Here is a 55,127-nt window from a genome sequence, read left to right as displayed (position 1 = left end):
GCCGCGATTACGTCCTGTGGCGGGTCGGCTTTGTCAAAGTTGACACGCACAATGTTCACGCCGGAATCATAGCTGTCCATCGTCGACTGAATCAATTCCTGCAAGCGATCAGCAATCACACCCCGATCTCGGTTCAGGATCGGTGCCAGCTCGCTTTGTGCAATGATCTCGCGCATGGCCGATTCCGACACGGCGCGGATCGTCTGGCGCGGGTCGCGCAAATTGAACAGATACTTGGCCGGGTCATTGATGTTCCAGACCACCTGATAGTCGATATCGACAACATTTTCGTCGCCGGTCAGCATCAAGCCATCATCGCTACCACGGGCTCCGCCCATGTCTTCGTTTTGCTCGCGGGTCACAGGAATGACCTCGGCAGTTACAAATGGCCAAGGCGCAAAGTTCAGACCGGGATTTCCAACGTTTGAAAATTCACCCAAAAACAGCTCTACTGACTGTTCTTCCGGCTTTACCGTATAAAAGCTGGCCGCCCCCCAAAGGACTGCACCCACCACCAACCCAATGGCAACGGTCCCTTTGGTAAAGATGGGACCACCACCGCCGCCACTGCCCGAACCATTGGTGCCACGACCACCGCCGCCGCCCATCAGGACGCGCAGCTGTTCCTGGCCTTTTTTCATCAGCTCGTCGATCTCGGGAATCTGCGGGCCTTCATTTTCGGGAGGCTTGCGCCCGTCCCCGTTGTCACCCCGATTTCCTCCGCCGCCAGAAGAGCCTCCGCCCCCCCAGGGGCCGCCGCTGTTGCCCGCCATTTTTATCTATTCCCTTGTGTTGAACCGTGTGATCACGGGTTCCCTTGTAACTTGTGTGCGCGCGGTTGCAAATCAAGCCGTACGCACAGGATGACGCATTGTTACCAGTTCTTCCGCCATGACCGGATGAACTGCAACGGTGCGGTCGAAATCTTCCTTGGTTGCACCCATTTTGACGGCAATGCCAGCCAGTTGAATCATCTCGCCGGCGCCCGGTGCCACAATGTGACAGCCCAGTACCTTACGCGTGGCCTGAGAGACGATCAGTTTCATCAAAACCCGCTGCGTGCCACCTGCGAATGCCTTTTGCATCGGCTTGAACGAGGTTGCATAGATCTCGACCGGCTCTTGGGCTGCAGCGTCTTCTTCACTCAACCCGACCGTGCCGAATTCCGGCTGCGTGAAAATCGCAGTTGGAATCAGGTCGTGATCCACAGGTGTCGGGTTGCCTTTGAATACGGTTTCGACAAAAGCCATCCCCTCGCGGATCGCAACCGGAGTCAGGTTTACCCGATCCGTCACGTCGCCAATCGCATAGATCGAGGGCACGCCTGTCTGGCTGTAATCATCCACGATGATCTCACCCTTGCGGCCGCGTTCAACGCCGATCGCCTCAAGCCCCAGATTGTCGGAATTGGGCGCGCGACCCGTGGCATACATGACCACGTCAAACAGCTGTTCAGTGCCATTGGTGGCCTTTACGCGAATCTTGTCACCGTCTTTGGCCATCTCAAGCACATTGGTGCCCAGATGCAGATCAATCCCGTTCTGGCACATCTCTTCGCTGATAAGACCGCGCGCTTCTTCGTCAAAACCCCGAAGGATTTGCGCGCCGCGGTAGAACTGGGTGGTTTTCACGCCCATGCCGTTCATGATTCCTGCAAACTCGCTGGCGATATAACCGCCACCAACGATCAGGATGCTTTCGGGCAGTTTTTCCAGATGGAAAATCTCGTTCGAGGTGATCGCCAGATCCGAGCCCGGAAACTCGGGCACAACAGGGCGTCCGCCTGTGGCGACCAGAATATGCTTGGCCGTCATGCGGGTGCCATCGGCCAGCTCAACCGTATGTGCGTCCACCACATGTGCACGCTGATCAAAGCTTTCGACGCCGTTGTTTTTCAGGATGTTGCGATAGATGCCTTCCAGCCGGTCCAGCTCGACATGGAGTTTGCCGCGAAAGAAATCCCAGTCAAATGCACCGGGTTTGACGTCCCAGCCATAGGCCTGCGCATCTTCGACCATGCCAGAGAATTCGCTGGCAAATACCATCAGCTTCTTAGGGACACATCCGCGGATCACGCAGGTCCCGCCATAGCGATCCTCTTCCGCCAACGCCACTTTGGCCCCGTTTTCGCCAGCCGCCACACGCGCCGCCCGGACCCCGCCCGAGCCGCCTCCGATGACGAAAAGATCATAGTCAAAGCTCATTTACAGTGCCTCTTTCAGTTTTCTGACAACGCTATCGAGCCATCATCAATGATGTACCCGGTCACTCATGACGGCCCAGACTGGACCACTGGGACAGTTGATCTTGCCAGGACGCATACAGATTTGGTCGATAATGCTCAATCGTCTCTACGAAACACTCAGATATGGGTTTCGGCATGGATTGCAACGGAAGGGGTAAACACTCATGCCCGCCATCTGACTTGTTGAGGCTAACAAAAAAAATAGGGCGTCGTTTTTGCTCGGTTTCGTCCAACGCATCAATGTAGCGTACATCAGGCCAAACAATGTCTTGGATCATTCCTCTACGCGTGCGTAGCTTCAATCCACCAGAGTCCACTAGGGCCACAGGCGACGGCATATTGAGTGAGACTAGATAGTTCATGAACAACACGACGGAAGTAAGGACAACGAGCACCAATGTGAAAAGCGTGCCACCTGTCCACCCTGCGGAAACAAAACCCCACGCCGCCACCACAGCCGCAATCCCGATCTTGATCAGGTTGCGTTTTAGCGTCCTGGCTCGCGCAGCCAAATCTGCTTCGGTTTCGCGGTATTCAGCAACCGGAGAGGTGCTCATTCCTTAATCCGCCAAATCCGTGAACAGGTTGTCTTTGCCGCCATCAAACAACTCGTCCAGTTCCACCGTTCCCTCGTTGATGTCGCGCAGTTCGACCCGGCCATCTCCATAACCGATCACGACCTTGTCGCAAATGTCGATGAACAACCCGTTCTCGACCACGCCGGGTACCTGGTTCAGCACCAGCGCCATCTGCCTTGGGTTTCCGATCCGTTGCAAATGCAGGTCCAGCACGTGATTGCCTTCATCCGTGACAAACGGCGCTTCTCCGTTCATGCGAAGTGCCGAGCGGGTACCGAGAACATCCATGGTATCCAGCACCTCTTCGATCAGGGTGCGAGTGGTCTGCCAGCCAAAGGGGATCACCTCGACCGGCAATGGGAAGGCACCCAGAGTCTCGACCTCTTTGCCGGCATCGGCGATGACCACCATCTGGTCGCTGGCCGTGGCTACGATCTTTTCCTGCAGGTGCGCGCCGCCGCCGCCCTTGATCAGATTAAGCTCTCTGTCGAATTCGTCCGCACCGTCGATGGTGATGTCCAGCCATCCCGCCTGATCCAGGGAAACAACCTCAATGCCCAGTTCACGGGCCAGTTGGGCCGTCCGGGTCGATGTCGGAACACCCTTGATCGCCAGACCTTCTTCTCTGACCCGTTCCCCCAGCCGACGCACCATCCATGCAGCGGTCGATCCGGTTCCCAGGCCGACTCGCATCCCATTCTGCACCATGTTAGCCGCACGGCGTGCTGCGACGTATTTTGCAGTGTCGATGGGCGACAGATCACCGGCCATTTCAGCATCCCCCTAATTTGCTGCGGAACTTATACGGAATGCCTACGACAACTGCGAGAGAGAATTGTCCGGATCGGTAGACCAACATGTCGCGAAACTACGCGTTTCCTATGGGAAACGTCGCAATCAGGTCTGTTGAAAACATACGTGAGGTATACATAGTTCGCATGAACACGCCTTACCGCCTGCACTATGCCCCGGACAATGCTTCGCTGGTCATCCGGCTGGCGCTGGAAGAGATGTGCCTGCCCTATGAAACCGTTCTGGTAGACCGCCGCCAAAGCGCACAGGACAGCCCGGAATATCGCGCGCTGAACCCCAATGGGCTGATCCCGGTATTGGAAACACCACAGGGGCCGATCTTCGAAACCGCTGCTATCTTGTTGTGGCTGGCGGATACGCATGGCCGGCTGGCCCCTACCCCCATGGACAGCAACCGCGCCGCGTTTCTGAAGTGGCTGTTCTTTGCCTCCAATACGCTGCACGCTGATCTGCGTATTCTGTTTTATGCCGAAAAATATATAGACGCAGCGCAGGTCAATCCTTTGCGCGCCGGTATCCGCCCTCGTTTGCGCCAGCACTTGCGCCTTCTTGACGATGTTGCGAAAAGCGCGCCTTCCTGGCTGAGCCCGGACATACCATCGGTCCTGAGCTATTATCTGGCCTGTCAGATGCGCTGGATGGCGCTCTATCCTGCGAAGGCTGATCGCAGCTGGCTTCAGATCGCTGACACGCCGCATCTGCAGCGAATGCTAATGCAGTTGGAGACGCGCCCCGCAACACGCGCCGCAATCGCGGCCGAGGGTTTAGGGGTTACACCCTTTACCTCACCAACCTATGCTAACCCACCGGAAGGCTTTGCTACCTGATATGTTTCTGTCTGTCTTCGATATGTTCAAAGTGGGCATTGGCCCGTCCTCGTCCCATACGATGGGACCAATGGTTGCTGCCGCGCGGTTTCTGGATATGATGCGCGCCTCTCCGTTCGAATTTTCAGGGCTGCGCGGGTCGTTGCACGGGTCGCTGGCCTTTACCGGTGTCGGCCACGCAACCGATCGCGCCACGATCCTGGGCCTGGCCGGATTTGTGCCCGACACATATGATCACGAACGGGCCGAGGCCGCACTGGCTGGCATAAGTGAGACCCACAGCGTAACCCCCGAAGGATTGCCCACGCTGCAGTTCGATCCCAAGGCCGATCTGGTTTTCGACTATGAAAACAATCTGCCGGGCCATGCTAACGGTATGGTCCTGATGGCCACGGACGCACAGGGCGACGTGATCCTGCGGCAGGTCTATTACTCGATCGGTGGCGGCTTTGTTCTGACCGAGGAAGAACTGGCCCAGGGCAAGGCAACAGATGAAGGTGCACCGGTGCCCTTTCCTTTCAAATCGGCGGTCGAGATGTTGGACATGGCCAAAACCAGCGGCAAAAGCATCGCCGAGATGAAACGCGCCAACGAGATCGCGCGCGGCTGTGCAGACAGTTTTGCCAAAGGCACCGCGCGCCTCTGGCAGGTCATGAACGATTGTATCGAGCGCGGTCTGACCACCGACGGCATTCTGCCAGGCGGTTTGAACGTGCGTCGTCGCGCCAAAGGCATCTATGACGCGTTGATGGCCGAACGTGGCATGAACCTGAACGCGCCCCACACGATCAACGACTGGATGAGCGTTTACGCCATGGCCGTAAACGAAGAAAACGCAGCTGGCGGTCAGGTGGTAACCGCCCCCACCAATGGTGCTGCCGGGGTTCTTCCAGCGGTAATGCGCTATTATCTGGACCATGTACCCGGTGCTTCAGAGAACCACATCGAAGATTTCATGCTGACTGCGGCCGCTATTGGAGGGCTGGTCAAATACAACGCCTCGATCTCGGGCGCCGAGGCCGGGTGTCAGGCTGAAGTCGGCAGCGCCGCAGCCATGGCTGCAGCCGGGCTGTGCGCGGTTATGGGCGGCACCCCGGAACAGGTGGAAAATGCCGCCGAGATCGCTCTCGAGCATCATCTGGGCATGACCTGTGATCCTGTCGCCGGACTGGTTCAGGTACCCTGTATCGAACGCAACGGGCTGGGTGCGATCAAGGCGGTATCAGCGGCCTCCTTGGCCCTGCGCGGAGATGGTCACCATTTCGTACCACTGGACGCCGTCATCGAAACCATGCGTCAGACAGGGCATGACATGCATGAAAAATACAAGGAAACGTCATTGGGCGGTTTGGCGGTGAACGTGCCGAATTGCTGAAACAAAGCGGGGAAGCATGATGGATGGCCATTGTCTTTGCGGTAAAGTTTCATTTCAGGTGGACCCGCCTGTTCTGTCCTGTGTGATCTGCCACTGCGACAGTTGCCGCAGACAATGCGCGGCCCCGATGACAGCTTATTTCGGGGTCCGCGACGGACAGTTGAAATGGACGGGCCAGGAACCAAAGACATTCGCATCCTCACCCGGCGTAGAACGCAGCTTTTGTCCTGATTGCGGCTCGCCGATCTCATTCCGGTCTGCGTCCATGTCCGGCATAATGCACCTCTACGTGGCCCTTCTGAAGGACCCCAACCAGTTGCAGCCAACACTGCATGTCGCGCATGAGGAAAAGCTGGACTGGTTGCAAATGGATGACGGGCTACCGATCTGTATCGGCCCGGACTACACCAAGATGCAGCCTTTGCCTGAAACCTAGCTTTCGCTTTCCCCGGTTCAGCCAAAGCGCTAGCGTCGCTGCATGACACAGGATCGTCCCGTTTTTGGCATCGTGCTGATGCTTGGCTTTTGTGCGCTCGCACCGCTGGGGGACGCGGTCGCCAAATTGCTGGGCGAAACCATGCCACTTGGGATGCTGGTCTTTGTCCGGTTTACACTTCAGGCCCTGTTGCTGGTTCCGCTGGTCGCCTGGACCGGCAGGCCCTGGCAAATGCCGAGGCGCATTTTTCGTCTCGCTGTCATAAGAACTCTGCTGCACATCGTCGGTATCACCGCGATGTTTAGTGCCCTGCAATACTTGCCCCTGGCAGACGCTGTGGCCATCGCCTTTGTTATGCCGTTTATCATGTTGCTTCTTGGCAAACTGGTACTAAAGGAAGAAGTCGGCAAGCGGCGCCTGATTGCGTGCCTTGTGGGCTTTGGTGGTACATTGCTTGTCATTCAACCCAGCTTTGCCGAGGTCGGATATGCGGCTTTGCTTCCACTTGTCGTCGCGGTGGTGTTTGCCCTGTTCATGCTCGTGACCCGGCAAATTGCAAAAGCTACAGATCCCATTGCTCTGCAGGCCGTGTCGGGCGTCATAGCTTCTGTCATCCTACTGCCTGCCCTGTTGGTGGGAACACCCGCCGGAATCTGGGAGCTGTCCCTGATTGCTCCGAATTTGGGCGATGTCTGGCTTTTGCTTGCAATCGGGCTTCTCGGCACGGTCGCACATCTGTTCATGACCTGGTCGCTGCGATATGCACCCTCTGCAACATTGGCCCCGATGCAGTATCTCGAAATCCCAGTCGCTACGGTGTTTGGCTGGCTGATCTTTCACGACCTGCCCGACGGTGTCGCCGCTTTGGGCATCTGCATCACCATCGCTGCCGGCCTCTATGTCATTCTGCGTGAGCGGGCCAGCGCCCGGACGGCCCCGACAGAAGCGCCTGCATGACCTGATCCAGCATCGCCCTGGGAAACATTACCAAAAGGCCCGGCCCATCCATGCGCAATTCTACCGAGCCCAATGCGCGGTTGGACGTTCCGACAGTGCCGTTCGGCTCCATCACCAAACCGTCGATTGGCCATTCAAGGCCGCGGCTTTGCCCTGATACACGCTGTAATGGAAACAATGAGACGACATCTCGAGGCGCCATCGAAACCGAGATTTGGGGGGGTGCGTGAAAGATAATCTCACTTTCGCCAATCAGAATACAGGGCTGATCTTGCCTGCGAACCAAGACATTGAGTGCTGCTAACTGGTGATCCAGACGCCCCCCGAGAAAACCGACCCCAATCACCAACGGCGCCTCGACACTGCGCAGGGCCTTGTCGAAATCCGTGCTGTTTTGTTCGCTAATTGGAAACAGTCGATCCAGCGGAATCTGATCTTTGTGATCCGAATCAAGCGAATCAAAATCACCGATAACAGCGTCTGGAATGCGCCCAATTTCCAACAAACTTGCCGCCCCACCATCCGCGGCGACGGCCAACTTTGTGCGAATCAACGCCAAATCCAAATCTTCAGGGCCAATTTGACCGCTTCCAACCAGCGTGATTGACTCTTTCGAACGTACAATTCGCGTCTTTTTCATGAGATTGATCATTTTTCCCGGGTTTTGACACATTGAGACCACAAAATGATAGGTTCATGGACAAAGTTCTGAGCCAATAGCTCTGCCCACGACCGGGCTGATGGCTCGTGTAGTTTGTAGAGGACGTACGTCTGATGGTACAGAATAACAAGGTTTTGACAGTTTCCTACGGAACCTTCTCGTGCACTTTGGAAGGATTTGACGATTCTTTTGAAACGATGAAGTCGATTGCCGAATACTTCCGCGACCTTGCAGCGGATGACAGGTATTTTGGGTCTGAACCGCCGCAACCAGACGCCGAAATGCTGACCCGCATCGCTCAGCGAGATGCGACGCGTAAAGTCGAAGCCAGCCAGAGCGAAAACGGATTGCTTCTGCGGGCGCAAGACCGTGCCGCTTCACCGTCCCTTTCTACCGCGCCCATGACCCCGCCCAGTACCCCGAGTGCTCCGGCCTATACCGCTGCCCCCTCACAGTCCGCGCCCATCGCAGAGGCCGAGCCGGTAGAGGGTCGACCCGAGCCCGCCGCCGATAGTATCGCCGCAAAGCTGCAACGGATCCGGGCGGTAGTCTCTCATAGCGAAGAAAACTCGGTGATCTACGCCGAGGATGAAGATTCCCCCCTGATGAAATCCGAAACCGGCCCAACTGATGCCGTATCGGCTGCCTTTCAGGCTGGAACTCTGACCCCCACAGATCTGGTCGAATCCCCCGCGGCAGATGCAGAGGTAGAAGCGGCTCAGGAATTTGAGCCCGAACCTCAGATGGACATGCCCCCACCCGCCGCGGAAGAGGCAGAGATCGAAGGCCCGGCTCAAGAGACCCCCACCGTGCCAGAAATTGATGTCGCACCCATCGCCGGCGATGTGACCACTGTCGAGGCAGAAGAGGTTTTGTTTTCGGGTCTGAGTGCCGAGACGGACGAAGCCGAGAGCGACGAAATCGACAATATCCTGACAGAAGACATTTCGGCGGTCGCAGACAAATCTGAAGAGGTTGCCGGCTATTTGACCGAAGAAGACGAGGAAACTCTGCTTGATGAAATCGCCAGCGTCGAAGCCGTGTTGTCCGCCCGTGCGTCCGAGCCTCTGCCTGAGGAACCGAACCTGGACGAGGACGTTTCTCGCCTGATGGAAAAGGCGGTCGAACAGATGGATGATCCCGCGACTGCCACTCAGCGCGAGACATATTCCCGTCTGCGCAATGCAGTGGCCGCAACCAATGCTGATCGTGCAGATGCGCTGAACCGTAATCAGGCTCAGCAGATCAGCCCGCGCCGCCCCGAAAGCAATGTTACAACTGCCCGTCCCAAGGCAGAGCCTGCCGCTCCCCTCAAGCTGGTTGCTGAACAGCGCATCGACAATAAAGACAAGGATGAAATGGGGCCGATTTCTCCGCGCCGTGTAAAATCCAAACCGCTGGGTCTTCCGATCGAGGAAAGCGGCTTTGCGCACTATGCGCAGGAACAGGGCGCACAATCTCTGCCGGACCTGCTGGAAGCTGCGGCATCTTATCTGTCGTTCATCGAAGGACAGGAACAGTTCTCGCGCCCGCAACTGATGAACAAGATCCGTTCTCTCAAGCAGGACGATTTTAATCGCGAGGAAAGCTTGCGCTCATTCGGGCAACTGCTGCGCGATGGCAAGATTGAGAAAGCTGGCGGAGGTCGGTTTGCGGCTTCGGACGAGATCGGGTTCCGCCCTGACGGAGATGAACGCGCCGCAGGCTGAATTCAAACCGAAAAGAAAAAAGGGCCGGAGACCAACTCCGGCCCTTTTTCATTGGGCGATCTTTTGTGGGCAGGCGTATGAACCCGCCGCAGGATGAGCCCCGAATAGGCCGCTCAGTCAGAGGATCCGTTTGGATCTTCTTTTCCGACACCTTTGAAGATGAATTTGAAAGGCAGAGCCCACAAAATGCCGAGCGCTACGTATACCAGAAGTTCCAACCAAATTGGTGGCCGGTCCAACCAATTTATCACCGTCACCACCGCAACGATATAAGCCGGCAGGCCAATCAGCAGCAGCACCATCGACCAACGACGACGCGCTTTATAGCTCAGGCCATTTTTCTGTTCGCCGGCCATCAGTCAGCAAACGGGTCTGTCACCAAAATGGTGTCGTCCCGCTCTGGGCTAGTGGACAGCAATGCAACCGGACATTCGATCAACTCTTCGACCCGACGCACATATTTGATGGCATTTGCAGGCAAGTCCGCCCAACTGCGCGCGCCTTCCGTTGATTCGCTCCAACCAGGCACCTCTTCGTAGATCGGAGTACATCGTGCCTGCTGATCGGCTGCAGTGGGAAGATAATCCAGACGCTTACCGTCAAGGTCATAGGCAACACAGATTTTCAGCGTCTCGAATCCGTCCAGTACGTCCAGCTTGGTTAGCGAAATACCGTTTACGCCACTAGTGGCACAGGTTTGGCGCACTAGACAGGCATCAAACCAGCCGCAACGCCGCTTGCGCCCGGTGGTCGTACCAAACTCGTGCCCACGCTCACCCAGACGCTGGCCATCCGCATCATCCAATTCGGTTGGAAACGGCCCCTCACCCACACGGGTCGTGTAAGCCTTTACGATGCCAAGGACAAAATCAATCGAGCCGGGCCCGATGCCGACGCCGGTCGCCGCCTGACCGGCGATCACGTTGGACGAGGTCACAAACGGATAGGTTCCAAAGTCGATGTCCAGAAGGGCACCCTGCGCGCCTTCAAACAGAATACGCTTACCAGCCTTGCGCTTTTCGTTCAGTACTTTCCAAACGGGTGCTGCGAAAGGCAGAATCTCGGACGCAATTTCCCTTAGCTGAGCAATCAGTGCATCGCGGTCCACGGGTTCGATCCCCAATCCCTTGCGCAGCGGGTCATGGTGCTGCAGCGCGCGATCTACGCGTGCCTCAAGGGTCGCCTCGTCTGCCAGGTCAGCAACCCGCACAGAACGCCGCCCAACCTTATCTTCATATGCGGGGCCAATTCCCCGACCCGTGGTCCCGATCTTGGTTCCTTTGCTTGCCGCCTCTTCGCGTGCGCGGTCCAGTTCACCGTGGATGGGCAGGATCAGCGGGGTGTTCTCTGCGATCATCAGCGTTTCGGGCGATATCTCGACCCCCTGCGCCTGGATCGTTGCGATCTCTTTCAGCAGGTGCCAGGGGTCAAGAACAACGCCATTGCCAATGACACTCAGCTTGCCGCCACGTACCACACCGGATGGCAGAGCGTGCAACTTATAGACGGCACCGTCGATTACCAACGTATGACCGGCATTATGCCCGCCTTGAAAACGCGCGATCACATCGGCCCGTTCACTGAGCCAATCGACGATCTTGCCTTTTCCTTCGTCACCCCACTGGGCGCCGACAACAACCACATTGGCCATATCTGGTCCTTTTGCGCTGAGATATCAAACCCGGCTCGTATAGCGATGTGTCAGCGACAGGGAAACCGATAATTCGCCGCAGATCATAACCACACTGTGCGTGGTGCCTCCGGCGGAGGTATTTTTAGTCAGATGAAGAGAGGATCCCTTGCTTCATCTGGCTCAAAATACCTCGGGGGAGTCGCGGCTTGCCGCGGCGGGGGCAGCGCCCCCTTTCTAGCCATTCGACAAATGAACGGGTTCACCATGTGGAGTCGTCAGATAGGCTTTCTCCCAATCCAACGAGACTGCAGCGACATCACTTGGGTTCGCGTCACCCATTTCGGCTAAAAAGGCCTCGAGTGTTTCCAGCCAGGCATGGAAATAGTCGTTGCCACCATTCAGCTCTTTGCTCAGACCATGGCTTTTTAGCATCTTCGAAAACCGATCGGCCCATTCCGACCATTCGAATCGTCCCGCTTCATTCAACGCGACCGTGACCGCAAAGACCTGTGCATGCCAGGGCTCTGCGAATGCCAGCTCGGGTAATGGCTGTGCGTTACACTCACTCATCGGGCACCAGATAGCTTTGCCACAGATCTAATATGACCTCGTCATTTCGGTTCTCGGGATCGGCCCAAAGCTCAGAGGCTGGGAATGCAACCGCATATAATGGTTCAGGTGCCTCTCCCAGACCATGAGCATTGGAATCCGGCAAAACATGCGTCCCATGCAGGCGTAATATCCGACCGCAAGCGCCAGAAGCGTAAGATGGCAACCTGGTATGACCACCGTTTTTCAGGCGGTTGGCAGCCGGTCGTACTGTACGCACCTTTTGGCCGGGATCAAACTGCACCGCGATATTCGAGGGTCGATCAGCCGGACCGCCTTTGGACAGTACGCCCTCAACCGCCCCGACTGTCAGCGCGCGGGAAGCCAAAGGATGTGAAGCATCCGTTCCTTGGCCCAAAAGGTCTTCCAAAGTCAGGACCCCCTGCTCTACCAACAGATCTGCAAGTGCTGACACCCATTTTTCGTAGTAAGAGAATCGTGCATAGTCTTTGGGCGACAGTCGTTCGCGTGCATGGCGCGAGATGTCGATATTCCATTGTCCCAGAAACCCGGCAGCCAATGTCAGTGCCAATGCGCGCCCGTGCCATTCTTCTGGGAAAATCACTGCATCTTGGGATTCGGGGATCACCGGACCGTCGCCGAACCGTCCTCCCATATCGTGAACGCGGGTCATGACGGCACCTTTGGCAGGCCGGTTCCGATCATACTGTCACGGGTCACAAGCGCGGTCAGGTCGTCTTCGGTCATCCCATCGGTGCCATCGGGGCGCATGGGTAGAACAAGATAGCGTATCTCGGCCGTTGAATCCCAAACCCGCACGGCTGTTTTATCCGCCAGAGAAACTCCGAACTCTGACAAAATTTTACGCGGCTCACGCACGGCCCGCGCACGATAGGCATCCGATTTATACCACCCCGGTGGAATCCCCAACAAAGGCCATGGGTAGCAACTGCACAGCGTGCAAACGACCATGTTGTGGAGATCAGGGGAATTTTCGACAACAACGATATGTTCACCTTGCCGACCGTAAAAACCAAGCTTTGTCACCTCGGGCGTTGCATCCTTAAGCAGTGCGGCCTTAAAGGCCGGGTCAGTCCAGGCTTTGGCAACAACCCGGGCACCGTTCTGCGGGCCAATCTTGTTTTGGTAAGTGTCGATGATCTCATCCAAAGCCGCCGGGTCGATCAGCCCCTTGCGGGTCAGAATCGTTTCCAGCGCCTTGACGCGAAGTGCGGGTTCAGGCGGCAATAAGGCGTGCGGATGGTCGGGATTGTCATGTGGCATAGGCCGCAGCCTGCTTTACCACCCCCTTGCCTGTCCAGTCTCTTTGCTGTGATCCCGAAGATCACTTGGCGTGATGGTAACTCGTGACTTGCCCCCGGAACCAAACTTGCATAAGTACCTCGCGATACACGCCACGCTGTACAGGACCACCATGGAAAACGTCGTTCTCATTATCCATCTTCTTCTGGCTTTGGGCCTGATCGCCGTCGTCCTGATGCAGCGGTCCGAAGGCGGCGGCCTTGGCATGGGTGGCGGCGGAGGCGGTGCCATGGCTGGCCGGTCGGCTGCAACAGCATTGGGCAAGGTGACCTGGATTTTAGCCGCGTGCTTTATCGTCACTTCGATCACGCTGACCATTCTGGCGGCACAAAAATCCTCGGGCAGCTCTGTGCTCGACCGGATTGGGACACAGGCACCGGCCGCGACCGAAGAAAGCACACCGGCAATTCCGTCGGCGGATGACCTGTTGCCTCCGGCACAGGGTGACAACGCGCCTTTGATCCCGCAGGCCAACTGACACACAAAACCTAGAAACCGAAAAGAGAACTGCAACAGCATCTTGCGGTTCTCTTGCGCTATTGGCGCGAATCCTTTATACGTGAAGTCCCGTGATGCAGCGGTTTTTCTTGAACCGCCGGGCAGCTGATATTGACGTCTCACGGGGAGCAGCCGAAAAACATGGCGCGTTTTATTTTCATCACTGGTGGTGTGGTTTCATCCTTGGGCAAAGGATTGGCTTCGGCGGCTTTGGGCGCGCTGTTGCAGGCCCGAGGGTATTCGGTGCGTCTGCGCAAGCTGGACCCCTATCTGAATGTCGATCCGGGCACCATGTCGCCTTTTGAGCATGGCGAAGTGTTCGTTACAGATGACGGGGCAGAAACCGATCTGGACCTTGGCCATTACGAACGTTTTACCGGCGTCGCCGCGCGCAAAACCGACTCGGTCAGCTCCGGGCGGATTTATTCCAACGTGCTGGAAAAAGAACGCCGCGGCGATTACCTGGGCAAAACCATTCAGGTGATCCCGCACGTCACCAATGAGATCAAGGATTTCATCGCCATTGGTGAGGATGAAGTCGATTTCATGCTGTGCGAGATCGGCGGCACCGTGGGCGATATCGAAGGCCTGCCCTTCTTTGAGGCCATCCGCCAGTTCAGCCAGGACAAACCACGCGGCCAATGCCTGTTCATGCACTTGACCCTGCTGCCCTACATCAAAGCCTCGGGCGAATTGAAAACCAAGCCGACCCAGCACTCGGTAAAAGAACTGCGTTCGATCGGTCTGGCCCCTGACATTCTGGTCTGCCGGTCCGAAGGCCCGATCCCGACCAAGGAACGTGAAAAGCTGGCTTTGTTCTGTAACGTCCGCCCCGATAGCGTGATTGCTGCGCAGGACCTCAGCACCATCTACGATGCTCCGCTCGCCTATCACCGCGAGGGACTGGATCAGGCGGTTCTGGATGCCTTCCAGATCAGCCCTGCCCCCAAGCCCGATCTGACCAAATGGGAAGACGTCAGTGATCGCATCCACAATGCCGAGGGCGAAGTGAAGGTCGCCATCGTCGGTAAGTACACCCAGTTGGAAGACGCCTATAAGTCGATAGCCGAGGCGCTGACCCATGGCGGGATGGCCAACCGTGTCCGCGTCAAGGTCGAATGGGTCGATGCCGAGGTATTCGATACCGAAGAGGCCGCCCCGCATCTGGAAGGCTTCCACGCGATCCTCGTGCCCGGCGGATTCGGTGAGCGCGGTACCGAAGGCAAAATCAAGGCTGCGCAATATGCCCGCGAACATAAAGTGCCCTACCTGGGCATCTGCTTGGGCATGCAGATGGCCGTAATTGAGGCCGCGCGAAATGCCGCTGGCATCAAAGAGGCCGGGTCCGAGGAATTCGACCATGAATCCGGTAAAAAGCGGTTTGAACCGGTGGTCTATCACCTGAAAGAATGGGTGCAGGGCAATCACAAGGTCGAACGCAAAGTCGGTGATGACAAGGGCGGCACCATGCGCCTGGGCGCCTATGACGCGGTTCTGGCCGAAGGGTCAAAAGTGGCCGAAGTCTATGGCGGTACCGCCATCGAGGAGCGCCACCGCCACCGCTATGAAGTGGACATCAAATACCGCGACAAGCTGGAAAAAGCTGGTCTCAATTTCTCAGGCATGTCCCCCGACGGCCGGTTGCCAGAAATCGTCGAGTGGTCGGATCATCCGTGGTTCATTGGGGTCCAGTACCACCCCGAGCTGAAATCAAAGCCGTTCGACCCGCATCCTTTGTTCCGCGACTTTGTGCGCGCTGCCAAGGACACCTCGCGTCTGGTCTGACACCAGGCACGAAAGCAGATTGTATCGGTCAGCGCGAAAAGACTGTACGCGCTGACCCTTTGCACGGTTAACTGTCCGCAACTCAGAGATAGGAGACCGTCCATGACCGATCAGATCACCAATGCACTGACATTCGCGGCCCTGCACAAAAAGGGCGAACCGGTTATCCTGTACAATATCTGGGATGCTGGCAGTGCCGGTGCCGTGCGCGACGCTGGCGCCCAAGCCATTGCCACTGGAAGCGCTCCTGTTGCGATGGCACAAGGGTTCAGCGACGGCCAAAACATCCCGATGCAGGCCGCGCTGGACAATGCTCGCCGGATTGTCGAATCCGTTGATCTTCCGGTTACTCTGGATTTCGAAGGTGCGTATGCGGCTGATGCTCAGGGTACCTCTGCCAATGTCAGGCTGGCCCTTGAATCCGGCGTTGTCGGCTTCAACTTCGAAGACCAGATCATCGGATCAAATGAGTTGTACGATATTGAAACTCAGGCCGCCCGTGTCAGCGCGATGCGTGAAGGTTGCGATGCGGCGGGCGTTCCTGCGTTTATCAACGCGCGAACCGACATTTTCCTGAAGGCGCAGCCCGAAACCCATGATGATGCGATGCTGGAAGAGGCAATGGTCCGAGCACAAGCCTATTCAGATGCAGGGGCCAGCGGATTCTTCGCCCCCGGCCTACGGGATCAGGCCATGATTGCCCGGTTGGTAGAGTCAATCGACCTGCCGCTAAATATCATAGCATTACCCGGCACACCGGACACCGCCACTTTGGCTGGGCTGGGAGTCGCGCGTATAAGCTATGGCCCTGTACCCTATCGGAAAATGCTGGCCTGGCTGCAAGACGAAGCGCGAAAGGTACTCTGACCCAGCGCGCTATCCGGCTGTAGCAGGCGGTCTTTTGATCATTCTGAGCCTTGCGCGATAGTCCGTGCTTGGCGGGTTATCAAATATGGAATAATCTCTGACCATGTTGAAAAAACTCTTTCAGGCTTTCCGCCCGCCACAACACGACAATCTGCCCGACCCAGACGCTGAACTTGCACTCGGGGCGCTTATGGTGCGCGTTGCACAAGCGGACAGGGATTATAAGCTGGAAGAGATCAGCCTGATCGACCGTATCCTCGCCCGACTTTATCAACATAACGCGATCGAAGCCGCAAAGGTCCGCGCCACCTGCGAGAAACTGCACGCAGCCGCACCGGAAACGGACACGTTCGGTAAGCTGATCCGGGAAACCACGGACCTGCACGAGCGCTTGGCCGCTTTGGATGCCCTCTGGGAGGTGGTTCTGGCCGACGGGAATACAGATGAGGGCGAGATGAAAATCGTCGAAGAAGCCCGCATCGCCATGGGTCTGAGCTTTAACGACAGCAAGACCGCCAGAAAGCGTGTGCAAAGACGCTTGGAAGAGGCGTAAGGCCTCTCTATACCTGTCTCATGTTTAGTGATTTTCTGTCTCGACTGACCCAGCCTCAGCCCGCCCCTTTCACCGATGACGATGCTCGACTGGCCTTGACGGCCCTGCTGGTGCGCGTTGCCCGATCTGACAACGACTATGCCGACAGTGAAATGGCGCGAATCGACCGGATTTCGGTTGAACGCTATGACCTATCCCCGTTCGAAGCCGCCGGCCTGCGCGCCCGCGCCGAAGATCTCGAGGCCGAAGCACCGGACACCGTACGGTTCACTCGCGCAATCAAAGAGGCCGTTGCCTATGACGACCGCCTGGCAGTCGTTCAGGCCTTGTGGTCGGTCGCTCTGGCGGATGGGCACCGCACGGGTGAAGAGGATTCCTTACTGCGACTGGTCGTCAGCCTGCTGGGTATCAGTGATGTCGACTCTGCAATGGCCCGTCAAAAGGCTGCCAAATCTTGATAGCCATGCTGGGCATGTACGACATGCCTGCGCTGCGCCCTGCGAATGATCGGTTTTGGGCATCGATTCGGGATTACCTTGGCTATGGCCCCGCAAACCTAAACCGAGACCGGGATGTCTGGGATGTCTGGTTGGACCCGGATCTGGTTTTTGCCCAGACCTGCGGCATGCCCTATCGCACCCGGCTGCATGGCAAGGTGCAGTTGGTTGGAACGCCGGACTACGCGTTGCCTGGCTGCCCACCTGGCCATTACCGGTCGGTTTTTGTAGCCCGCCGCCACGACCCCCGCGACCTTGATGAATTGGCCGATGGTGTTTTTGCCTATAATGAACCGCTGTCGCAATCCGGATGGGCCGCCCCAATGGTTCACCTTGAACGATACCACCGAACACCATCGTCGGTTCTGCAAGCCGGTGGTCATGCGCTGTCTGCTCAAGCCATTTCCGAGGGCCGTGCCGATTATGCCGCGCTGGATGCGCTGACATGGGAGATTCTGAAGGTCCATTCCGACCTTCCAGAAGCTCTGCGTGAGGTCGCCGAAACAACCCCAACCCCCGCGCTACCTTATATCACAGCGAAGGATCAGGATGCCGCTCAGATCGCACGCGCTGTTCGCAACGCGATTCAAACCATATCACCGCAAGATCGGAACCTTCTGCACCTGCATGACCTGATCTCTATTCCTGCCAAAGATTATCTGCGCGTCCCAAATCCGTCGAAATTGTAAACTGCGATGGATAATTCATGATCAAATTGACCAGAACGCTTCGTCAAATTGACGGAATCACCCGCTTACTCTGTCATTTGCGCATTGCATTGATCTGATTTTTAAGCCCTAGTACCGCACCAACACCAATAACACTTGGACCAACCGTGACAGATTCAACTCCCGTCATTGAGATCAAGAACCTACACAAGAGTTTCGGCAATCTGGAAGTGCTGAAGGGCGTGGATATCACTGCCAGACGGGGCGATGTCGTATCTTTGATTGGGTCCTCGGGGTCTGGGAAATCCACTTTATTGCGGTGCTGCAACCTGTTGGAAGACAGCCAGCAGGGCGAAATCCTTTTCAAGGGTGAACCTGTTCGTTGGTCCGGTAACAGCCACACGCGCCGGCCTGCAGATGCGAAACAGGTTCTGCGCATTCGCACAAACCTGTCGATGGTTTTCCAACAGTTCAACCTGTGGGCTCATTTGACCATCCTGCAGAACGTGATGGAAGCACCTGTAACGGTATTGGGCCGTGACAAAAAAGAAGTTGAAGACAGCGCACGCAGATACCTTGAAAAAGTTGGTATTGGCGACAAGTGCGACGCCTACCCCGCACAGTTGTCTGGTGGCCAGCAACAGCGTGCCGCGATCGCGCGGGGGCTGTGCATGGAGCCCGAGGCGCTTTTGTTTGACGAGCCCACGTCGGCGCTGGACCCCGAATTGGAACAAGAAGTGATCAAGGTGATCAAAGACCTGGCGGCAGAAGGCCGCACCATGATCATTGTGACCCACGACATGAAAATGGCCGCTGATATCTCTAGCCATGTCGTTTTCCTTCACCAGGGCCTCATCGAAGAAGAAGGCCTGCCTGAAGATCTCTTTACTACCCCTGAATCTCCACGGCTTCAGGGCTTTCTTTCCGCCACTCAGGCGGCATAACTTCAGATCAGAACCAAAACTGGGGAGTATCCAATGAAAAAACTGATCCTGACCACTGCGGCCCTTGCGCTGAGCGCGGGCATGGCCATGGCAGACACCATCCGGATGGGGACCGAGGGCGCCTATGCACCTTGGAACTTCGTCAATGACGCAGGTGAGATCGACGGCTTTGAGCGCGAGCTGGGCGACGAGCTGTGCAAACGCGCAGACCTGACCTGCGAGTGGGTCAAGAACGACTGGGATTCGATCATTCCGAACCTGGTCTCGGGCAACTACGACGTGATCATCGCTGGAATGTCGATCACCGACGAGCGTGACGAGGTCATCGACTTTACCCAGAACTACACACCACCGGATCCCTCCGCCTATGTAGCAATGTCGGATGACGCCGATGTTGCAGGTGGTGTGGTCGCCGCACAGACCGGCACCATTCAGGCTGGCTATATCGCCGAATCCGGCGCGACCCTGGTCGAGTTCGCCAGCCCCGAGGAAACCATCGCTGCCGTACGCAACGGTGAGGCCGATGCGGTTCTGGCCGACAAATCCTTCCTTGCCCCGATCGTCGACGAAGACGCAGATCTGCGCTTTGTGGCCGATGAGGTTCCGCTGGGTGGTGGCGTCGGCATTGGCGTCCGTGAATCCGACGGTGAGCTGAAAGAAAAGCTCAACGCAGCCATCCAATCCATGAAGGATGACGGCAGCCTGAACGAGCTGATCACCAAATGGGAAGTGTCTTCGACCTTCTAATTCTGATCCGGCGGCGTGCCCCAGTCTACGGGCGCGCCGCCCCAGCGCCTTTACCACCTGAAGAGGCCCGCCATTTTTTCGTTCTGCACTGATCCCGACACGCTGGGAACCTTCCGTTGGTTCTCGTGCTATCTGACCAATGGTGTGCATTGGTCCTTTTACCTGTCCTTCCTCAAGGTACTGGCCCTACTTGCCGTGACGGCGCCCGTAGCGCTGGGTTTCGGGTTCGTCGGGGCCATGGCTGCCCGTTCGCACGTTCTGCCGGTCAGTTGGCTGGGTAAGGGTTATATCGCCATCGTGCGCGGCGTGCCGGATATCGCCTTTTTCATGTTCTTCGTGATTGCTTTGGATCAGGCATTCGAATGGACGCGGCATCAAATTCTCTGCCCGGACTGGACGGATTCGATCCGACAGGGCAACGACTTTATCGTCTGCCAATCTGCCAAACTGCCACTGGGCACCTCGCCGGAATGGGTGCACGAAACCTATGGGTTCTTTCTGGCTGTCATCACTTTCTCTATTGTTTTCGGTGCTTTCGCCGCCAATGTTCTGTTCGGCGGCATGCGGGCCGTACCCTATACACAGCTGGAAACCGCCGAAGCCTATGGGATGTCCCGTCGCCAGACATTCTGGAAAATCCTTGTGCCTCAGATGTGGGTTTATGCCCTGCCCGGTCTCAGCAATCTCTGGATGGTTCTGATCAAGGCCACGCCGTTGCTGTTCCTTCTGGGCATCGAAGATATCGTGTACTGGGCCCGCGAACTGGGCAGCACCAAGACTCCGAAGTTTACGCAATACCCACACGGTGACTGGCGCATGTGGTATTTCCTGTTCCTGCTGGTTTTCTACCTTGGCTTCACCCGTATGTCCGAGATCGGGCTTGAACGCCTGATGCGCCGGCTCTCGCACGGACAGGCCACCGCCGCCGGAGAATTGCTGCGCAAGGAGACCACCGCATGAGCTGCTTGCAGACCATTCAGGACTACGGCCTGCGATCTCTTGGATATGGCGAGCGTCTGCTGCCAAAATCCGACTTTACCTTATGTGAGCACTTTACCCTGATTGGGTCTGGTATGATCTGGAATATCTATTTCGGAGTCATGGCGCTTGCGACCGGGTTTTTCCTTGCCACAGCACTGGCGCTTGGCAAAGCTTCACCCAGTTTCTGGCTGCGCAAACCTTCGGAATGGTTCATTTTCATCTTTCGTGGTTCGCCGCTGTTCATTCAGTTTTTCTTTGCCTATTTCTTCTTCCTGTCGCTGAAGAAATCCTATCCGATGTTCGATTCTCTGACGTCGGCCTGGATTGGGGCGCTGATCGTTCTGTTTCTGAACACTGCCGCCTATTCAGCCGAAATTTTCTTTGGCGCGCTCCGATCCATTCCCAAGGGCGATACCGAGGCTGCAGATGCTTATGGCATGTCCGGCTGGTCTCGCTTCCGGCGGATCGTCTGGCCCACCATGCTGCGGCTTGCCTGGCCCGCCTACACGAATGAGGCGATCTTTCTGTTCCATGCCACCACGCTGGTGTTCTTCTCGGCCTTCCCCGCCTGGCAGCAACGAGGCGATGCGCTGTATTACGCAAGCTATTTCGCGGACAAGACGTTCAACCCCTTTGTCGCCTATCCAATCCTTGCCTTCTATTTCATCTTACTGACGCTTGTGATCGTTGGGGGGTTCGGCCTGGTGAACAAGCATCTGAACCGTCATTTACCTGCGGAACGAAAAACAAAAATGCGCTTTCGCCTGAATCTGGCACGCTAAGACCCAACCGGGGTTGCAGCCGCTGCAATCCCCGGAAAAGACAATTTCTCAAATAAAAGTCGGTACCGTTTTGAGTAAAGGCAGCCCTTCGATTTGCGCGACAGCCTAGGGGCGGAACTAGCTTGGGAATTTTCCGGCAATCGGGGAGATGGTACCGCCTCCCTGGCTTGAACAGGGGACCTCTGGATCCACAATCCAGCGCTCTAACCAACTGAGCTAAGGCGGCACTTGTGAAGGGCGATGTACCGAACGCGTTCACGGAATGCAAGAGGATTAAAGCTGAATTTTCCAGCTTTGTTCGACCAGATCAACCCCGAAGGAATGGACCGGTTTGCTATCCATCAACTGCCACCCAGTGGACCCATAAAGCGCACAGGCAGCCTTGTGGCTTTCATGCGTCCACAGCCTCATTTCAGTGTAACCGGCGCCGCGAGCAAAGCCCATGCAGCTCTCCAGCATCCGCTTTCCCAGACCCATCCCGCGCGCTTCGGGCAACAGTAAGAACAACCGCAGTTTTGCGGTCGTTTCACTCAGGGCAACGCAGAAAATACTGCCCAAAGGTTTACCGTCACATTCGGCTATCCAGCCACGCTCGCGCTTGGCATCATGGTCCGAGATGAAATCGTCGAGGATTTCTTTCACCAACACGGCAAAAGAGTCGTCAAAACGCTCGTCTCGTGAATACAAAAGATCATGCACAGCCACCAACCACGGCGCGTCCAAAGCTTCAAAGGGTCTGATCTGAATAGAGTGCATCCCCTATTTGAACGCAAAGGTAACTTGATTCTCAAGCCTTTGCGCGCTAGCACGAACTCTCATCCCCGGAGGCACACATGAGCATCAATACCGAAAGTGACATTCAGGCGAATTTGCAGATCGGACCAACAGATCAGGGGATGGTGCGCCTATTCATCGAAGCAGAAAACCTTGAGATTCCAATGGATTTCGATCCAGAAGAAGCCGAAGAGATTGCCGACGAGCTCCGCGCCGCCGCGCATGCCGCACGGGCAGTAAAAGGCTGACCTATCAAATTCTGGGATCTCTCAGAGACTGCAAGCGACGGGCCGCGTCTGTGGCAAATTTCTGGATCATCTTCTTCCGCCGGGCCGGAGCTATCTTGTCCTCTGGTGCCATACGCACGATCTCGGCGTCATAAGCATCGGCAATGATCAACCCGGTCTCGGCAGGCAACAGCTCGGTCGGAAACTCCGTATCCACTGCCCAGAAGAATCGATCACACCACTCCAAATAGCCCTGCCATTTGGAATCCGACTGGAAATCAGCGCGGCTTGATTTACATTCGATCACCCAAAGCTCACCCTTAGGACCCAGCCCCATCACATCAACCCGCAGTCCGCGTATAGGCACGAATTCCTCAACGGATACAAAGCCATGCGCCGTCAGGTGACGGGCGACGCCACGTGCAAGTCTTTGTCCGGGTTGCAGGTCCAATGTCATATCCCAAATGTGAACAATTAGTGAACAAATGTAAAGTGAGCCCATACGGCTTGACTTAGTACCATTTGGTATTGCATTAATGTGAAACCAAATGGTATCTCTTTAGGTTGCATATGGAAAACCAAACTCAAAACGCGTTCCGCGCTCTGGCTGACCCGACCCGCAGGGACATTGTGCAGATGTTAGCACTGCAGGACATGACGATCGCTCAGTTGACTGATCGCTTCGACATGACCCGCGCGGCGGTCAAGAAACACCTGACCGTGCTGTCGGATGGCGGCCTGATTGCCGTCGAAGCCCGTGGCCGGGAACGCATAAACCGACTTGAACCAAAAGGCATGGCCCCTGTTCTGGATTGGCTCAGCTACTTTGATCAATTCTGGGATGAACGCCTTAACTCTCTTAAAGAAGCTGTTGAAAGGAAATCAAAATGACTGATGCCGTTCTAAGGAAATCCATCTTCCTGAGGGCCGAGCCCGAGACTGTCTGGGCCTATCTGACCAAACCCGAGAGGCTGGCGGAATGGTTTCACAAACCCGAACGCCCCCTGGCGCAGGGCCAAAAGCTTGAGATGTTCGGAACAACCAGTGGCGACCTGCTGATCTGGGGAGAGGTCCGCGAGGCGCGCCCTCCGTCTTATCTGGAATACTCGTTCACGGTTAAGCCGATGGGCGACGCGGTAAGCATCGTGAAATGGACGCTGGAACCGGTTGCGGGCGGTACACGCCTGGACCTGCTGCACGAAGGTCTGCCGCAAGGTGCCGATGCCTTTGGCCTGATCCTGGCGCTGGACAATGGCTGGGACGAGCATTTTGGCAAGATGCGCGCGTCCTTGCACGAAACTGTTGACGCCTGACCCCTTGTACGAACCCGCCGGACGCCCTACTTAGGCCCGTGGCGGGTTCTGCCCTTCTTGTGACTGGTAGCATTCTGGTGGCCTTAAGCAATTCCGAGGGGGCTGGCTCTGTTCAGGTCCTGGCCTGATTACCTGGCGCCCACCTGTACATACAGGTCCTCGGGAATCAAACCGCACGGTTGACTGGTGGTCCCGCCACACTCGATCCAAACTCCGGCAGGAAATAGCCGGATTTACGAGCTCTGGGTTCTGACCTGCGGGCCAGATCGCGCTAATCAAACCTGGATCAGACAGGCATCAAGAAATGCTTTTACGGGTTCGGGTTGCCGAATGGCACGGGGCTGCACAATCACAACATTGAAATACCCGATATCCTGTGCCAGCGGACGCGCGACGACCGCATCGCCTTCTATCGTTCGTCTCGCCTCTGGCGGAAAACCAACCAGCGTGAACCCAAGCCCTTTGCCAACATAGGCATGCACCAACTCTCGTGATTGCGAGATCAGTGGCACTTCTGGATCAAGCCCAGCGGCCTGCAACAGGTCAAGATAGCTTGGACCCGGACCGGAACGCGACACTGCAATGTAGGGCATGCCTGTCAGCTGCTCAAGCTGTACGCTGTCGGCATGCACAAATGGGTGCGAGGCCGGAAGTAAAACCAGAGGCGCCAGTTCTTTAAGTACTTCAACGTGATGACGTCGGGGTTCAAACCCTTGATCAAACACCACAAGCGCGTCCAACTCGCCGGCATCCAGCGCAGCAACGAGGTTCGGGAAATCATCCTCAACAACCTCGATGCGGATACCGGGATGGCTTTGGCGAAAAGCCAGAACAGCTGGTAGAATGATCTTCTGCGCAATCGCATAATGCGTCCCGATAACAATAGAACCTGTTTTACCCTCAGCCATCACAGCGGCCCGATTGCCGAGCGCGCCTGCTTGCATCAGCAACGCGTCGGAATCCGTCAAAAAGGCTGCGCCAACGCGGGTCAACCTCATCCCGCGTGCAGGAAAGCGATCAAACAACGTCAAACCAGTGACATCTTCGAGTTTGTCGATTGCCGATGAAATAGCGGCGGCCGAAACATTCAGGTTCCTGGCTGCCTGCGCGATACCGCCACATCGCGCCGTCTCGGCGAAGAACGACAACTGGCGCAAAGTGAAACGTATCATCAATAAAATCTTCTTTTTACAAATTTTAAATCAGTTTTTTCGACCTTTAGCAATGCGCTACCCTGCGTTTGAAATTCAGGGAGAAAGCAGATGGACATCAGACCACTTACCGGCGGTGTGGGCGCAGAGATCATCGGCGCCGATATCCGAGACGGCAGCCAGTTCGACGCCATTCATACGGCCTTTGCTCAGCACTCTGTCATCGTACTCAGAGCGCAGGATGTCGGCCCGGATGAGCATCTGGCGTTTGCCCAACGCTTTGGCGCGATCAACATCAACCGCTTCTTCAGACCGGTCGATGGGCATCCAGAAATCGCTATGGTGCTGAAGGAAAAGGATCAGAAAGAGGCCATCGGAGAGGGCTGGCATACCGATCATTCCTACGACCAAATCCCGGCGATGGGGTCTATCCTGCATGCTTTGGAAACCCCGCCCTTTGGAGGCGACACACTGTTCGTCTCGATGGGTGCAGCTTATGAGGCGCTGTCACCTACCATGCGGAGCTTTCTGGATGGGCTCTGGGCGGTTCATTCGTCTCGGCACGTTTTTGGAACAAGCTCACAGGACAGTGAAGCGGCGCAAAGTGGTCGGCTAAGCAATGCACAGGCAGCCACCCAAGACGCGCGACATCCTGTGATCATAAAACACCCCCTCAGCGGGCGGCGCGGTATTTATGTGAATCCAGTGTTCACAACCCAAATCGAAGGCCTGAGCGCCGATGAATCAGCAGCCATCCTTGCAATGCTATATGACCATTGCCAGCAACCCGAGTTCCAATGCCGCATTCGTTGGCAAACAGGCGACATGACCATCTGGGACAATCGGGCCACATGGCACAAAGCGGTCAATGACTATCATGGATTTCGACGATTGATGCACAGGGTTACCGTGGAGGGTGTCGCCTTGTCTGCCGAATGACCCGAACCCTGTCAGAGAAAAGACACAACGCAGTCAGACTAAAACTGACGCCCTGACCTACCAATTACGGCGGGCAAGCTCTGCGTCCACCTCAACCGGCGTGTCACGTGTCTTAACGCCCTGTACGTGCCTCTTGTTTGATCAGGGCAGGCTTTAGCCTGACAGAAACCGGCGTTCCACCGCGCGGACCGCCGGGTTTTTCTGCCATGCTCATAATGGCATAGGCAAACTGTACACCGGCAAAGACGATCCCGTTCATGAACCAGATCATCGCCAGAGCAACCAGGCCGATATCAGAACCAGTAATCAGATGACGCAGGTTGGCGACGTTCAGGGCCAGAAGCACCCCGACAAAAATTGCCGAGATGGCAAAGCCCCAGGCCACTTGCGTGATATACAAACGGATCAGTTTGGGCATGGCGGACCTCATTGCGCTATAACATTCAGTTTAACGCATATCTGATCCGTGTAAACGCGTCAGAACGCCTCGGGCTTGGCCTCGTGCGCCATGTGATCCAGCACTGCGTTGACAAATTTGGTCTCTTTACCTTCGGGGAAGAAGGCCCGCGCCACATCGACGAATTCAGTGATGACCACCTTGGGCGGTGTGTCGTTCTGTGTCAGCTCTGCTCCGGCGGCCCGGAAGGCCGCGCGCAGGGTCGGGTCGATCCGGGCAATCGGCCATTTGGCAACCAAAGCGCGATCGGTCATCTGATCGATCGGCGCCTGATAATTGACCGCATCTTCTACCAGCTTGCGGAACAGGCGAATATCGCCGTCCAGCATTTCCTCGCCCTCATAGACGGCGCCAAAGCGGTGATCCAGAAACTCGGTCACAACCTGATCGGTTGTCTGACCCGATTGCTCCATCTGGAACAGCGCCTGCACGGCATAGAGCCGAGCGGCGGATTTCATCAGGCGTTTCTGGTTGGCCGGTTTTGGCGCGTCTGTCTTGGTCATGCTGTTGTGGGTCCGTTGCTGTCGCCCGCCACAAGGATGGACTCGGACGGCGGCTTGAACCCGACGCCCTTTTTGGAAGAGCCCCACTTACGGCTGAGCGCGATCAGATGCAAGGCCGCAGCGGCAGCCCCGCCCCCTTTATTCATTTTTTCCGGATTGGCGCGCACTTCGGCCTGATCGTCATTCTCGACTGTCAGGATACCGTTGCCGATGCACAGCCCCTGCAGACCCATCAGTTGGATGGCACGGCTGGAGTCGTTGCAGACGGTTTCGTAATGCGTGGTCTCTCCGCGAATGACACAGCCCAGCGCGACATAGCCGTCAAAATTGCACTGACGGTCCGCCATGGCGATAGCCGTCGGGATTTCCAAGGCGCCGGGCACTTCGACCACATCACAGGTGCCGCCTGCCCCTTCGATCTCGGCCTTTGCGCCAGCCACCAAATTGTCAGCGATGGCGCGATAGAACGGGGCCACAACGATCAACAGCTTGACGGGTTTGTCGAAACTCGGTGTCGGCAACACGCCGTGTTTGTCTTGTTCAGCCACAATCAGTCCTCCCTGAGGATTGAACGGGTCCCGACAATGGACAGGCCAAAAGCGTCGAGCCCGAGATAAACGGTTTCCGGCGAGTCGGTCAGCAGCACAAGTTCCTGGATCCCCATCTTGGACAGGATCTGCGCCCCCAGACCGGTTTGTTTGATGGTGCGTGGGCCCTCATCTTCAGCCGCATAGAGCGAGTTGCGCGGTTGGCGGAACAGACAGACCACACCGCGCCCTTCATCCGCAATCTTTTCCATCGCGCGCGGCAGCTCACGTGAGGATTTCGGGCCAAGACCCAGAATGTCGGGCGCCTCGTGCAGCGCATGGGTCCGGGTCAAAACCGGCTCGGGTGTGGTGATGTCACCCTTGACCATCACGACATGTTCGATGCCATGAGTCTGATCGGTGAAAATCCGCATTTCCCAATCGCCGCCATATTCGGATGTGACGGTATCCCGAGATGTCTCAACCACCAGATTGTCATTGCGCGACCGGTAGGCGATCAAGTCGCTAATCGTGCCGATCTTCAACCCGTGTTCCTTGGCGAATTCGACCAGGTCAGGCAGCCGCGCCATGGTTCCGTCAGGGTTCATGATCTCGCAGATCACGCCCGAAGGGTTCAACCCGGCCAGGCGTGAGATATCAACGGCGGCCTCGGTATGGCCCGCGCGCACCAGCACCCCGCCCCGCTTGGCCCGCAAGGGGAAGACGTGACCCGGCGTGGCGATATGGACCATCGTGTTTTGCTCGTTGATCGCAGTCGCCACGGTCAGCGCCCGGTCACCAGCGGAAATGCCAGTCGACACTCCCTCGCGCGCTTCAATCGACACGGTGAACGCGGTCTCATGACGTGACGAGTTGTTCACCGCCATCATCGGCAGACCCAACGTGTCAATCCGTTCCGCCGTCATCGGCAGGCAGATCAGGCCACGACCATGGGTGGCCATGAAATTAATTGCCTCAGCATCAGCGAACTCGGCGGCAATCACCAGATCGCCCTCATTCTCGCGATCTTCGTGATCAACCAGGATATACATCCGGCCTTTGCGCGCCTCGTCGATGATCTCTTTGATCGGGCTGATTGCCGCGCGCAGCTGGGCCTCGACCGGTCCGGGAGTTTCAAAGCTCATGGGGCAGCCTTTCACATGCCAAGTTTGACCGGGTGGATAGACCACCGCGCGGTCAAAGACCAGACCGCATGCAGCACCGTTCCGGTCAGACGCGACGTTGAATTGTGGACTAGGACATTTCAGCGAGGCGCGCGACATAGCGAGCCAGCGTGTCGATCTCAAGATTGACCCGGTCGCCGATGCCGACATCCCCCCAGGTCGTCACCTCTTTTGTGTGCGGAATAAAGTTGATACCAAAATCGCACCCGTCCACATCGTTTACGGTCAAAGAAGTACCGTTCAGCGCAACTGATCCCTTGGGCGCAATGAAGCGGGCCAGATCTTTGGGTGCGCGCAAGGTTACTCGCGTGCTGTCGCCCTCGTCCAGAACGGCGACCACTTCTGCGACGCCATCAACATGACCAGACACGATATGACCGCCCAACTCATCTCCGACCTTCAGCGCGCGTTCCAGATTGACGCGTTTGCCGACGGTCCAGCGATCCAAATTGGTTTTCGAAACGGTTTCCGCGCTGATTTGCACATCATACCAGTCTTCGCCCAGTGCGATGACTGTCAGGCAAACGCCGTCGCTGGCAATGGATGCACCAATATCAATCCCCGGGGTATTGTAGGCGGTTTTGATCCGCGCCCGCAGATCGCCTTGCTGCTCCAGTTCGGTGATGGTGCCGATATCTGTGACGATCCCCGTAAACATTGCGTTAATCCTCTGTTTCTAACCTGATGCCAGCGCTCACCGTCGAGGTAAGCGTAAGCGCGCCTACGGGCAAGCCCCAGGTTGCCGCAAATACGACAAACAGGCATAATTCCTCATCTAACGACAAGAGCAGCAGAAATGTTACCACTCAACGGCGCTGCGCAAAAACGCGTATTTCTTTTCCTGCAAGGACCGCACGGGCCGTTTTTTGGCGCGCTTGGTAAGATCCTGCGCGCAGCGGGTTCCGAGGTGTGGCGCGTGGGTTTCAACGCCGGGGATCAGGCTTTCTGGTCTGATAAGGCCAGCTTTATTCCCTATGCTGGCAAACCCGAGAACTGGCCGGCAAAATTTGTTGACCTGGTTGTCGGCCGCGAGGTGACAGACATAGTCCTGTATGGCGATACGCGTCCAATCCACGCCCAAGCCATCCGCATCGCCCGCGCCCACGGGATCACTGTTCATGTTTTCGAAGAAGGGTATCTGAGGCCCTGGTGGGTCACCTACGAACGCACAGGTACGAATGGCAATTCGCATCTGATGAATCTGGAAGTTACCCAGATGCAGCGAGCGCTGGAGCGTACTGATGCGCCGATGCCGCCCCCTCCGACGCATTGGGGTGATATGCGACAGCATATTTTCTATGGCGCGCTGTATCATTGGTTTGTTCTGTTCCTGAACGGCAAGTATCGCAATTTTCGAACCCACCGTGACCTACCGGTTTCGAAAGAGTTCAGGCTGTATTTCAAACGGCTGGCAATGATGCCCTTCCACAGAATCCGGCGGCGAGTGGCGACGGAGCGAGTCCGGCGGGGCGGGTTTCCCTATCACTTGGCATTGCTGCAACTGGGACATGACAGTTCGGTTCAGTCACACTCGGACTTTGACTGCATGTCCGAGTTTCTTGAGCAGGTACTGCACGGTTTTGCAAATGGCGCACCAACGCACCATCATCTGGTCATCAAAGAACACCCGCTGGAAAATCATCGGGAACCATTGCGCCAGGTGGCACGCAAACTGGCCAAAACACTGGGTATCGCTGATCGGGTCCATTATGTACCCGGGGGCAAACTGGCCACATTGCTCAACGAAGCGAGCTCGGCCGTGACGATCAATTCAACTGCGGGTCAGCAGGTATTGTGGCGCGGCATTCCTCTGCGCGCCTTTGGCAAATCGGTCTATGACAAGCCCGAATTTGTTTCCAGCCAACCGATCACTGATTTCTTTTCCAATCCAGATATCCCCGATACCGAAGCCTATCAAAGCTATAGGCGTTTTCTGCTAGATACCAGTCAGGTCCCCGGCGGGTTTTATTCACGCCGTGGGCGGCGACAGTTGCTTAGGCGCGCCGTGGATATGATGCTAAGGGCGAAAGATCCCTACCAATCCGTGCTGACCGACAAAGAGGCGCGGACGCCACAGTTGAGGATCGTTGAGTAAATCACCCCTCTTGATGCTGGCGATTGCAGTTGGAAACAAGTACGCTGCTGGAAACAAAAGACCAAAACCAAGACGTTCGAGGATATTCGGCAGTGCAGCGCTTTCCAATCCGATGGGGACGGGGTGTAACCCTTGTGGCCGCTCTTGGCCTGCTGGCCGCGTGCCAACTACCTAAAACTGGCCCAAACAAATCCGAAATCCTTGCCGGTTCGACCACGAAAGGTGGAAACGCCTATGTTGTTGAGGTTGACGATCGGGTGGCGCAGGTCACGTCGGCAGTGCCTCAATATGGGTTCTCGCAAACCTTCCGTAGCGCTCAGAACCTGACCGCCGACACGGTTCGTCCGGGTGATGTACTGGGCCTGACAATCTGGGAAAACGTAGATGACGGGCTGTTATCCGGAGAGACCGGCGCCTCAACATCCCTGGAAGAGGTACAGGTCGATAGCGAGGGCTTCATCTTTGTTCCCTATGCCGGGCGCCTGCGCGCAGCCGGAAACACGCCGGAACAGCTTCGCACGTTGATCACGGAAAAGCTCCAGGATCAGACCCCTGATCCTCAGGTCGAAGTGCGCCGTATCGCCGGGGACGGATCAACCGTTTCGCTGTCGGGCACCCTGTCCGCACCCGGGATCTATCCGATCGAACGACCAACCCGCACACTGGCCGGAATGCTGACACGGGCTGGCGGCGTGATCGAAGGGTCCGATATCGCCCTGGTGACACTAATCCGAGGCAATCAAAAAGGGACGGTCTGGTACAATGACTTGTTCCGCAACCCGGAATTTGACGTTGCCCTGCGGGGTGGCGACCGCATTCTAGTCGAAGCCGACAACCGGTCCTATGTCGCCTTGGGGGCGACGGGCGGTCAGTCGCGCGTGGCATTCGACAGTCAGGATCTGTCCGCGCTGGAAGCGCTGGCACAGGTTGGTGGCTTACAGCCCCTGTCTTCGGACCCGACCGGCATTTTCGTTCTACGAAAGGAACGACAGGACATTGTCCGGTCAGTCATGGGAAAACCGGACCTGCAGGGAGAGCAGCGCATGATCTACGTGCTGAACCTGACAGCACCCAATGGCCTTTTCATCGCCCGTGACTTTGTCATCCGCGATGATGACACAATTTACGTCACCGAAGCACCTTACGCGCAATGGAGCAAATCCATCTCGTTGATCGCCGGTGGCCTGACCCCGCTTGCCAATGTCACGACACTGACAGGCGGATGATGCCCTCCGTTCCTCAAGGAACGCATGCCAAGGCCGAACGCAGTCGTCTTTTGGTCTATAATGGCGGATTTCTGACAGCCGCGCGCGTGCGGAGAATTCTGTCACTGGCCGGATATGATATCGGCATCGGCACGCCCAAGGGGTCGGATCTGGTGGGTATCTGGGGCAATAGCCCGACGGCACATCGTGGACTGCGTATAGCGACCAAATACAATACTCCGATCTTGCGCGTAGAGGATGCATTCCTGCGATCTCTGCACTCAGGACGCAATGGCGATGCTCCGCTGGGTCTGCTGCTTGATCGCAGCGGTGTGCATTTTGATCCAACACAGCCTTCGGATCTGGAAACACTTCTTGCGACCGACCCGTTGGATAATACGGCCCTGCTGAACCGGGCACGTGGCGGGATGGCGCGGCTGCGCGAACTGCATCTGAGTAAGTATTCCGCCTATGATCCCGCGACCCCTGCGCCGGACCCAGGGTATGTCCTGGTTGTCGATCAAGCACGCGACGATGCTTCTGTAAGGGCAAGCGGCGGCGATGAGGCCCGGTTCCGCGAGATGCTGGTTATGGCGCAAGAGGAGAACCCCGGCGCGACCGTTCTGATCAAAACCCACCCCGACACGATCGCAGGGCACCGGCCCGGATATTACTCTGCCGATGATCTGACCGACCGCGTATCCTTTCAGCACAGCGCCATCAGCCCCTGGACCTTGTTAGAGGGCGCTGTGGGCGTCTACACCCTGTCCTCGCAACTTGGGTTCGAGGCCATATTGGCCGGTCACAAACCCCGCGTCTTCGGCCAACCGTTTTACGCCGGATGGGGTCTTACCCAAGACGAAGCCCATTTCCCAAGACGCCAACGAAACCTGACGCGCGCGCAACTCTTCGCCGCCACCATGGTTCTTTATCCCAAGTGGTACGATCCCTATCGGGATCAGCTGTGCGAATTCGAATCCGTGCTGGACACGCTTGAAGGTCTGACCCGCGCCTGGCGACAAGATCACAAGGGCTGGACGGCATCCGGGATGCGGCTTTGGAAACGCAGGCACCTGCAGCACATGTTTGGGCGCGAGAAAAAGGTAAAATTCACGCCTGACGTTCCCGAAAACCCAGATCGTCCCCACATGGTTTGGGCGCGGCACGGCCGTGATATGGAAAACGTCACACGGGTCGAGGATGGCTTCGTTCGGTCCCGTGGGTTGGGGGCCAGCCTTGTGCCGCCTCTGTCGCTGTCGCTGGATGACCTTGGGATCTATTACGACCCGACCAAACCCAGCAGGTTGGAAGAGATGATCGCCAAGCGGGAGACCCTGCGGCCGGATCAAGAATTGCGGGCCGAGCGGTTGGTGACACAGATTATCGCCGGAGCGGTCAGCAAATATAACACCGGCGGCCCGGTTCCGGACTTGCCAAAAGGTCACCGCATTTTGGTGCCCGGACAGGTCGAGGACGATGCCTCGATCCTGTTTGGAACCAGCACCGTTCGCACCAATACCGAACTTCTGCGCACCGCCCGCGAGATGAACCCGACCGCCGTTCTGATCTATAAACCGCATCCCGATGTCGAAGCTGGCCTGCGTGAAGGTGAGGCCGAAGCTGAGGGGCTAGCAGACCTGATCGTCAAGAACACCGATCCCGCCGCATTGTTGGGTGAGGTTCAGGAGGTCTGGACCATGACCTCTCTGCTAGGGTTCGAGGCGCTGATGCGCGGATTGCCGGTCACAACGCTCGGCGCACCCTTTTATGCTGGTTGGGGTTTGACGCAGGATTTGGGGTCCGTCCCCGCCCGTCGTGGTGCACGGCCCTCCCTGCTGGGATTGATCCATGCCGCACTGATCGATTACCCGAGGTATCTGGACCCTGTCACCGGCATGCCCTGCCCTCCGGAAGTGGTATTGGAAAGGCTGACAGATGGCTACCAGAGCCGATCTGGCCCCGGCCTTAGACTGCTCTCGAAACTACAGGGCGTTTTCGCAACACAGGCGCATCTCTGGCGCCGTTAGCGCAATGCCCGCGCCCAGCGATGCATCACGTCTTGACCGATGATGCGGGTCTCCAGCAGTTCAAACCGTGGGGCCTCATCCAGACGATCCATACCAAGCCCCCCGATGGCAGGCAAACCTTCGGCACCAATCGCAAGCCCGGCACTGAAGCCGATCAACTCATCAACCAGTTCATCCGCCAAAAGCGACGCGGCAAGGGACGATCCGCCCTCGCAAAAGACGCGGGTCAAACCCTCCTGCCCCAACTGCAGCAACAGGTCAGCGGCATCAATGTGATGATCGCGTAACGCGCAGGGGATAAGCCTTGCGCCCAGTCCTTCCCACGCTTTTGCACGTTCGGCATCCGGTGACGGACCATGGCATAACCACACCGGAACTTTCGAGGCGGTGCGTGCCAGTTGACCCATCAACGGGATATCCAGATGGCGCGAAACGACGACGCGCACAGGCTGACGTTCAATCCCAAGATCCCGAACTGTCAGAGAGGGGTCGTCTACACGCGCTGTACCCGCCCCAACCATAACGGCATCATGCGTTGCCCGCATGGCATGAACAGCCCGCCGCGAGGTCTGACCCGTAATCCACTGACTATGGCCGCTTTCGGTCGCAATGCGCCCGTCAAAACTGCTGGCCAGTTTAAGCGTGACAAATGGCCGGCCCTGTTCGGTCTTTAGAAAGAAACCGGCGTGGTCGCGGGCCGCCTGATCCGCAAGAACACCGGTTGTCACGTCAATCCCAGCGTCGCGCAGCATGGCAAAGCCCTGCCCGGCAACACGCGGATCACTGTCTTCGATGGCTGAAACAACACGCGCCACACCGGCCTCAATCAAGGCCTGAGCGCAAGGCGGGGTCTGTCCGTGATGGGCGCAGGGTTCAAGCGAGACATAAGCAGTCGCGCCACGCGCCTGCGATCCCGCCTGTCTTAACGCTTCGGTTTCTGCATGTGGCCGACCGCCAGGTTGCGTCCAACCACGCCCAACAATCCGCCCGTCCTGTACGAGTACGCAGCCAACGGATGGGTTGGGCCAGCACGTCCCCTGTCCGCGCCGCCCCATGTCAAGGGCCAGCGCCATATATCGCTTATCTGTTTCGCTCACTCGTCCGTCGAAGGCTGCGGCGGGCGCAGTTCGTGGACAAACTCCTCGAAATCATCGGCCGCCTGGAAATTCTTATACACGCTTGCAAACCGAACATAGGCAACGGTGTCGATCCGCGCCAGAGCTTCCATAACAATTTCACCGATCTTGCTGGACGGAATGTCGGTATCGCCCATGCTTTCCAGCCGTCGCACAATACCCGAGATCATCTGATCGATACGTTCCGGATCAATCGGGCGTTTCTGCATCGAGATACGGATCGAACGTTCCAGCTTGTCGCGATCGAAATCCTCGCGTTTTCCATTGGTTTTGATCACAACCAGATCGCGTAACTGAACGCGTTCATAGGTGGTGAACCGTCCGCCGCAAGCCGGGCAGAAACGGCGCCTGCGGATCGCGACATGATCCTCTGCCGGGCGTGAATCTTTGACCTGAGTGTCGATATTTCCGCAAAACGGGCAGCGCATCCGCCGTCTCCTCGTCTCTTGTTCCGCCTCTTTTAGTAAGCGCTGTGGCCCACTTATCCACAACTATAGGGCAGCCTCTAGGATTTGGGTAGTCGGAAATTTTTACCGCTAAATAAAGGGGTCACGCGAAATGCGCAGCGACGCGTCGGTTGTGTGATTGGGTCCGGTGTTCAAACAGATAAACGCCCTGCCATGTCCCCAGCATGGGCACCCCTGCGGCGACAGGAATGCCCAAGGACACAGGCAGCAACGCAGCTTTGATATGTGCTGGCATATCGTCTGGCCCCTCATAGGTGTGCCTTAAATACGCCATCGACGGATCATCCGCCGGTGGGACCAGACGTTCGAAAAAGGCCTGCAAATCTGTCCGCACCTCGGGGTCCGCATTTTCCTGAATGGCCAGAGAACACGAGGTATGGCGTACAAACAGGGTCAACAATCCGTCGTAACCGCTTGGGGCAAGCCAGTCTCGTATATCCGAGGTGAACTCATACAGCCCCGGCCCCTGCGTTGAAATGATAAACTCGGTCTGCAAAACGCGGGTCTTACCTTCTTCAGTCAAAAATTGGCTGCCGGAAACACAGGCCATTCGCGTTCTGGACGGACCTGCTCTGCCCCGGCTGGAAACCAATGGAAACAAAGCTTGTGCTCTGCTCGACATTTGCCGGAGGGGTCAACGAAAATTGGACCGCCGTGCGGCGACCGGTAGCTTCGCTTGGGCCATATCCACGCACAACATAGATATTCTGCTGCCACCCTGCCCCCAGGCTGCGACGAGCAAAATCTGCAGCAGCGCACCAATAGCCATCCACATCTCTGCGCGCGCGCGGGATCACCTCAAACACTTTGTCGTTTACTGCAACAGTCTGAAAACCGTTTGGTGCTGCTGTCACCGCCCCCGGTTCAAACAACGTGGCGGCGGCCAGAACCGCAGATGTGATCACTTTTTTCATAATGCTACTCTCTCATGTTTCTTGATAAATATTAAAGTAGATTGCAGGAGGCCATGGCAAAGCCACCTCACGTTCAATTCAGGCATTGTTCCTATTTACGTGAACCGGCATCAGCCAGCCCCGATATCGGATCAGTTGACCCAACATCGGCATTTCTGCCGAAACATCGAACCGAAACCGGCCTTGATCGTCCTGCCATTCCACCGTCGCCGAACGCGGTAAAAGAAAGTTTGGGCATGGCACCCCCAATAGAGTGAGGCGCAGGATGTTCAAATGCAGCTTTTGACCTCGAACCTGTGGGCGCATCCAGATGGTCAGCCCTCCGATCCTCTCTTTCACGCACCGCCTGTCTGCGTCGTAGACCAGATGAGACAGCGTCTCATGCCCGCCAAAATCCCTGAACCACTCCCATTCCTGGCCAGTGAGTTTGGTTCGAATGCGGACCGTCTGAGTATCTGCAGCGGGGGGAAACCCACCCAACCACAATGACAAAGAGGTCAACCACCCGGTTCCTCTTTGGATGCTGCATAGTCCTGTAAACTCTGCCGTTTCACTGTGGAATTTTCGAACCGCATCCGGCACCTCAGAATTGGCTGGAAGGGCCTGCAGAAATGGGTCCGGCCTCACGCATACCCTCCGGGGAAGAACCGCGCTTTCAGGGATGAATCCGGAACCAAGCACGTTTCGAACCGCCCAAAGAATGCAAATCGGTGGCGCGCGATGAAATGATAAAGCGGATCCTTCAAAAACCGCGGAAGAAATCGACAGGCCGACAGAACAGGCCACAAAGCGGGTAAGCTGCGCATTGCAGCAGCAAAAGCATCCAAGCGCTGATGCACAACACCGTCAACGATCACAAGATTGGTTTCAAACTCGTCGGTGGGCAGGCCGAGTTGCCGGTAAAGGCTTTGTCCTATGGGGGACTGGGCAATTACAAACTTGAACCGCTTCTTTGTGTCGGCCCACAGCATGAACCTGAAAAATCGAGAACACAGCACGCATTCTCCATCAAAAACGATGAGGTTCTGCTCGGTTCCCACATCTGAGATCGCCCGGTCTTGCATTGGATACCAGATCAATTTCGCCACAACCGGACCGTGCCATTGAAGGGTAAAATCCGCAATGCGACACGTAGGTTTTCAGATGAAACGTGCCGGGGAGCCACCGATCGCTAGTCTGAGACGACCGGAGCTCTACCCTCATCCCCATAAGGTGCTGACCCGACAACACGGGGTAACTATGCCTTTGCGCTGCTATATCCTTGCTGAAAAGTGCCAGAAACTTGTGAAAACCTGCCAGATGGGTTTGCCTGCACTCCTGCAAACTGGGTTCAAATTTTTCGCGAAAGCATTAAGAATTGGATATGGAACTTGATATTGCCAGAATTCAACACTTGACCCGAACGGTAGATGAGCGTTCGGGCGGCCCAGAGTTGGCAGACCAGCTTTTGGAACGCAGCGGTCTAAGCCGAGCGGCAATCGCTCCCCCCACTACAGTCTACAGTGCGCAAACTGAGGCGATGTTCATCAGATATGCCTGCGACGCTATGCGCGACATAACTTTTGCCGCCTATGCGGGTTCAAAAGTCAGTTCGGCCTCTAGCATTACGGCCTATATCAGCAAGTACTCTCGTGACCTCCGACAGGTGTTTGAAAACACAACCCGCTTCTCTCGCATCATAGATCCCACAATCACCTTCAGTCTGCGCCATGCCGGGAATTTTGTGTCCTTCGAGGCGGACTGGGAAGATGCAAGTTTTGCCCGGTATCACAGACGCACAGAGTTTTTGATGTTTGGGACACTGGCGCGAATGCGGAACCTGACGCAGTCAGACTTCCACCCCATAGCAATTCGCTTTCAACACGAGGTTGGAGAGAAAAGAAATCTATTTCAAAAGCTTGCAGGATTTTCGGTAGAGTTTGGAGCAGAAAACCTAGAGATTGTTCTGTCGCCTTCATCTCTGGATCTTCCCGTGCCCACATATGACCCGATGCTTCGAGAGCATCTGATTGAGTACGGGGAACGCGTCTTGGCAGAGCGGGCTTCGCCTAAGCAAAAATTGCGGGCGCAGGTCGAGGGTCTGATTACACGTTCGATGCCGGGGAATTTTCCGCAAGCCGATGACATAGCCGCCAATCTCGGCATGAGCCCGCGAACATTTGCACGTCGGCTAAAGGATGAAGGGTCAAGCTATCGAGAGATCGCAGACGATCTGCGCTGTGATCTGGCCCAAACTTTCATCACCAACGGTATGCAGCTATCTGAAATTGCATTCTCACTTGGCTACGCAGACCAACCCGCCTTTTCCACCGCTTTCAAACGGTGGACGGGTCGCGCGCCCAGCGCTTTCCGCAGCCGCCTGGACCCGTGATCGTAACTTTGAAGTAGCCGGGGGTCGTCAGCCTTGCAGCCTCGCCCCGGCCCGTCCCATGAGTGGACATTGCGGATATAGGAAGACGCGCAGCGGGCTTCTTGTGAGTTCTCGCCAAATTGATGTTTCTACAAGCCACCGTGAACAGTGGTTTCAAACGAAAAAGGCGCCTCGGTCGAGGCGCCTTTCTGGGTTACTGATCCAGGAACGACCGCAACTTTCGCGACCTGCTGGGGTGTTTCAGTTTTCGCAGCGCCTTCGCCTCGATCTGACGGATACGTTCGCGCGTCACGCTGAACTGTTGGCCGACCTCTTCCAGAGTGTGGTCGGTGTTCATACCGATGCCAAACCGCATCCGCAGAACCCGTTCTTCCCGCGGGGTAAGTGAGGCCAGAACACGCGTGGTCGTTTCCTTGAGGTTTTCCTGAATAGCACTGTCCAGCGGCAGCACAGCATTCTTGTCCTCAATGAAATCGCCAAGCTGGCTGTCTTCTTCGTCGCCAATCGGCGTTTCCAGGCTGATCGGTTCCTTGGCGATCTTCATCACCTTGCGGACCTTCTCCAGCGGCATCTGCAGCTTTTCGGCCAGTTCTTCCGGCGTCGGCTCGCGGCCGATTTCATGCAGCATCTGACGACCGGTCCGAACCAACTTGTTGATCGTCTCGATCATATGGACCGGGATACGGATCGTGCGTGCCTGATCCGCGATGGACCGGGTGATCGCCTGACGGATCCACCAGGTGGCATAGGTCGAGAACTTATACCCGCGGCGGTATTCGAACTTGTCTACGGCCTTCATCAGGCCAATGTTACCTTCCTGAATAAGATCAAGGAATTGCAGACCACGGTTCGTGTATTTTTTGGCGATCGAGATCACCAGACGCAGGTTGGCTTCGACCATTTCTTTCTTGGCCTGGCGCGCCTCTTTCTCGCCTTTCTGGACCTGCTGTACGATGCGGCGGAATTCGCTGATGTCCAGGCCAACATATTGCCCGACCTGAGCCATATCGTTGCGCAGTTCCTCGACCTTGGAGGTCGAGCGTTCGATGAACATCTGCCAGCCCCGGCCCGGCTTTTCAGCCATCTCAGCCAGCCAGTTCGGGTCCAGTTCACGCCCACGATAGGCGTCAACAAATTCGCGACGGTTGATGCGGGCCTGATCCGCCAGCTTCACCATCGAGCTGTCCAGCGACATGATCCGACGATTGATGCCATAGAGCTGGTCGATCAAAGCATCGATCCGGTTGTTGTGCAGATGAAGGCCGTTCACCAGTTCGACAATCTCGGCGCGCAGCTTCTGATAGGTCGCTTCGTCCGTGTCGCTGAATGTGCCGTCTTCGTTCAGGGTTGCCGAAATCCGGCTGTCCTGCATTTCGCTCAGCATCGCAAAATCAGTCGAAATACGCTCGAGCGTCGTCAGAACCTGATCTTTCAGAGCAGCTTCCATAGCAGCGAGCGACATGTTCGCCTGCTCGTCTTCGTCATCGTCATCATCGGTCGCAATCGGGTTGCCATCGGCATCCAGCTCGGGGCCTTCTTCCTTGGCGGGCTTTGCGGCCTGCACGGTCGAAGTGTCGACGACCGGCTCTTCAACATCGCCGTCTTCGTCCATCTGATTGCCGAAAGTGGCCTCCAGATCAATGACGTCGCGCAGCAGAATGTCTTCGGACAGCAATTCATCATGCCAGATCGTAATCGCCTGGAAGGTCAGCGGGCTTTCACAAAGCCCCAGGATCATCGTATTGCGACCAGCCTCGATCCGCTTGGCGATAGCAATCTCGCCCTCACGGCTGAGCAGTTCGACCGAACCCATTTCGCGCAGATACATGCGCACCGGGTCATCGGTACGATCAAGCTTTTCGGTGGCGGCACCGGCCAGCGTGACCTCACGGTTGCTTTCCGTTGTGATCAGGTCGGTCGAGCCTTTATTCTCTTCCTCTTCCGCCTCTTCATCTTCGATGATGTTGATCCCCATCTCGGACAGCATCGACATAACGTCTTCGATCTGTTCCGAGCTGACCTGATCAGGTGGCAGGACCTGATTGAGCTGGTCGTAGGTGATGTAACCTTTCTCGCGGGCCTCGGCGATCATCTTCTTGACCTGAGTCTGGCTCATGTCCAGCGAGATTTCCTGTTCCTGCTCGTCGGATTTGCTGTCTTCGTTTGTATCCTTGGCGGCCATTCAATGCTCCTGCAGGGATGGGTGATTCGATCGAACCGAATCATTAGCGCGTTGAAGTGATTCGGCCACCCGTTTACCTGTTTTTCTTTTCCAGTGCCTTACGAAAACACCACATTACCGGCGTTTTCGCTCGAAATTGATACCTGACATGATTGCCTTAAACGCATCCTTCTCGTCGCGGTTGATTCGCGCACCATTGTCAGCGATGTCGAAAACGGCCCTGTCTTCATTCTGGCTTCGGCTTGTTCTGTTGCGCTCTTCGGCAGCTTGCGCCAAGCGATAGGTCAACGCTTCATCGTCCAGATCAGACAGCTCCTCTGCGGCTTCGGCAATCTCTGCGTCCAGACCCCTGAGAGCTTTGATTTTGGCGAGTTCCTCGGCCAACGTCATTTCGGCCTTTTCAACGTCGCCCGGTTTATTCACGCAGGGGATCACTGCGACATGGCGAAGGGCCAGCAGGTTTTCAAGGGCGTGATGTCCCAAAGTTTCCGCAATATGTTGTTTGAGGTTCTCAGGATCATCTATCGCGTGCCGCAGAATGGCATCGCGCAGGCCAGCGTGATCTTGGTCACGGCACTCCATTTCTTCCAGTTGGTGTTCAAACTGCACCACGACTTGGGGGTTCAATGCGGCGATGGCCAGAATGGCGGCTTCGCGCATCTGGATATCGGCATTGTCGGACGATGCCAGGAACGACGCCCGCGCACCCGGTGTGGCCGGTTGTGGCTGAGGTTTCCATTTCCCGCGCGGTTGCCAGGGGCGGTTTTGCTTCTGCCTTTGTGGGCGGAACAGTTTCCAACACAGATCCTTGATTTCTTGCTCGTAATGAGAGCGAATTGAACCATCTCGGATCAGCAGTGTCTTTTCTTGGAGTGTGCGTTCCAACGTAGCCTTGCGTTCAGGGCTGTCGAACACCTTGCCTTTGGTTTCGCGCTGCCACAGCAGCCTGACCATTGGCATGGCCTCTTCCAACACCGTCTGCACTGCCGTTGGACCTTCGGCCCGCAACAGATCATCGGGATCTTTGCCCTCGGGCATCAGCGCAAAGCGCAAGGACTTTCCTGCCTCAAGCAGCGGCAGGGCCAAATCGACCGCCCGCATCGCAGCACGCAAACCCGCCGTGTCGCCATCCAGCGCAACGATCGGCTCGTCCGAGATACGCCACAGCAGTTGCAACTGATGCTCGGTGATTGCGGTGCCCAATGGGGCCACAGATGCGCCAAAACCGGCCTCGGCAAGCGCGATCACATCCATATATCCTTCGGCCACGATCAATGGCTGCCCTTTGCCGGCAGCCTGCCGTGCGGGGCCTTGGTTATAGAGGCTGCGCCCCTTGTCGAACAGTTCGGTTTCGGGCGAGTTCAGATATTTCGCATTGTCATTGGGGTCCATCGCCCGGCCACCGAACGCAATGCAACGCCCGCGCGGATCCCGGATCGGATACATGATCCGGTTCCGAAACGTGTCATATGGCTTTTTACCTTTGTTCGAGGGTTTGGCCAGACCCGCACCAAGGATCAGATCTTCGGCCACGTTCTTGCCGTGTAGGTGATCCCAAAGCGCCTGCCAACCGTCGGGAGCAAAGCCGATTTCCCACCGATCCAGCGCCTGCTCTTTCAAGCCGCGCCGCGCCAGATAATCGCGCGCCTCCCCACCTGCTCCTGTTTTCAGCTGCAACCGAAAGAACTGCACCGCCTGTTCCATCACCTCGGCCAGTTGCGTGCGACGATCCTGTTTCTCTTGTGCCTTGGGGTCACGTTCTGGCATCGGCATTCCGGCCTCACGCGCGAGAATTTCGACCGCTTCGATGAACGAGACATTCTCGGTCTCTTTCACGAAGCTGATCGCATCCCCTTTGGCATGGCAGCCAAAGCAGTAATAGAAACCCTTTTGGTCATCGACGTGGAACGATGCTGTCTTCTCGTGATGGAACGGGCACGGAGCCCACATGTCGCCCTTGCCCTGATTGGACTTGCGCGCGTCCCACATGACTTTGCGCCCGACGACCTGAGACAAGCTCAGCCGGGTGCGCAACTCATCCAGAAAACCGGGTGGTAATGACATGGCTTAAACCTGACAGAAACGGCAACGCGCGCCAAGGGGAAGGCACGCGTTTGTCCGCAAAGAAATCGCAAGGTTTTGGATTACTGCTGCAGGCACAGCTCCATCCACGTGGCGCCGAGATCCTTTTTGCGCACATCGCGCATCTTCTGCTCATAAACCCAAGGGGTGATCAGCGGGATCGCGGCATTATAGTTCGCGGGCCAGGTCGGACCTGTATCGGCCACGGCTTGCGGCACGTCGCGCTCTTTCACGCGATCAAGTCGCGCCTGCTGGATCGCCGCCACGACATCCGCCTGATGCTGGCAGCTTTGTTCTTTTGTTTCCTGAGCAGCCAGAGGTGTGGCCAGTAAAATAGCCGCAACGGCAATACGCAACATGGTGGTCTCCGGGATTCGTTCTCGTCGCTGAAGTCTACTGCCGGGCGCGGATGCGCGCCATCGTCGAATTGCATCTTGCGCAGCCCTGTTGCGCCTTGGTCCTGCAGGCGATGGATCAGATGCCAACCGCCCGCAGAGAGTATTGTCAAAGCCCCTTAGCGCGGTAGCTTTTCGAGACACGATCAATGGCCACGATGTAGGCAGCGGTCCTCAGATCCTCGACATCGTCGCGACTGTGCCAGACTTCACGCATCGACTGGTAAGCAATCCGCATGGTGTCATCGAGCCCCGAACGAACCAGCTCAAGCTCATCCGCACCTTTCAGATATTTCGCCTTGAAGTTCGGAGACATGGACCAGGCATCGCCCAGATAGCGGTCCAGCCGTTCCAGCTCACTGACGATCAGCTCGTGCCGCGACTCTTCCTGGCGACGCTGCATGCGGCCAAACCGGATATGGCTGAGGTTCTTAACCCATTCGAAATACGAAACGGTCACACCGCCAGCATTTGCGTACATATCAGGAATGATCACGACGCCCCTATCGCGCAGAACTTCGTCTGCACCAGCTGTCACTGGGCCGTTTGCAGCTTCGATGATCAGCGGGGCCTTGATGCGATCGGCATTATCAAGGTTGATCACACCTTCCAGCGCCGCCGGGATCAGGATGTCGCACTCTTCTTCCAGCACGGCCCCTCCCTCGGCGGAATGGGTGGCGTCGGGATAATCGCTGACGCCGCCATGCTTGACAATCCATTGGCGAACCGACTCGACGTCAATCCCGTCCGGATTATACAGCGCTCCGTCCCATTCAATGATGCCTACGATACGAGAGCCATCTTCCTCGCTTAGGAACTTGGCAGCGTGGTATCCCACATTCCCCAAGCCCTGAACAATAATGCGCTTGCCGTCCAACTTGCCCGACAGCCCTGCCTTTTGAATGTCCTCAGGATGGCGGAAAAACTCGCGCAGCGCATATTGAATGCCGCGGCCCGTGGCCTCGACCCGTCCGGCAATACCGCCAGCATTCAGCGGCTTGCCTGTCACGCAGGCGCGCGCGTTGATATCAGTTGTATTCATCCGGGCGTATTGGTCCGCCATCCACGCCATTTCACGCTCACCCGTCCCCATATCCGGGGCTGGCACGTTCTGTGACGGGTTGATCAGGTCGCGCTTGGCCAACTCATAGGCGAACCGGCGGGTGATCTGTTCAAGCTCATGCTCTTCGTATTGGCGCGGGTCTATACACAAGCCGCCCTTTGATCCGCCAAATGGCGTTTCGACCAGGGCGCACTTATAGGTCATCAGCGCCGCCAGCGCTTCGACTTCGTCCTGGTTCACCGCCAAAGCATAGCGAATGCCGCCTTTCACCGGCTCCATATGTTCGGAATGTACCGACCTATACCCGGTGAACGTGTGTATGTCACCGCGCAGCCGGACGCCGAAGCGTACAGTGTAGGTGGCGTTGCAGACCCTTATCTTTTCTTCAAGGCCCGGAGGCAGATCCATCAGGGACGCTGCCCTGTTAAACATAAGATCTACACTCTCTCGAAAGCTGGGTTCTTTTGTGGCCGTCATTTAAACCTCCGTGCCGGCGAACGACTTGCGTTCTGACGTTTTGTCGCACCCCTTTGCTAAACGATCAATGTTTAAGCAGAAATAAAATCTCAAGTTACGGGGAAATATTCGAACTCTGGCTGAGTCGCCAAACCCAGACATTATCCGCCGAATTGTTCACGCATCGAATACAGCCCCGCGCAACGGTCCGGAATTATCCCTCAATTTCCCTCAAACCAGCCAAAACTGGGCCCTTTTCGCCCAATTCCCGCCACGTTTCGCAGTTAATTTCCATACGTTAACTTTTCCTTAGCAGCTTTGGATGTCTGCTCAGCGAGGTCTGCAAGATGAAAATGCCCAAGTTTCTACGCGAAAGCAAAAGCGGCGCTAAATCCGCGCTAAGCGCGCGCCGGTTCGCAAAAAGCGAAGACGGTACATTCACAATCTTTGTATTGTTGGGTTTCCTGGTGATCATCGCCTCGACTGGGGCTGGCGTTGACCTAATGAATTTCGAACGCGACCGCGCCAATCTGCAATCAACATTGGACCGCGCCGTTCTTGCGGCCGCTGACCTTGATCAGAAAAAGCCCGCACGCGAAATTGTCGATGCCTATTTCGAGAAGGCCGGGCTGGGCGGCAAAATCACTTCTGTCGTGGTGGAAGAAGGCTTTGGATCACGTAAAGTATCAGCCACCGCCGAGGCGACCATCAAAACCCACTTTATGCATTTCTCTGGCGTCAACAGCTTGACCGCTAACGCGGCCAGCACGGCCGTCGAAAGCATTGGAGCTGTTGAAATTTCGCTGGTTCTCGACATCTCAGGCTCAATGAACAACTATTCGAGTTCTGGCGGGAAGAGCAAAATTGCGCTTCTGCAGGATGCGGCCACAGAATTTGTCACGCTGATGCTGGATTCAGATGATCCTAACCGCACGGGCATTTCGATCTCGATCGTGCCTTACGCAACTCAGGTCAACGCGGGTGAACCCATCCTGAGCAAATTCACCAACGTTACAGCAGAGCACAACTACTCCCATTGTGTGAACTTTATCCCTGAACAGTATAGCGACGCGGACCTAGAGCGTGATGACAGGCTGGAACGCACCGCGCATTTTGACCCCTTCACCTATTCCGAAGGCTCGATCAGAACACCGGTTTGCCCGGTCCGCGATGGCAGTGCGATTACGCCTGTTACCGATAATCTGGAGGCATTGACCAAACAGATCAAGGCGTTGACTGCAACCGGGAACACCTCGATAGATGTCGGCATGAAATGGGGCGTGGCCTTCCTGGACCCAAGCGTTCGTGGCATTGTGAGCGACCTGGCTGACGACAACATCGTTCCAAATCACTTCCGGACCCGCCCGTCAGACTATAACTCGGACATCTTGAAAATTGTAATCGTAATGACCGACGGTCAGAACACGGACCAGTATATGCTGAACCCGTCCCTTCGGGAGGGCTTGTCGGATGTCTGGTACAATGCTGAGGCCTCCGAATACACAGTCTACCATTCGCAGGGTCAGCCTAACTTTTTCTGGCCACAGCAGAACACATGGGCGGACCATCCGTTCGGCAATCCTGATCCAGAGACACCAGCCAACGAAGAATTGGGTACGGCTGTTCGCCTGACCTATCCAGAACTCTTCAACCGTGTGTCTTTGGCCTGGAATGCAAGATATAACTATTACTGGCAGTCAAGTGCATGGGCCGAGTGGTACTCGAAAGCGTATGCCAAAGTTGAAACTTCGGCCAAGAACCAGCGCACCAAGCATATCTGTGACGCAGCCAAAGATGAGGGCGTCATTGTCTATGGCATCGCCTTCGAAGCACCCAGAGCCGGGTACAAAACCATCAAGGACTGTGCCAGCTCGGACAGCCATGTATACAATGTGAACGGTCTGGACCTGGAAGACGCATTTGCTTCTATCGCGTCGTCGATCAGAAAACTGCGGTTGACCCAATGATCAGAGCCCTTGTTTCAAAGCTGCGAAGCCTGAAACGCAGGGAAGATGGGGCGGTCACCGTCGAGTTTGTGATCATCTTCCCGGCATTCATGTTCTTCATCCTGAGTGCGATGGAATATTCGGTGGTCACCTTGCAGCAGGCGATGTTAGAGCGGGCTGTGGACCAGACAGTTCGCGACATTCGCCTCGGCACGGGCACCAACCCAACGCATGATCAGATAAAAAGTACGATCTGTGATCGCGTTGTAGTGATCAAACGCTGTACCACCAACTTGCAGCTGGAGATGCTGCAACAAAGCGCGTTTGTCGGGTTGAACCTACCGCCTGTTCCGGATTGCACTGACAATTCTGAAGAAGTGAACCCAGTTCGCGCTTTCGAAAATGGCCTTTCGAACGAGTTGATGATCCTTCGGGCCTGCGCAAAGGTCGATCCGATTTTCCCTACATCGGCGATGGGGCGTATTTTGTCGGATGAATCAGGCCAGATCGAACTTACCGCGACGACTGCCTTCGTACAGGAGCCTCTGTAAGCCTATGTTTTTCATTTCAAAGCTCCGGAATCTTCTGAAATCCAAGACGAAAGACGAGAGTGGGGTACTCACGGTTGAGGCTTTGCTTGTCTTTCCGATGCTGGTGTGGACGATCACAGGCGCTTTCACGTATTTCGACGGCTTCCGCCAAAGCGCATCTAACCTGAAAGCGGCGTATACTGTTGGCGATTTGATCTCTCGCGAGACCGGCACGATCACGGACACTTATATCACCTCATTGCATTCGCTGCTGGTGGCGATGGTCAACAACCGATCACAGATGAATCTGCGCGTGTCGCTGGTTGTGTTCGACGAACAGGATGATCGTCATTACGTCAGATGGTCAACCGCGCGCGGTTACGACAGCATCTGGACCGACGACAATATCGACCGCATGCGTGATAACCTGCCGCCTATGCCGAACCAGGACACACTGATCATTGTTGAAACGGCGAATGCTTACATTCCGGTCTTTGACTCGATCTATGGGGTGGATTTCCTCAAAGGCGAACATGTCTTTGAAAATTTCGTCTTTACACGCCCACGCTTTACCAATGAGGTTGCGGCAAATGTGTCGGGCGTTGTTGAAATTGAGGAAAATCCCGACGGGTCTGGCGAGATCGGTGAAATCGAGGACCCTGGCACAGGGGATTCCGGTGCGAGTGCGGAAAGCGCAACGAACTAGGACAGGGTGGGTTGGCATCTTAGTGCCTTCCACCCCGCCTTCGAATAACGAGGTGGCGCTGAAGGTCTGACCTAGCCGCGTTCTGCCACCATCACAGACAAAATCTCGGACATGAATTTGGTTTCGGCGGCGGATGTCATGCCACCTATGCCAACGCGGCGTCCCAAGCGCCACCACAGCCCCGGCGCCCATCTATTTGCACCTGATTGCCGGGTTGTTACCAGAAAGCCATTCGACGGCTTGAAGGCAAACGCGCCTCTTTCGACGGTTTCAATGTCTTCTATTGCGGCGATCGGCTGCCCTGCCCCGGTTCTGAGTTCGGTCTCAGTCAGCTCGATCCAATCCGAGGTTGCCTGCCACATGCGATAGGCCAGCCAAAAGGACGCCGCGCCTACCACAAACAGGAATACTTGCCAGGATGGCTCCGGCGGCGCGGCAAGCGCGACGAAAACAACCAGAAAGCCCACGGTCGACAACATTCCGACACCCATCCACCGCCTGGGTGATGAGGCTTTGACCACGGCCAGAACTTCTTGTTGCATTTGCTGCTCTCCCACTTTGCAGTTGGGTTTAGCCACTTTCCCAGCCAAACAACAGAGGCGAACGCACCTGCTGAATTTCGCACAGGTTGCGTGTTTCAGCGCAAATTGACCCGCCATGGCAGTGCGGTACATCTTCCTCATAGCAACAGGAGCGCAGCAATGTCCCTCAGACCGACTTTGGAAACCCGAAAGGCCATACCGACAATGGAGGGTGCAGGCGTTAAACTGCACCGCGCCTTCGGCTTTCAGGATCCGTCAGAACTGGATCCTTTTCTGCTGTTCGACGACTTTCGCAATGAACGCCCGCAGGACTATCAGGCTGGATTTCCATGGCATCCGCATCGCGGGATCGAGACGATCACCTATGTCCTGTCCGGCTCGGTTGACCATTCGGATTCACTTGGCAATAACGGAACACTTGGCGCGGGTGATGTGCAGTGGATGACGGCAGGGTCCGGAATCCTGCATCAGGAAATGCCCAAGGGAAGCCAAACCGGCCAAATGCACGGGTTTCAACTGTGGGGCAATCTACCCGCGGCCCAAAAGATGACAACACCGCGATATCAGGACGTTCCGCGCAAAGAGATCCCTAAAATCATGGACGATGACGGAACCGTTGTCCGTGTGATCGTGGGGACGTTTTGGGGCAAGACAGGCCCAGTCGACGGCATCGCCGCCGACCCTCAGTATCTGGACATCCAAATTCCGGCAGGTGTGAAGAAGACCTTCCCCATAGACACCTACCGTCGCGCATTTGCATATGTATTCGAAGGCGCGGGCGCCTTTGCTGATGCCTCGCGGCCTGCGGGGGTCCTTTTGGAAAAAGAAGTTGGCGGCCAAGAGGTGAACATTCGTGACATGTCGGGAGACCGAACACTGGTTCGGTTTGGGAGTGGTGACGAAGTGACCGTTCAGGCAGGTCCGGAGGGTGTCCGGTTCCTGCTGATTTCCGGCGCACCGATCAATGAGCCGGTCGCGTGGCACGGCCCCATCGTCATGAACACCCGGACCGAGCTTGAACAGGCTTTTCGCGAATTGCGCAACGGGACGTTTATTCGGCCGGCACATTGACTGCCCCTTAAGCAGTCATCGCCTTTCGGACCATGTCCCAATAGACGGCTTCAACCTCGTCCAGCGAAAGCCGCCCACCGGCGCGATACCACGTCATGACGCCGTTCAGCATGGCGATGACCGCCAATGTCGCAATCTTCGTATCCGCGACCGCAAAGATACCCGCCCGCTGACCTTCGCGCAAAATGGCTTCAAGCCCGTCTTCATACTTGCGGCGCAGATCCTCTATTTCGGCGAAGTTTTCGGGCGTGAGGTTCCTAAGTTCCATATAGGCGATGAATACCTCGTCAGGGCGCTGCAGGTGGAACCGGATGTGAAATCCGACAAACCGACGCAAAGCAACCTGCGGATCGCCAGTTTGCTTTTGCTCGCCATAGGCGGACAACAAATCCTGCATATGGTCGCGCATCAAACGGAACAGAAGGCTCTGCTTATCCGGGGTGTAATTGTACAATGCCCCGGCCTGCACCCCAACCTCGCCCGCAATTTTCCGCATGGAAACAGCAGCATACCCATGGCGCGCGAAAAGCCGAAGCGCTGCCTGCCGGATACGCGGGCCGGTAATGTCCGAGTGTGAGCCTTGTGTACGTGCCATGTATCCACCATATCTGAACGGATGTTCAGATAGAAGCCCGCTTGAAACGACCGGACAAAAAGTGCATCACCGATGCCAGTTGCCACAATAAGGTTTCATCATGAAGCCCCTTCTTCTTCTGCCCCTAGTTTTGCTCTGCCTGGGATGCACCAATTTTCCCGAGTTGAAAGACCGAGAAGGGCCAAATGTGCAATCGGCCCCCTACCCCAAGTTAACCCCACTGGCAGATGTTTTCGCTGTGCCTGTTGACCCGCTGTACGAAGCGGCAGAGGTCGAAAGTGAACTGACCGAACGCAGCAAGGCGTTGAAGAAAAAGGCAACGGCATTGCAAAACACTCAGACCAATTAGTCCTCAGGTTTTCTGTCGCCTGGCATGGGTGTCGCGGATTGCGCCTCGGCGCCGAACCCGCTAAGGCAGCGGGAACGGGGAAACACCCCAGATTAGGATTATCGAGCGGAAAGGAACCCACAGGATGACACAGGCGCTGCGGCTTGGAATTGCGGGCTTGGGAACTGTTGGTGTGGGTGTCGTCAGGATCGTGCGCCGCCATGCCGACCTGCTGCAGGCACGAACGGGTCGTCCTATCCAGATCACAGCGGTTTCCGCGCGTGATGCTGGCAAGGATCGCGGTGTGAACCTGTCGGATTATGCCTGGGAAACTGACCCTGTCGCATTGGCACAGCGCGACGATATTGATGTTTTTGTTGAACTGATGGGCGGGGAAAACGGACCTGCCAAAGCCTCGGTCGAAGCGGCGCTAGCCAGTGGTAAGGATGTCGTCACCGCCAACAAGGCCCTGTTGGCCATTCACGGTCAGGAACTGGCCGAAATGGCCGAAGCCGCGGGCCGTGTGATCCGCTTCGAAGCGGCCGTGGCTGGCGGCATTCCAGTGATCAAATCCCTGACCGAAGGACTTGCGGGCAACGAAATCACCCGCGTCATGGGGGTGATGAATGGCACATGCAACTATATCCTGACCCGGATGCAATCGCAGCGGCAGGGATATAACGCCCTGTTCGACGAATGCGCACAGCTGGGTTACCTTGAAGCCGATCCAAATCTGGATGTGGGCGGGATAGACGCCGCGCATAAACTGGCGCTGCTCGCCTCGATCGCATTCGGCACCAAACCGAATTTCGACGGGATCGAGATCGAAGGCATTCAGCAGATCAGTCTGGATGACATCGACCAGGCCCATGACATGGGATACCGGATCAAACTGTTGGGCGTGGCTCAGCGCACGGCACGGGGGCTTGAACAGCGGATGCAGCCGTGTTTGGTGCCCAGTGACTCGCCCCTGGGCCAGCTTGAAGGCGGCACCAATATGGTGGTGATCGAAGGCGACGCGGTCGAGCAGGTTGTTCTGCGTGGCCCCGGAGCTGGCGAGGGTCCAACGGCGAGCGCGGTGATGGGCGATGTCTGCGATCTGGCACGTGGGCTTCAGATTCCGACTTTCGGCCGCCCTGCCAGTTCGTTGCAGGACGCAGTGCCAGCGCTGACTGGTCGCCCTGCCCCCTATTATTTGCGTCTGGGTCTGCTGGACAAACCCGGCGCCTTGGCCAAAGTTGCGGCCATCCTGGGCGATGCCGGGGTCTCGATTGATCGCATGCGCCAATACGCCCATGCGGAAAGCACCGCGCCGGTTCTGATAGTTACCCACAAAACCACCCGTGCCACGCTGGATGTCGCCTTGCTGGGCCTGCACGAGACCGATGTTGTTTCGGGCACACCGGTTGCTTTGCGGATTGAAGAGGTTTGACCCTTGCGGCCTGCACGATACGCAGGCTATGCCGGACAAGACGCCGATACTGACCTGAGGATAGTGAAAATGAGTGCTGCCAAGATTGATTTCAATGACCGCCTGTTGTCTCTGGGCCTGGCGCGGGTTGCGGAACAGGCTGCGCTTGCTTCGGCTTCGCTGGTTGGACGGGGTGATGAAAAGGCCGCTGACCAGGCCGCTGTGAATGCCATGCGCGAACAGCTGAACCTTCTGGATATCGCCGGTGTCGTTGTCATCGGTGAAGGCGAGCGCGACGAGGCACCGATGCTGTATATTGGTGAGGAGGTCGGGTCCGGCAATGGTCCCGGCGTCGACATCGCGTTGGACCCTCTGGAAGGCACCACGCTGACCGCCAAGGACATGCCCAACGCGTTAACTGTGATAGCAATGGGCCCGCGCGGATCAATGCTGCATGCACCAGACGTTTATATGGACAAACTGGCCGTTGGCCCGGGTTTCCCTGAAGGCGTTGTCAGCCTGGACATGAGCCCGCGCGAACGTGTGGAAGCGCTGGCCAAGGCCAAGGATTGCGAGCCTGCCGACATTACCGTCTGCATCCTGGAACGCCCTCGGCATGAGGCAATGATTGCCGAAGTTCGCGAAACCGGTGCATCTATCCGCCTGATCACCGATGGTGATGTTGCTGGCGTCATGCACTGCGCCGAAAGCGAAGTCACCGGGATCGACATGTATATGGGCCAAGGCGGCGCCCCCGAAGGTGTTCTGGCCGCTGCAGCGCTGAAATGCATGGGCGGGCAGATCTTTGGCCGCCTGCTGTTCCGCAATGATGACGAACGCGGCCGCGCCGCCAAAGCGGGCATCACCGATCTGGACCGCATCTATTCGCGCGATGAGATGGTAACCGCCGATGTGATCTTTGCCGCAACCGGCGTCACCGGCGGCTCTTTGCTGCCGCGCATCAAGCGCGAGCCGGGTTGGGTTGAAACCACCACCCTGTTGATGCGGTCGAAAACCGGGTCGGTTCGACGCATGTCCTACCGCACGCCGACGTGGTCGCATAACGACGGCTAAGATCTTGCGCCTGACCATCGTGCAGGGCTATCCATAGAAATGATAAGGCCGGGTCCGCGAGGGTCCGGCCTTGGCACATCAGGGGCAGGACATGAGCTTTCTTGGGGTTGAACATTCACTGTCAGCACGTCGCTGGGTCGGCCCCTCGGCGGATGTAGAGCGCGCGACCGAGGTGCTAGTACAACAAGCCGGATTGCCTCGGGCCGTCTGTCAGGTTCTGGCCCGGCGCGGTGTTCCGGCAATGGAAGCTCCGGGATTTCTAGAACCCAAACTGAAAGAGCTGTTGCCCGATCCGCGCGCGATGAAAGACATGGAAACCGCTGCAACCCGTTTTCTGACTGCGGTCCGTCTAAAGCAGCGCATTGCGATCTTTGCCGATTATGACGTCGACGGAGGCAGTTCGGCTGCTCTGCTACTCACGTGGTTGCGTCAGATGGGCCTGCAGGCGACGCTCTATGTGCCTGACCGGATTGATGAGGGCTATGGCCCCAACGTCCCGGCGATGCAGGAACTGGCCGCCGCGCATGATCTGATTATCTGCGTCGATTGCGGAACCCTCAGCCATGAACCCATCGCCGCCGCAAAGGGGGCCGATGTCATCGTCCTGGACCACCACCTTGGTGGCGAAACTTTGCCCGATTGCGTGGCCGTGGTGAACCCGAACAGACAGGACGAAAGCGGCGATCTTGGCTATTTTTGTGCCGCCGCCGTCGTGTTCCTGATGCTGGTCGAGGCCGGACGGCAACTGCGCGAAGCGGGTGCAAAAGGGCCTGACCTGATTGCAATGCTAGACCTTGTGGCGCTGGCCACGGTGGCGGATGTGGCTCCTTTGATCGGTGCAAACCGCGCGCTTGTGCGTCAGGGGCTGAAGGTCATGGCGCAACGACAAAGACCGGGGTTGGTGGCGCTGTCGGATGTGGCGCGGATGGATTCCGCGCCCAACAGCTATCATCTGGGGTTCATGCTGGGCCCGCGCGTCAACGCAGGGGGCCGGATCGGCCAGGCCGATCTGGGTGCCCGGCTGCTCAGCACCGATTCAACCCATGAAGCAGAGGCTCTGTCGCAGCGGCTGGACGAGTTGAACACCGAGCGGCGCGATATTGAAAATGCGGTTCGGGCAGCCGCCATGGAACAGGCCGAAGAACGGGGCCTTGATGCGCCCTTGGTCTGGGCGGCCGGGGAAGGCTGGCATCCGGGCGTTGTCGGCATCGTCGCGTCGCGCCTCAAAGAAACCGCCAACCGCCCGGCCATCGTCATCGGTCTGGACGGGGATGAGGGCAAAGGATCGGGCCGATCAGTGACCGGTGTCGATCTGGGTGCCTCGATTCAGCGGCTGGCGGTGGAAGGTCTGCTGGTCAAGGGCGGCGGCCACAAGATGGCGGCTGGCCTGACGGTCATGCGTGATCAGCTGGAACCGGCGATGGAACGGCTCAGCGAATTGCTGGCAAAACAAGGGGCAGGTCAAACCGGCCCTGCTGACCTGAAACTGGAAGGCACACTTATGCCCTGCGCGGCCACTGTCGATCTGATTGAACAGATTGAAAAAGCAGGGCCTTTCGGCGCCAGTGCTCCGGCTCCGCGGTATGCCTTTCCGGACTTACAAGTGCGCTTTGCCAAGCGGGTCGGCGACTCCCATCTGAAGCTGTCGCTGTCGGACGGGGTGGGTGCCGGGTTGGATGCCATTGCGTTTGGCGCCTTTGACGGACCAATGGGGGAACGGCTGACCAATCACGGCGGCGCACGCTTTCATTTCGCCGGACGACTTGAGGTGAACACATGGGGTGGACGGCAAACTGTACAACTCAGATTGGAAGATGCCGCCGAGGCGATCTAAGGCCGCATTCGCCACCGCCAAAAAACTTTCACAACCCTGCGTTTTTCGGCTTGCGGGGGTCAGAGTGAAACCGTAAAAGGCCCCCCACAAGCTAGCGTGGCCCGTTCGTCTATCGGTTAGGACGCCAGGTTTTCAACCTGGAAAGAGGGGTTCGATTCCCCTACGGGCTACCA

General features: G+C 56.8%; 61 protein-coding genes and 2 tRNA genes (1 of these 63 running past the window's edge). 32 read left to right on the top strand and 31 right to left on the bottom strand.

All coding sequences use genetic code 11. The features are described 5' to 3' along the window. The 4 genes from hflK to rpiA all read right to left on the bottom strand — a co-directional run. Positions 1-773: the 5' portion of an FtsH protease activity modulator HflK gene (hflK, locus tag AC2FH8_RS00315; RefSeq protein WP_142634572.1), read on the bottom strand. It extends 370 nt beyond the left edge of the window; only the first 773 of its 1,143 coding nucleotides appear in the window; the start codon lies at positions 771-773; its stop codon lies beyond the left edge, outside the window. A gap of 72 nt (positions 774-845) precedes the next feature. Continuing rightward, positions 846-2,204, bottom strand: coding sequence for a glutathione-disulfide reductase (gene gor, locus AC2FH8_RS00310; protein WP_496687502.1), 1,359 nt, complete (start codon positions 2,202-2,204; stop codon positions 846-848). 61 nt (positions 2,205-2,265) lie between these two features. Beyond that, complete coding sequence (locus AC2FH8_RS00305; RefSeq protein WP_496687500.1) at positions 2,266-2,802, bottom strand: hypothetical protein; 537 nt, start codon at positions 2,800-2,802, stop codon at positions 2,266-2,268. Positions 2,803-2,805: 3 nt separating this feature from the next. Next, entirely contained in the window at positions 2,806-3,594 is a 789-nt protein-coding gene (rpiA, locus tag AC2FH8_RS00300) for a ribose-5-phosphate isomerase RpiA (RefSeq protein WP_496687497.1), read from the bottom strand. Between the two features lie 167 nt (positions 3,595-3,761). Between rpiA and AC2FH8_RS00295 the strand changes: the two genes are divergently transcribed. The 4 genes from AC2FH8_RS00295 to AC2FH8_RS00280 are packed head-to-tail and all read left to right on the top strand — an operon-like array spanning position 3,762 to position 7,231. After that, positions 3,762-4,463, top strand: coding sequence for a glutathione S-transferase family protein (locus tag AC2FH8_RS00295; RefSeq protein ID WP_496687495.1), 702 nt, complete (start codon positions 3,762-3,764; stop codon positions 4,461-4,463). 1 nt (position 4,464) lies between these two features. Beyond that, a complete protein-coding gene (locus tag AC2FH8_RS00290; protein WP_142634582.1) occupies positions 4,465-5,838 on the top strand; it encodes an L-serine ammonia-lyase in 1,374 nt (457 codons plus the stop codon). A 16-nt stretch (positions 5,839-5,854) separates the two neighbouring features. After that, on the top strand, positions 5,855-6,274 hold the full coding sequence (locus tag AC2FH8_RS00285) for a GFA family protein (RefSeq protein ID WP_496687492.1): 420 nt from the start codon (positions 5,855-5,857) through the stop codon (positions 6,272-6,274). 42 nt (positions 6,275-6,316) lie between these two features. Then, positions 6,317-7,231 carry a DMT family transporter gene (locus tag AC2FH8_RS00280; protein WP_281972310.1) on the top strand — a complete coding sequence of 305 codons (915 nt, stop codon included), beginning with the start codon at positions 6,317-6,319 and terminating at the stop codon, positions 7,229-7,231. Here AC2FH8_RS00280 and AC2FH8_RS00275 read toward each other — a convergent pair. Further along, positions 7,176-7,871, bottom strand: a complete 696-nt coding sequence (locus AC2FH8_RS00275) for a thiamine diphosphokinase (protein WP_496687486.1) — start codon at positions 7,869-7,871, stop codon at positions 7,176-7,178. The genes AC2FH8_RS00280 and AC2FH8_RS00275 overlap by 56 nt on opposite strands. A gap of 134 nt (positions 7,872-8,005) precedes the next feature. On the opposite strand from AC2FH8_RS00275, the gene AC2FH8_RS00270 reads away from it, so the two are divergent. Beyond that, the gene (locus AC2FH8_RS00270) at positions 8,006-9,601 is read left to right on the top strand and encodes a hypothetical protein (RefSeq protein ID WP_496687484.1); all 1,596 of its coding nucleotides are present in this window, start codon (positions 8,006-8,008) and stop codon (positions 9,599-9,601) included. A 113-nt stretch (positions 9,602-9,714) separates the two neighbouring features. On the opposite strand, the gene AC2FH8_RS00265 is transcribed toward AC2FH8_RS00270, so the two are convergent. The 5 genes from AC2FH8_RS00265 to nthA all read right to left on the bottom strand — a co-directional run bounded on the left by AC2FH8_RS00265 (position 9,715) and on the right by nthA (position 13,088). After that, the gene (locus AC2FH8_RS00265; RefSeq protein ID WP_142634590.1) at positions 9,715-9,957 is read right to left on the bottom strand and encodes a DUF2842 domain-containing protein; all 243 of its coding nucleotides are present in this window, start codon (positions 9,955-9,957) and stop codon (positions 9,715-9,717) included. After that, positions 9,957-11,252 carry an adenylosuccinate synthase gene (locus tag AC2FH8_RS00260; protein WP_142634592.1) on the bottom strand — a complete coding sequence of 432 codons (1,296 nt, stop codon included), beginning with the start codon at positions 11,250-11,252 and terminating at the stop codon, positions 9,957-9,959. The genes AC2FH8_RS00265 and AC2FH8_RS00260 overlap by 1 nt, the downstream gene beginning before the upstream one ends. Positions 11,253-11,468: 216 nt before the next feature. Next, positions 11,469-11,804, bottom strand: coding sequence for a nitrile hydratase accessory protein (locus tag AC2FH8_RS00255; protein ID WP_496687481.1), 336 nt, complete (start codon positions 11,802-11,804; stop codon positions 11,469-11,471). Further along, the gene (gene nthB, locus AC2FH8_RS00250) at positions 11,797-12,477 is read right to left on the bottom strand and encodes a nitrile hydratase subunit beta (RefSeq protein WP_142634596.1); all 681 of its coding nucleotides are present in this window, start codon (positions 12,475-12,477) and stop codon (positions 11,797-11,799) included. The genes AC2FH8_RS00255 and nthB overlap by 8 nt, the downstream gene beginning before the upstream one ends. Beyond that, complete coding sequence (gene nthA, locus AC2FH8_RS00245; RefSeq protein ID WP_271946316.1) at positions 12,474-13,088, bottom strand: nitrile hydratase subunit alpha; 615 nt, start codon at positions 13,086-13,088, stop codon at positions 12,474-12,476. The genes nthB and nthA overlap by 4 nt, the downstream gene beginning before the upstream one ends. Before the next feature lie 151 nt (positions 13,089-13,239). On the opposite strand from nthA, the gene secG reads away from it, so the two are divergent. From secG to AC2FH8_RS00195, 10 genes are all read left to right on the top strand, one after another. Continuing rightward, on the top strand, positions 13,240-13,605 hold the full coding sequence (gene secG / locus AC2FH8_RS00240; RefSeq protein ID WP_142634600.1) for a preprotein translocase subunit SecG: 366 nt from the start codon (positions 13,240-13,242) through the stop codon (positions 13,603-13,605). A 161-nt stretch (positions 13,606-13,766) separates the two neighbouring features. Then, complete coding sequence (pyrG, locus tag AC2FH8_RS00235; RefSeq protein WP_142634602.1) at positions 13,767-15,410, top strand: CTP synthase; 1,644 nt, start codon at positions 13,767-13,769, stop codon at positions 15,408-15,410. 102 nt (positions 15,411-15,512) lie between these two features. Further along, positions 15,513-16,277 carry an isocitrate lyase/PEP mutase family protein gene (locus AC2FH8_RS00230; protein ID WP_496687478.1) on the top strand — a complete coding sequence of 255 codons (765 nt, stop codon included), beginning with the start codon at positions 15,513-15,515 and terminating at the stop codon, positions 16,275-16,277. 103 nt (positions 16,278-16,380) lie between these two features. Beyond that, a complete protein-coding gene (locus AC2FH8_RS00225) occupies positions 16,381-16,830 on the top strand; it encodes a tellurite resistance TerB family protein (protein ID WP_142634606.1) in 450 nt (149 codons plus the stop codon). Positions 16,831-16,850: 20 nt separating this feature from the next. Then, positions 16,851-17,288, top strand: coding sequence for a tellurite resistance TerB family protein (locus AC2FH8_RS00220; RefSeq protein WP_142634608.1), 438 nt, complete (start codon positions 16,851-16,853; stop codon positions 17,286-17,288). 5 nt (positions 17,289-17,293) lie between these two features. Then, positions 17,294-18,016 (top strand): phosphate/phosphite/phosphonate ABC transporter substrate-binding protein, encoded by a 723-nt coding sequence (locus AC2FH8_RS00215; RefSeq protein ID WP_496678203.1) that lies wholly within the window; start codon positions 17,294-17,296, stop codon positions 18,014-18,016. 146 nt (positions 18,017-18,162) lie between these two features. Next, positions 18,163-18,939 (top strand): ABC transporter ATP-binding protein, encoded by a 777-nt coding sequence (locus AC2FH8_RS00210; protein WP_271946306.1) that lies wholly within the window; start codon positions 18,163-18,165, stop codon positions 18,937-18,939. A gap of 33 nt (positions 18,940-18,972) precedes the next feature. Then, positions 18,973-19,686 (top strand): transporter substrate-binding domain-containing protein, encoded by a 714-nt coding sequence (locus AC2FH8_RS00205; RefSeq protein ID WP_271946303.1) that lies wholly within the window; start codon positions 18,973-18,975, stop codon positions 19,684-19,686. Positions 19,687-19,758: 72 nt separating this feature from the next. Next, entirely contained in the window at positions 19,759-20,646 is an 888-nt protein-coding gene (locus AC2FH8_RS00200; protein WP_142635158.1) for an ABC transporter permease, read from the top strand. Continuing rightward, positions 20,643-21,449: an ABC transporter permease gene (locus AC2FH8_RS00195; RefSeq protein ID WP_142634616.1), complete on the top strand. Its 807-nt coding sequence runs from the start codon at positions 20,643-20,645 to the stop codon at positions 21,447-21,449. Before AC2FH8_RS00200 ends, AC2FH8_RS00195 begins: the two co-directional genes overlap by 4 nt. 149 nt (positions 21,450-21,598) lie before the next feature. Here AC2FH8_RS00195 and AC2FH8_RS00190 read toward each other — a convergent pair. Next, positions 21,599-21,675 (bottom strand) — tRNA-His (locus AC2FH8_RS00190). A gap of 47 nt (positions 21,676-21,722) precedes the next feature. Further along, the gene (locus tag AC2FH8_RS00185) at positions 21,723-22,205 is read right to left on the bottom strand and encodes a GNAT family N-acetyltransferase (protein WP_281994811.1); all 483 of its coding nucleotides are present in this window, start codon (positions 22,203-22,205) and stop codon (positions 21,723-21,725) included. Between the two features lie 77 nt (positions 22,206-22,282). Between AC2FH8_RS00185 and AC2FH8_RS00180 the strand changes: the two genes are divergently transcribed. Continuing rightward, complete coding sequence (locus AC2FH8_RS00180) at positions 22,283-22,471, top strand: DUF6324 family protein (protein ID WP_496687475.1); 189 nt, start codon at positions 22,283-22,285, stop codon at positions 22,469-22,471. A 4-nt stretch (positions 22,472-22,475) separates the two neighbouring features. Here AC2FH8_RS00180 and AC2FH8_RS00175 read toward each other — a convergent pair whose 3' ends face one another. Beyond that, a complete protein-coding gene (locus AC2FH8_RS00175) occupies positions 22,476-22,907 on the bottom strand; it encodes an MmcB family DNA repair protein (RefSeq protein ID WP_281972321.1) in 432 nt (143 codons plus the stop codon). 113 nt (positions 22,908-23,020) lie between these two features. On the opposite strand from AC2FH8_RS00175, the gene AC2FH8_RS00170 reads away from it, so the two are divergent. Both AC2FH8_RS00170 and AC2FH8_RS00165 read left to right on the top strand, forming a co-directional pair. Then, the gene (locus AC2FH8_RS00170) at positions 23,021-23,341 is read left to right on the top strand and encodes an ArsR/SmtB family transcription factor (RefSeq protein ID WP_271946295.1); all 321 of its coding nucleotides are present in this window, start codon (positions 23,021-23,023) and stop codon (positions 23,339-23,341) included. After that, entirely contained in the window at positions 23,338-23,763 is a 426-nt protein-coding gene (locus AC2FH8_RS00165; protein WP_142634626.1) for an SRPBCC family protein, read from the top strand. The genes AC2FH8_RS00170 and AC2FH8_RS00165 overlap by 4 nt, the downstream gene beginning before the upstream one ends. 275 nt (positions 23,764-24,038) lie before the next feature. On the opposite strand, the gene AC2FH8_RS00160 is transcribed toward AC2FH8_RS00165, so the two are convergent. Then, positions 24,039-24,935: a LysR family transcriptional regulator gene (locus AC2FH8_RS00160; protein ID WP_496687471.1), complete on the bottom strand. Its 897-nt coding sequence runs from the start codon at positions 24,933-24,935 to the stop codon at positions 24,039-24,041. Between the two features lie 90 nt (positions 24,936-25,025). Here AC2FH8_RS00160 and AC2FH8_RS00155 point away from each other — a divergent pair, with 90 nt between their 5' ends. After that, positions 25,026-25,853: a TauD/TfdA dioxygenase family protein gene (locus tag AC2FH8_RS00155; RefSeq protein ID WP_496678226.1), complete on the top strand. Its 828-nt coding sequence runs from the start codon at positions 25,026-25,028 to the stop codon at positions 25,851-25,853. A gap of 112 nt (positions 25,854-25,965) precedes the next feature. Here the strand turns inward: AC2FH8_RS00155 and AC2FH8_RS00150 are convergent, their stop codons facing one another. From AC2FH8_RS00150 to AC2FH8_RS00130, 5 genes are all read right to left on the bottom strand, one after another. Further along, positions 25,966-26,271, bottom strand: coding sequence for a hypothetical protein (locus AC2FH8_RS00150; protein ID WP_142634632.1), 306 nt, complete (start codon positions 26,269-26,271; stop codon positions 25,966-25,968). 59 nt (positions 26,272-26,330) lie between these two features. Beyond that, positions 26,331-26,813, bottom strand: a complete 483-nt coding sequence (nusB, locus tag AC2FH8_RS00145; protein ID WP_142634634.1) for a transcription antitermination factor NusB — start codon at positions 26,811-26,813, stop codon at positions 26,331-26,333. Then, positions 26,810-27,361 carry a 6,7-dimethyl-8-ribityllumazine synthase gene (locus AC2FH8_RS00140; protein WP_496687468.1) on the bottom strand — a complete coding sequence of 184 codons (552 nt, stop codon included), beginning with the start codon at positions 27,359-27,361 and terminating at the stop codon, positions 26,810-26,812. The genes nusB and AC2FH8_RS00140 overlap by 4 nt, the downstream gene beginning before the upstream one ends. A 2-nt stretch (positions 27,362-27,363) precedes the next feature. Continuing rightward, positions 27,364-28,485: a 3,4-dihydroxy-2-butanone-4-phosphate synthase gene (gene ribB / locus AC2FH8_RS00135; RefSeq protein ID WP_496687466.1), complete on the bottom strand. Its 1,122-nt coding sequence runs from the start codon at positions 28,483-28,485 to the stop codon at positions 27,364-27,366. Positions 28,486-28,594: 109 nt separating this feature from the next. Then, the gene (locus AC2FH8_RS00130; protein ID WP_142634640.1) at positions 28,595-29,182 is read right to left on the bottom strand and encodes a riboflavin synthase; all 588 of its coding nucleotides are present in this window, start codon (positions 29,180-29,182) and stop codon (positions 28,595-28,597) included. Positions 29,183-29,320: 138 nt separating this feature from the next. On the opposite strand from AC2FH8_RS00130, the gene AC2FH8_RS00125 reads away from it, so the two are divergent. From AC2FH8_RS00125 to AC2FH8_RS00115, 3 genes are all read left to right on the top strand, one after another. Beyond that, positions 29,321-30,619, top strand: a complete 1,299-nt coding sequence (locus tag AC2FH8_RS00125) for a capsule polysaccharide biogenesis protein (RefSeq protein WP_496687462.1) — start codon at positions 29,321-29,323, stop codon at positions 30,617-30,619. Positions 30,620-30,711: 92 nt separating this feature from the next. Then, positions 30,712-31,845, top strand: a complete 1,134-nt coding sequence (locus tag AC2FH8_RS00120) for a polysaccharide biosynthesis/export family protein (RefSeq protein WP_496687459.1) — start codon at positions 30,712-30,714, stop codon at positions 31,843-31,845. Then, complete coding sequence (locus tag AC2FH8_RS00115) at positions 31,845-33,851, top strand: capsule polysaccharide biogenesis protein (protein WP_425595913.1); 2,007 nt, start codon at positions 31,845-31,847, stop codon at positions 33,849-33,851. The genes AC2FH8_RS00120 and AC2FH8_RS00115 overlap by 1 nt, the downstream gene beginning before the upstream one ends. Here AC2FH8_RS00115 and ribD read toward each other — a convergent pair. From ribD to AC2FH8_RS00085, 6 genes are all read right to left on the bottom strand, one after another. Continuing rightward, a complete protein-coding gene (ribD, locus tag AC2FH8_RS00110; protein WP_496687456.1) occupies positions 33,848-34,948 on the bottom strand; it encodes a bifunctional diaminohydroxyphosphoribosylaminopyrimidine deaminase/5-amino-6-(5-phosphoribosylamino)uracil reductase RibD in 1,101 nt (366 codons plus the stop codon). The two genes, AC2FH8_RS00115 and ribD, sit on opposite strands and share 4 nt — an antisense overlap. Next, entirely contained in the window at positions 34,945-35,415 is a 471-nt protein-coding gene (gene nrdR / locus AC2FH8_RS00105) for a transcriptional regulator NrdR (RefSeq protein WP_142634651.1), read from the bottom strand. Before nrdR ends, ribD begins: the two co-directional genes overlap by 4 nt. A 121-nt stretch (positions 35,416-35,536) precedes the next feature. Beyond that, complete coding sequence (locus tag AC2FH8_RS00100) at positions 35,537-35,950, bottom strand: secondary thiamine-phosphate synthase enzyme YjbQ (RefSeq protein ID WP_496688207.1); 414 nt, start codon at positions 35,948-35,950, stop codon at positions 35,537-35,539. A 19-nt stretch (positions 35,951-35,969) separates the two neighbouring features. Then, complete coding sequence (locus AC2FH8_RS00095) at positions 35,970-36,368, bottom strand: hypothetical protein (RefSeq protein ID WP_142634653.1); 399 nt, start codon at positions 36,366-36,368, stop codon at positions 35,970-35,972. A gap of 78 nt (positions 36,369-36,446) precedes the next feature. Further along, positions 36,447-36,950: a DUF4166 domain-containing protein gene (locus tag AC2FH8_RS00090; protein ID WP_496688205.1), complete on the bottom strand. Its 504-nt coding sequence runs from the start codon at positions 36,948-36,950 to the stop codon at positions 36,447-36,449. A 41-nt stretch (positions 36,951-36,991) separates the two neighbouring features. Then, on the bottom strand, positions 36,992-37,339 hold the full coding sequence (locus AC2FH8_RS00085) for a thiol-disulfide oxidoreductase DCC family protein (protein ID WP_496688203.1): 348 nt from the start codon (positions 37,337-37,339) through the stop codon (positions 36,992-36,994). 422 nt (positions 37,340-37,761) lie between these two features. Here AC2FH8_RS00085 and AC2FH8_RS00080 point away from each other — a divergent pair, with 422 nt between their 5' ends. After that, positions 37,762-38,739 (top strand): helix-turn-helix domain-containing protein, encoded by a 978-nt coding sequence (locus AC2FH8_RS00080; RefSeq protein WP_281994815.1) that lies wholly within the window; start codon positions 37,762-37,764, stop codon positions 38,737-38,739. A gap of 193 nt (positions 38,740-38,932) precedes the next feature. Here AC2FH8_RS00080 and rpoD read toward each other — a convergent pair whose 3' ends face one another. The 4 genes from rpoD to AC2FH8_RS00060 all read right to left on the bottom strand — a co-directional run bounded on the left by rpoD (position 38,933) and on the right by AC2FH8_RS00060 (position 44,938). After that, complete coding sequence (rpoD, locus tag AC2FH8_RS00075; protein WP_271946269.1) at positions 38,933-40,921, bottom strand: RNA polymerase sigma factor RpoD; 1,989 nt, start codon at positions 40,919-40,921, stop codon at positions 38,933-38,935. Between the two features lie 114 nt (positions 40,922-41,035). Beyond that, positions 41,036-42,985: a DNA primase gene (gene dnaG / locus AC2FH8_RS00070; RefSeq protein WP_496687451.1), complete on the bottom strand. Its 1,950-nt coding sequence runs from the start codon at positions 42,983-42,985 to the stop codon at positions 41,036-41,038. A gap of 80 nt (positions 42,986-43,065) precedes the next feature. Further along, entirely contained in the window at positions 43,066-43,362 is a 297-nt protein-coding gene (locus tag AC2FH8_RS00065) for a hypothetical protein (RefSeq protein WP_142634663.1), read from the bottom strand. Between the two features lie 145 nt (positions 43,363-43,507). Continuing rightward, positions 43,508-44,938, bottom strand: coding sequence for a Glu/Leu/Phe/Val family dehydrogenase (locus AC2FH8_RS00060; RefSeq protein ID WP_271946263.1), 1,431 nt, complete (start codon positions 44,936-44,938; stop codon positions 43,508-43,510). Positions 44,939-45,270: 332 nt separating this feature from the next. Here AC2FH8_RS00060 and AC2FH8_RS00055 point away from each other — a divergent pair, with 332 nt between their 5' ends. Genes AC2FH8_RS00055 through AC2FH8_RS00045 form a run of 3 tightly spaced genes read left to right on the top strand, consistent with a single transcriptional unit; the run spans position 45,271 to position 48,099 of the window. Then, on the top strand, positions 45,271-46,884 hold the full coding sequence (locus tag AC2FH8_RS00055; RefSeq protein WP_281994817.1) for a TadE/TadG family type IV pilus assembly protein: 1,614 nt from the start codon (positions 45,271-45,273) through the stop codon (positions 46,882-46,884). Further along, positions 46,881-47,414: a TadE/TadG family type IV pilus assembly protein gene (locus AC2FH8_RS00050; protein ID WP_496687447.1), complete on the top strand. Its 534-nt coding sequence runs from the start codon at positions 46,881-46,883 to the stop codon at positions 47,412-47,414. The genes AC2FH8_RS00055 and AC2FH8_RS00050 overlap by 4 nt, the downstream gene beginning before the upstream one ends. 4 nt (positions 47,415-47,418) lie before the next feature. Next, positions 47,419-48,099, top strand: coding sequence for a TadE/TadG family type IV pilus assembly protein (locus AC2FH8_RS00045; protein WP_496687444.1), 681 nt, complete (start codon positions 47,419-47,421; stop codon positions 48,097-48,099). A gap of 71 nt (positions 48,100-48,170) precedes the next feature. Here AC2FH8_RS00045 and AC2FH8_RS00040 read toward each other — a convergent pair whose 3' ends face one another. Next, a complete protein-coding gene (locus AC2FH8_RS00040) occupies positions 48,171-48,641 on the bottom strand; it encodes a hypothetical protein (RefSeq protein ID WP_142634674.1) in 471 nt (156 codons plus the stop codon). A gap of 159 nt (positions 48,642-48,800) precedes the next feature. Between AC2FH8_RS00040 and AC2FH8_RS00035 the strand changes: the two genes are divergently transcribed. Continuing rightward, positions 48,801-49,712, top strand: coding sequence for a pirin family protein (locus AC2FH8_RS00035; protein ID WP_496687441.1), 912 nt, complete (start codon positions 48,801-48,803; stop codon positions 49,710-49,712). A 7-nt stretch (positions 49,713-49,719) separates the two neighbouring features. Here AC2FH8_RS00035 and AC2FH8_RS00030 read toward each other — a convergent pair whose 3' ends face one another. Then, positions 49,720-50,307: a TetR/AcrR family transcriptional regulator gene (locus AC2FH8_RS00030; protein WP_281994819.1), complete on the bottom strand. Its 588-nt coding sequence runs from the start codon at positions 50,305-50,307 to the stop codon at positions 49,720-49,722. Between the two features lie 100 nt (positions 50,308-50,407). Here AC2FH8_RS00030 and AC2FH8_RS00025 point away from each other — a divergent pair, with 100 nt between their 5' ends. The 5 genes from AC2FH8_RS00025 to AC2FH8_RS00005 all read left to right on the top strand — a co-directional run bounded on the left by AC2FH8_RS00025 (position 50,408) and on the right by AC2FH8_RS00005 (position 55,127). After that, complete coding sequence (locus tag AC2FH8_RS00025) at positions 50,408-50,656, top strand: hypothetical protein (RefSeq protein ID WP_496687438.1); 249 nt, start codon at positions 50,408-50,410, stop codon at positions 50,654-50,656. 124 nt (positions 50,657-50,780) lie between these two features. Continuing rightward, positions 50,781-52,067, top strand: coding sequence for a homoserine dehydrogenase (locus tag AC2FH8_RS00020; RefSeq protein ID WP_142634682.1), 1,287 nt, complete (start codon positions 50,781-50,783; stop codon positions 52,065-52,067). A gap of 69 nt (positions 52,068-52,136) precedes the next feature. Beyond that, positions 52,137-53,120, top strand: a complete 984-nt coding sequence (gene glpX / locus AC2FH8_RS00015) for a class II fructose-bisphosphatase (RefSeq protein WP_142634684.1) — start codon at positions 52,137-52,139, stop codon at positions 53,118-53,120. Positions 53,121-53,211: 91 nt separating this feature from the next. After that, positions 53,212-54,954, top strand: a complete 1,743-nt coding sequence (gene recJ / locus AC2FH8_RS00010; protein ID WP_496687435.1) for a single-stranded-DNA-specific exonuclease RecJ — start codon at positions 53,212-53,214, stop codon at positions 54,952-54,954. A gap of 98 nt (positions 54,955-55,052) precedes the next feature. Beyond that, a tRNA-Glu gene (locus AC2FH8_RS00005) sits at positions 55,053-55,127 on the top strand.

The sequence above is a fragment of the Ruegeria sp. CDSC025 genome, from assembly GCF_059610805.1.
Note: the sequence above shows the minus strand (reverse complement) of the source record. Positions and strands in the feature narration are given on the sequence as shown.

Excerpts from the sequence above, each read along its gene's own strand:
- AC2FH8_RS00035 (WP_496687441.1), top strand. The coding sequence starts at position 48,801 with ATGTCCCTCAGACCGACTTTGGAAACCCGAAAGGCCATACCGACAATG.
- nthB (WP_142634596.1), bottom strand. The coding sequence starts at position 12,477 with ATGACCCGCGTTCACGATATGGGAGGACGGTTCGGCGACGGTCCGGTG.
- AC2FH8_RS00260 (WP_142634592.1), bottom strand. The coding sequence starts at position 11,252 with ATGGCCAATGTGGTTGTTGTCGGCGCCCAGTGGGGTGACGAAGGAAAA.
- AC2FH8_RS00185 (WP_281994811.1), bottom strand. The coding sequence starts at position 22,205 with ATGCACTCTATTCAGATCAGACCCTTTGAAGCTTTGGACGCGCCGTGG.
- AC2FH8_RS00155 (WP_496678226.1), top strand. The coding sequence starts at position 25,026 with ATGGACATCAGACCACTTACCGGCGGTGTGGGCGCAGAGATCATCGGC.
- AC2FH8_RS00225 (WP_142634606.1), top strand. The coding sequence starts at position 16,381 with ATGTTGAAAAAACTCTTTCAGGCTTTCCGCCCGCCACAACACGACAAT.
- glpX (WP_142634684.1), top strand. The coding sequence starts at position 52,137 with ATGAGTGCTGCCAAGATTGATTTCAATGACCGCCTGTTGTCTCTGGGC.
- AC2FH8_RS00270 (WP_496687484.1), top strand. The coding sequence starts at position 8,006 with ATGGTACAGAATAACAAGGTTTTGACAGTTTCCTACGGAACCTTCTCG.
- AC2FH8_RS00020 (WP_142634682.1), top strand. The coding sequence starts at position 50,781 with ATGACACAGGCGCTGCGGCTTGGAATTGCGGGCTTGGGAACTGTTGGT.
- AC2FH8_RS00050 (WP_496687447.1), top strand. The coding sequence starts at position 46,881 with ATGATCAGAGCCCTTGTTTCAAAGCTGCGAAGCCTGAAACGCAGGGAA.
- nrdR (WP_142634651.1), bottom strand. The coding sequence starts at position 35,415 with ATGCGCTGCCCGTTTTGCGGAAATATCGACACTCAGGTCAAAGATTCA.
- AC2FH8_RS00180 (WP_496687475.1), top strand. The coding sequence starts at position 22,283 with ATGAGCATCAATACCGAAAGTGACATTCAGGCGAATTTGCAGATCGGA.
- AC2FH8_RS00055 (WP_281994817.1), top strand. The coding sequence starts at position 45,271 with ATGCCCAAGTTTCTACGCGAAAGCAAAAGCGGCGCTAAATCCGCGCTA.
- dnaG (WP_496687451.1), bottom strand. The coding sequence starts at position 42,985 with ATGTCATTACCACCCGGTTTTCTGGATGAGTTGCGCACCCGGCTGAGC.
- ribB (WP_496687466.1), bottom strand. The coding sequence starts at position 28,485 with ATGAGCTTTGAAACTCCCGGACCGGTCGAGGCCCAGCTGCGCGCGGCA.
- rpoD (WP_271946269.1), bottom strand. The coding sequence starts at position 40,921 with ATGGCCGCCAAGGATACAAACGAAGACAGCAAATCCGACGAGCAGGAA.
- AC2FH8_RS00150 (WP_142634632.1), bottom strand. The coding sequence starts at position 26,271 with ATGCCCAAACTGATCCGTTTGTATATCACGCAAGTGGCCTGGGGCTTT.
- AC2FH8_RS00165 (WP_142634626.1), top strand. The coding sequence starts at position 23,338 with ATGACTGATGCCGTTCTAAGGAAATCCATCTTCCTGAGGGCCGAGCCC.
- AC2FH8_RS00095 (WP_142634653.1), bottom strand. The coding sequence starts at position 36,368 with ATGAAAAAAGTGATCACATCTGCGGTTCTGGCCGCCGCCACGTTGTTT.
- AC2FH8_RS00115 (WP_425595913.1), top strand. The coding sequence starts at position 31,845 with ATGCCCTCCGTTCCTCAAGGAACGCATGCCAAGGCCGAACGCAGTCGT.
- pyrG (WP_142634602.1), top strand. The coding sequence starts at position 13,767 with ATGGCGCGTTTTATTTTCATCACTGGTGGTGTGGTTTCATCCTTGGGC.
- AC2FH8_RS00160 (WP_496687471.1), bottom strand. The coding sequence starts at position 24,935 with ATGATACGTTTCACTTTGCGCCAGTTGTCGTTCTTCGCCGAGACGGCG.
- AC2FH8_RS00170 (WP_271946295.1), top strand. The coding sequence starts at position 23,021 with ATGGAAAACCAAACTCAAAACGCGTTCCGCGCTCTGGCTGACCCGACC.
- AC2FH8_RS00215 (WP_496678203.1), top strand. The coding sequence starts at position 17,294 with ATGCTGGGCATGTACGACATGCCTGCGCTGCGCCCTGCGAATGATCGG.
- gor (WP_496687502.1), bottom strand. The coding sequence starts at position 2,204 with ATGAGCTTTGACTATGATCTTTTCGTCATCGGAGGCGGCTCGGGCGGG.
- AC2FH8_RS00130 (WP_142634640.1), bottom strand. The coding sequence starts at position 29,182 with ATGTTTACGGGGATCGTCACAGATATCGGCACCATCACCGAACTGGAG.
- AC2FH8_RS00205 (WP_271946303.1), top strand. The coding sequence starts at position 18,973 with ATGAAAAAACTGATCCTGACCACTGCGGCCCTTGCGCTGAGCGCGGGC.
- AC2FH8_RS00045 (WP_496687444.1), top strand. The coding sequence starts at position 47,419 with ATGTTTTTCATTTCAAAGCTCCGGAATCTTCTGAAATCCAAGACGAAA.
- nthA (WP_271946316.1), bottom strand. The coding sequence starts at position 13,088 with ATGCCACATGACAATCCCGACCATCCGCACGCCTTATTGCCGCCTGAA.
- nusB (WP_142634634.1), bottom strand. The coding sequence starts at position 26,813 with ATGACCAAGACAGACGCGCCAAAACCGGCCAACCAGAAACGCCTGATG.
- recJ (WP_496687435.1), top strand. The coding sequence starts at position 53,212 with ATGAGCTTTCTTGGGGTTGAACATTCACTGTCAGCACGTCGCTGGGTC.
- AC2FH8_RS00265 (WP_142634590.1), bottom strand. The coding sequence starts at position 9,957 with ATGGCCGGCGAACAGAAAAATGGCCTGAGCTATAAAGCGCGTCGTCGT.
- AC2FH8_RS00195 (WP_142634616.1), top strand. The coding sequence starts at position 20,643 with ATGAGCTGCTTGCAGACCATTCAGGACTACGGCCTGCGATCTCTTGGA.
- AC2FH8_RS00040 (WP_142634674.1), bottom strand. The coding sequence starts at position 48,641 with ATGCAACAAGAAGTTCTGGCCGTGGTCAAAGCCTCATCACCCAGGCGG.
- AC2FH8_RS00220 (WP_142634608.1), top strand. The coding sequence starts at position 16,851 with ATGTTTAGTGATTTTCTGTCTCGACTGACCCAGCCTCAGCCCGCCCCT.
- AC2FH8_RS00295 (WP_496687495.1), top strand. The coding sequence starts at position 3,762 with ATGAACACGCCTTACCGCCTGCACTATGCCCCGGACAATGCTTCGCTG.
- rpiA (WP_496687497.1), bottom strand. The coding sequence starts at position 3,594 with ATGGCCGGTGATCTGTCGCCCATCGACACTGCAAAATACGTCGCAGCA.
- AC2FH8_RS00030 (WP_281994819.1), bottom strand. The coding sequence starts at position 50,307 with ATGGCACGTACACAAGGCTCACACTCGGACATTACCGGCCCGCGTATC.
- AC2FH8_RS00125 (WP_496687462.1), top strand. The coding sequence starts at position 29,321 with ATGTTACCACTCAACGGCGCTGCGCAAAAACGCGTATTTCTTTTCCTG.
- AC2FH8_RS00285 (WP_496687492.1), top strand. The coding sequence starts at position 5,855 with ATGATGGATGGCCATTGTCTTTGCGGTAAAGTTTCATTTCAGGTGGAC.
- secG (WP_142634600.1), top strand. The coding sequence starts at position 13,240 with ATGGAAAACGTCGTTCTCATTATCCATCTTCTTCTGGCTTTGGGCCTG.
- AC2FH8_RS00060 (WP_271946263.1), bottom strand. The coding sequence starts at position 44,938 with ATGACGGCCACAAAAGAACCCAGCTTTCGAGAGAGTGTAGATCTTATG.
- AC2FH8_RS00025 (WP_496687438.1), top strand. The coding sequence starts at position 50,408 with ATGAAGCCCCTTCTTCTTCTGCCCCTAGTTTTGCTCTGCCTGGGATGC.
- AC2FH8_RS00305 (WP_496687500.1), bottom strand. The coding sequence starts at position 2,802 with ATGAGCACCTCTCCGGTTGCTGAATACCGCGAAACCGAAGCAGATTTG.
- AC2FH8_RS00230 (WP_496687478.1), top strand. The coding sequence starts at position 15,513 with ATGACCGATCAGATCACCAATGCACTGACATTCGCGGCCCTGCACAAA.
- AC2FH8_RS00275 (WP_496687486.1), bottom strand. The coding sequence starts at position 7,871 with ATGAAAAAGACGCGAATTGTACGTTCGAAAGAGTCAATCACGCTGGTT.
- AC2FH8_RS00085 (WP_496688203.1), bottom strand. The coding sequence starts at position 37,339 with ATGCTGTGGGCCGACACAAAGAAGCGGTTCAAGTTTGTAATTGCCCAG.
- AC2FH8_RS00175 (WP_281972321.1), bottom strand. The coding sequence starts at position 22,907 with ATGACATTGGACCTGCAACCCGGACAAAGACTTGCACGTGGCGTCGCC.
- AC2FH8_RS00290 (WP_142634582.1), top strand. The coding sequence starts at position 4,465 with ATGTTTCTGTCTGTCTTCGATATGTTCAAAGTGGGCATTGGCCCGTCC.
- AC2FH8_RS00280 (WP_281972310.1), top strand. The coding sequence starts at position 6,317 with ATGACACAGGATCGTCCCGTTTTTGGCATCGTGCTGATGCTTGGCTTT.
- AC2FH8_RS00065 (WP_142634663.1), bottom strand. The coding sequence starts at position 43,362 with ATGTTGCGTATTGCCGTTGCGGCTATTTTACTGGCCACACCTCTGGCT.
- AC2FH8_RS00255 (WP_496687481.1), bottom strand. The coding sequence starts at position 11,804 with ATGAGTGAGTGTAACGCACAGCCATTACCCGAGCTGGCATTCGCAGAG.